The sequence below is a fragment of the Microbulbifer maximicatervae (SeqCode) genome, from assembly GCF_056232625.1.
Window position 1 is genome coordinate 2,654,838 of record NZ_CP174324.1, and the last position, 57,671, is coordinate 2,712,508.

Annotated in this window: 55 protein-coding genes and 1 tRNA gene (1 of these 56 only partly in view); 38 read left to right on the forward strand and 18 right to left on the reverse strand. The window is 45.5% G+C overall.

The features are described 5' to 3' along the window. From ccoO to ACJJI6_RS11590, 3 genes are all read right to left on the reverse strand, one after another. Positions 1-62, reverse strand: the 5' portion of a protein-coding gene (gene ccoO, locus ACJJI6_RS11580; RefSeq protein ID WP_413664701.1) for a cytochrome-c oxidase, cbb3-type subunit II. It extends 556 nt beyond the left edge of the window; the window shows 62 of its 618 coding nt (coding positions 1-62); it begins with the start codon at positions 60-62; the stop codon falls past the left edge of the window. Positions 63-73: 11 nt separating this feature from the next. Further along, positions 74-1,528, reverse strand: a complete 1,455-nt coding sequence (gene ccoN / locus ACJJI6_RS11585) for a cytochrome-c oxidase, cbb3-type subunit I (RefSeq protein WP_413664700.1) — start codon at positions 1,526-1,528, stop codon at positions 74-76. Positions 1,529-1,683: 155 nt separating this feature from the next. Beyond that, positions 1,684-2,904, reverse strand: coding sequence for an argininosuccinate synthase (locus ACJJI6_RS11590; protein ID WP_413664699.1), 1,221 nt, complete (start codon positions 2,902-2,904; stop codon positions 1,684-1,686). A gap of 319 nt (positions 2,905-3,223) precedes the next feature. Between ACJJI6_RS11590 and pyrC the strand changes: the two genes are divergently transcribed. The 3 genes from pyrC (at position 3,224) to ACJJI6_RS11605 (ending at position 5,422) form a co-directional block, all read left to right on the forward strand. Next, positions 3,224-4,255, forward strand: coding sequence for a dihydroorotase (pyrC, locus tag ACJJI6_RS11595; RefSeq protein WP_475710499.1), 1,032 nt, complete (start codon positions 3,224-3,226; stop codon positions 4,253-4,255). A gap of 130 nt (positions 4,256-4,385) precedes the next feature. Further along, on the forward strand, positions 4,386-5,057 hold the full coding sequence (gene rnt, locus ACJJI6_RS11600) for a ribonuclease T (protein WP_282931564.1): 672 nt from the start codon (positions 4,386-4,388) through the stop codon (positions 5,055-5,057). Between the two features lie 170 nt (positions 5,058-5,227). Next, positions 5,228-5,422, forward strand: coding sequence for a PFL_1563 family small protein (locus tag ACJJI6_RS11605; protein ID WP_413664697.1), 195 nt, complete (start codon positions 5,228-5,230; stop codon positions 5,420-5,422). 105 nt (positions 5,423-5,527) lie between these two features. Here the strand turns inward: ACJJI6_RS11605 and secF are convergent, their stop codons facing one another. The 4 genes from secF to queA all read right to left on the reverse strand — a co-directional run bounded on the left by secF (position 5,528) and on the right by queA (position 10,835). Then, entirely contained in the window at positions 5,528-6,529 is a 1,002-nt protein-coding gene (secF, locus tag ACJJI6_RS11610; protein ID WP_475710500.1) for a protein translocase subunit SecF, read from the reverse strand. Between the two features lie 11 nt (positions 6,530-6,540). Further along, positions 6,541-8,409: a protein translocase subunit SecD gene (gene secD, locus ACJJI6_RS11615; RefSeq protein WP_444906138.1), complete on the reverse strand. Its 1,869-nt coding sequence runs from the start codon at positions 8,407-8,409 to the stop codon at positions 6,541-6,543. Positions 8,410-8,628: 219 nt separating this feature from the next. Continuing rightward, a complete protein-coding gene (tgt, locus tag ACJJI6_RS11620; protein WP_475713451.1) occupies positions 8,629-9,747 on the reverse strand; it encodes a tRNA guanosine(34) transglycosylase Tgt in 1,119 nt (372 codons plus the stop codon). Positions 9,748-9,761: 14 nt separating this feature from the next. Further along, positions 9,762-10,835, reverse strand: coding sequence for a tRNA preQ1(34) S-adenosylmethionine ribosyltransferase-isomerase QueA (gene queA, locus ACJJI6_RS11625; RefSeq protein WP_475710502.1), 1,074 nt, complete (start codon positions 10,833-10,835; stop codon positions 9,762-9,764). Positions 10,836-11,013: 178 nt separating this feature from the next. Between queA and ACJJI6_RS11630 the strand changes: the two genes are divergently transcribed. The 7 genes from ACJJI6_RS11630 (at position 11,014) to ACJJI6_RS11660 (ending at position 18,177) form a co-directional block, all read left to right on the forward strand. Beyond that, positions 11,014-11,100 (forward strand) — tRNA-Leu (locus ACJJI6_RS11630). Positions 11,101-11,263: 163 nt separating this feature from the next. Further along, positions 11,264-12,502: a tyrosine-type recombinase/integrase gene (locus ACJJI6_RS11635; RefSeq protein ID WP_475710503.1), complete on the forward strand. Its 1,239-nt coding sequence runs from the start codon at positions 11,264-11,266 to the stop codon at positions 12,500-12,502. An 82-nt stretch (positions 12,503-12,584) separates the two neighbouring features. Further along, positions 12,585-13,799 carry a hypothetical protein gene (locus ACJJI6_RS11640; protein WP_475710505.1) on the forward strand — a complete coding sequence of 405 codons (1,215 nt, stop codon included), beginning with the start codon at positions 12,585-12,587 and terminating at the stop codon, positions 13,797-13,799. A gap of 152 nt (positions 13,800-13,951) precedes the next feature. Beyond that, a complete protein-coding gene (locus tag ACJJI6_RS11645; RefSeq protein ID WP_475710506.1) occupies positions 13,952-14,200 on the forward strand; it encodes a helix-turn-helix transcriptional regulator in 249 nt (82 codons plus the stop codon). Continuing rightward, positions 14,200-14,688, forward strand: coding sequence for a hypothetical protein (locus tag ACJJI6_RS11650; RefSeq protein ID WP_475710507.1), 489 nt, complete (start codon positions 14,200-14,202; stop codon positions 14,686-14,688). Before ACJJI6_RS11645 ends, ACJJI6_RS11650 begins: the two co-directional genes overlap by 1 nt. Further along, positions 14,678-15,118 carry a hypothetical protein gene (locus tag ACJJI6_RS11655; protein ID WP_475710508.1) on the forward strand — a complete coding sequence of 147 codons (441 nt, stop codon included), beginning with the start codon at positions 14,678-14,680 and terminating at the stop codon, positions 15,116-15,118. Before ACJJI6_RS11650 ends, ACJJI6_RS11655 begins: the two co-directional genes overlap by 11 nt. A gap of 230 nt (positions 15,119-15,348) precedes the next feature. Then, on the forward strand, positions 15,349-18,177 hold the full coding sequence (locus ACJJI6_RS11660) for a DUF927 domain-containing protein (RefSeq protein ID WP_475710510.1): 2,829 nt from the start codon (positions 15,349-15,351) through the stop codon (positions 18,175-18,177). A gap of 30 nt (positions 18,178-18,207) precedes the next feature. Here the strand turns inward: ACJJI6_RS11660 and ACJJI6_RS11665 are convergent, their stop codons facing one another. Further along, positions 18,208-18,588: a phage integrase N-terminal SAM-like domain-containing protein gene (locus ACJJI6_RS11665; RefSeq protein WP_475710512.1), complete on the reverse strand. Its 381-nt coding sequence runs from the start codon at positions 18,586-18,588 to the stop codon at positions 18,208-18,210. A gap of 324 nt (positions 18,589-18,912) precedes the next feature. Between ACJJI6_RS11665 and ACJJI6_RS11670 the strand changes: the two genes are divergently transcribed. The 12 genes from ACJJI6_RS11670 to ACJJI6_RS11720 all read left to right on the forward strand — a co-directional run bounded on the left by ACJJI6_RS11670 (position 18,913) and on the right by ACJJI6_RS11720 (position 28,555). Next, a complete protein-coding gene (locus tag ACJJI6_RS11670; protein ID WP_475710513.1) occupies positions 18,913-19,623 on the forward strand; it encodes a hypothetical protein in 711 nt (236 codons plus the stop codon). Positions 19,624-19,699: 76 nt separating this feature from the next. Further along, complete coding sequence (locus ACJJI6_RS22760; protein ID WP_507021911.1) at positions 19,700-20,053, forward strand: DUF6559 family protein; 354 nt, start codon at positions 19,700-19,702, stop codon at positions 20,051-20,053. A 94-nt stretch (positions 20,054-20,147) separates the two neighbouring features. Further along, a complete protein-coding gene (locus ACJJI6_RS11675) occupies positions 20,148-20,927 on the forward strand; it encodes a hypothetical protein (protein ID WP_475710515.1) in 780 nt (259 codons plus the stop codon). 99 nt (positions 20,928-21,026) lie between these two features. After that, on the forward strand, positions 21,027-21,716 hold the full coding sequence (locus tag ACJJI6_RS11680; protein WP_475710517.1) for a hypothetical protein: 690 nt from the start codon (positions 21,027-21,029) through the stop codon (positions 21,714-21,716). Positions 21,717-21,830: 114 nt separating this feature from the next. Beyond that, positions 21,831-23,321, forward strand: coding sequence for an LA2681 family HEPN domain-containing protein (locus ACJJI6_RS11685; protein ID WP_475710518.1), 1,491 nt, complete (start codon positions 21,831-21,833; stop codon positions 23,319-23,321). A gap of 123 nt (positions 23,322-23,444) precedes the next feature. Next, entirely contained in the window at positions 23,445-24,356 is a 912-nt protein-coding gene (locus ACJJI6_RS11690) for a restriction endonuclease (RefSeq protein ID WP_475710520.1), read from the forward strand. Between the two features lie 219 nt (positions 24,357-24,575). Beyond that, positions 24,576-24,779 (forward strand): hypothetical protein, encoded by a 204-nt coding sequence (locus ACJJI6_RS11695; protein WP_475710522.1) that lies wholly within the window; start codon positions 24,576-24,578, stop codon positions 24,777-24,779. Between the two features lie 100 nt (positions 24,780-24,879). Next, positions 24,880-26,055, forward strand: a complete 1,176-nt coding sequence (locus ACJJI6_RS11700) for a serine hydrolase domain-containing protein (protein ID WP_475710524.1) — start codon at positions 24,880-24,882, stop codon at positions 26,053-26,055. A gap of 28 nt (positions 26,056-26,083) precedes the next feature. Then, positions 26,084-26,497 (forward strand): GFA family protein, encoded by a 414-nt coding sequence (locus ACJJI6_RS11705; RefSeq protein ID WP_475710526.1) that lies wholly within the window; start codon positions 26,084-26,086, stop codon positions 26,495-26,497. Positions 26,498-27,428: 931 nt separating this feature from the next. Further along, positions 27,429-27,674 carry a helix-turn-helix domain-containing protein gene (locus tag ACJJI6_RS11710; protein WP_444891826.1) on the forward strand — a complete coding sequence of 82 codons (246 nt, stop codon included), beginning with the start codon at positions 27,429-27,431 and terminating at the stop codon, positions 27,672-27,674. Positions 27,675-27,836: 162 nt separating this feature from the next. Further along, positions 27,837-28,352 carry a hypothetical protein gene (locus tag ACJJI6_RS11715; RefSeq protein WP_475710527.1) on the forward strand — a complete coding sequence of 172 codons (516 nt, stop codon included), beginning with the start codon at positions 27,837-27,839 and terminating at the stop codon, positions 28,350-28,352. Then, positions 28,352-28,555: a hypothetical protein gene (locus ACJJI6_RS11720; protein WP_475710529.1), complete on the forward strand. Its 204-nt coding sequence runs from the start codon at positions 28,352-28,354 to the stop codon at positions 28,553-28,555. Before ACJJI6_RS11715 ends, ACJJI6_RS11720 begins: the two co-directional genes overlap by 1 nt. A 606-nt stretch (positions 28,556-29,161) precedes the next feature. Here ACJJI6_RS11720 and ACJJI6_RS11725 read toward each other — a convergent pair. After that, complete coding sequence (locus ACJJI6_RS11725) at positions 29,162-29,362, reverse strand: hypothetical protein (protein ID WP_371838595.1); 201 nt, start codon at positions 29,360-29,362, stop codon at positions 29,162-29,164. Positions 29,363-31,250: 1,888 nt separating this feature from the next. Here ACJJI6_RS11725 and ACJJI6_RS11730 point away from each other — a divergent pair. The 4 genes from ACJJI6_RS11730 (at position 31,251) to ACJJI6_RS11745 (ending at position 35,995) form a co-directional block, all read left to right on the forward strand. Further along, a complete protein-coding gene (locus tag ACJJI6_RS11730; RefSeq protein ID WP_475710531.1) occupies positions 31,251-32,036 on the forward strand; it encodes a hypothetical protein in 786 nt (261 codons plus the stop codon). A 1,187-nt stretch (positions 32,037-33,223) separates the two neighbouring features. After that, positions 33,224-34,684, forward strand: a complete 1,461-nt coding sequence (locus tag ACJJI6_RS11735; protein WP_475710533.1) for an anti-phage dCTP deaminase — start codon at positions 33,224-33,226, stop codon at positions 34,682-34,684. A 10-nt stretch (positions 34,685-34,694) separates the two neighbouring features. After that, positions 34,695-34,886 carry a hypothetical protein gene (locus ACJJI6_RS11740; protein WP_475710535.1) on the forward strand — a complete coding sequence of 64 codons (192 nt, stop codon included), beginning with the start codon at positions 34,695-34,697 and terminating at the stop codon, positions 34,884-34,886. A gap of 677 nt (positions 34,887-35,563) precedes the next feature. Next, on the forward strand, positions 35,564-35,995 hold the full coding sequence (locus tag ACJJI6_RS11745; protein WP_475710537.1) for a GFA family protein: 432 nt from the start codon (positions 35,564-35,566) through the stop codon (positions 35,993-35,995). 107 nt (positions 35,996-36,102) lie between these two features. Here ACJJI6_RS11745 and ACJJI6_RS11750 read toward each other — a convergent pair whose 3' ends face one another. After that, positions 36,103-37,032, reverse strand: a complete 930-nt coding sequence (locus ACJJI6_RS11750; RefSeq protein WP_475710538.1) for a hypothetical protein — start codon at positions 37,030-37,032, stop codon at positions 36,103-36,105. A gap of 711 nt (positions 37,033-37,743) precedes the next feature. On the opposite strand from ACJJI6_RS11750, the gene ACJJI6_RS11755 reads away from it, so the two are divergent. The 4 genes from ACJJI6_RS11755 to ACJJI6_RS11770 all read left to right on the forward strand — a co-directional run bounded on the left by ACJJI6_RS11755 (position 37,744) and on the right by ACJJI6_RS11770 (position 41,922). Next, a complete protein-coding gene (locus ACJJI6_RS11755; protein WP_475710539.1) occupies positions 37,744-38,010 on the forward strand; it encodes a hypothetical protein in 267 nt (88 codons plus the stop codon). Between the two features lie 537 nt (positions 38,011-38,547). Next, positions 38,548-40,005 (forward strand): amidohydrolase family protein, encoded by a 1,458-nt coding sequence (locus ACJJI6_RS11760; RefSeq protein WP_475710541.1) that lies wholly within the window; start codon positions 38,548-38,550, stop codon positions 40,003-40,005. Between the two features lie 151 nt (positions 40,006-40,156). Then, positions 40,157-41,188 carry a sensor histidine kinase gene (locus tag ACJJI6_RS11765; protein ID WP_475710543.1) on the forward strand — a complete coding sequence of 344 codons (1,032 nt, stop codon included), beginning with the start codon at positions 40,157-40,159 and terminating at the stop codon, positions 41,186-41,188. After that, positions 41,185-41,922, forward strand: a complete 738-nt coding sequence (locus ACJJI6_RS11770; RefSeq protein ID WP_475710544.1) for a LytR/AlgR family response regulator transcription factor — start codon at positions 41,185-41,187, stop codon at positions 41,920-41,922. Before ACJJI6_RS11765 ends, ACJJI6_RS11770 begins: the two co-directional genes overlap by 4 nt. A gap of 262 nt (positions 41,923-42,184) precedes the next feature. Here ACJJI6_RS11770 and ACJJI6_RS11775 read toward each other — a convergent pair whose 3' ends face one another. The 5 genes from ACJJI6_RS11775 to ACJJI6_RS11795 form a co-directional block, all read right to left on the reverse strand. Further along, complete coding sequence (locus ACJJI6_RS11775) at positions 42,185-42,862, reverse strand: DUF7822 domain-containing protein (RefSeq protein ID WP_475710546.1); 678 nt, start codon at positions 42,860-42,862, stop codon at positions 42,185-42,187. Between the two features lie 513 nt (positions 42,863-43,375). Next, entirely contained in the window at positions 43,376-43,624 is a 249-nt protein-coding gene (locus tag ACJJI6_RS11780; protein ID WP_444916310.1) for a hypothetical protein, read from the reverse strand. Positions 43,625-43,667: 43 nt separating this feature from the next. Further along, entirely contained in the window at positions 43,668-43,895 is a 228-nt protein-coding gene (locus tag ACJJI6_RS11785) for a hypothetical protein (RefSeq protein ID WP_413664682.1), read from the reverse strand. A gap of 432 nt (positions 43,896-44,327) precedes the next feature. Further along, a complete protein-coding gene (locus tag ACJJI6_RS11790; protein ID WP_475710547.1) occupies positions 44,328-44,825 on the reverse strand; it encodes an SMI1/KNR4 family protein in 498 nt (165 codons plus the stop codon). 184 nt (positions 44,826-45,009) lie between these two features. Then, positions 45,010-45,738 (reverse strand): helix-turn-helix transcriptional regulator, encoded by a 729-nt coding sequence (locus ACJJI6_RS11795; protein WP_475710548.1) that lies wholly within the window; start codon positions 45,736-45,738, stop codon positions 45,010-45,012. 170 nt (positions 45,739-45,908) lie between these two features. Here ACJJI6_RS11795 and ACJJI6_RS11800 point away from each other — a divergent pair, with 170 nt between their 5' ends. The 5 genes from ACJJI6_RS11800 to ACJJI6_RS11820 all read left to right on the forward strand — a co-directional run bounded on the left by ACJJI6_RS11800 (position 45,909) and on the right by ACJJI6_RS11820 (position 50,920). Further along, complete coding sequence (locus tag ACJJI6_RS11800) at positions 45,909-46,853, forward strand: alpha/beta fold hydrolase (protein WP_475710549.1); 945 nt, start codon at positions 45,909-45,911, stop codon at positions 46,851-46,853. 343 nt (positions 46,854-47,196) lie between these two features. Then, complete coding sequence (locus ACJJI6_RS11805; protein WP_444894959.1) at positions 47,197-47,670, forward strand: LabA-like NYN domain-containing protein; 474 nt, start codon at positions 47,197-47,199, stop codon at positions 47,668-47,670. Between the two features lie 90 nt (positions 47,671-47,760). Beyond that, positions 47,761-48,720, forward strand: a complete 960-nt coding sequence (locus ACJJI6_RS11810; protein WP_475710550.1) for a hypothetical protein — start codon at positions 47,761-47,763, stop codon at positions 48,718-48,720. Between the two features lie 251 nt (positions 48,721-48,971). After that, positions 48,972-49,349, forward strand: a complete 378-nt coding sequence (locus ACJJI6_RS11815) for a hypothetical protein (RefSeq protein WP_475710551.1) — start codon at positions 48,972-48,974, stop codon at positions 49,347-49,349. A gap of 554 nt (positions 49,350-49,903) precedes the next feature. Continuing rightward, the gene (locus tag ACJJI6_RS11820; protein WP_475710552.1) at positions 49,904-50,920 is read left to right on the forward strand and encodes a patatin-like phospholipase family protein; all 1,017 of its coding nucleotides are present in this window, start codon (positions 49,904-49,906) and stop codon (positions 50,918-50,920) included. Positions 50,921-50,976: 56 nt separating this feature from the next. Here the strand turns inward: ACJJI6_RS11820 and ACJJI6_RS11825 are convergent, their stop codons facing one another. Continuing rightward, positions 50,977-52,923, reverse strand: coding sequence for an aconitate hydratase (locus tag ACJJI6_RS11825; protein WP_475710554.1), 1,947 nt, complete (start codon positions 52,921-52,923; stop codon positions 50,977-50,979). 354 nt (positions 52,924-53,277) lie between these two features. Beyond that, positions 53,278-53,934, reverse strand: coding sequence for a class I SAM-dependent methyltransferase (locus ACJJI6_RS11830; protein WP_475708581.1), 657 nt, complete (start codon positions 53,932-53,934; stop codon positions 53,278-53,280). A 942-nt stretch (positions 53,935-54,876) separates the two neighbouring features. Here ACJJI6_RS11830 and ACJJI6_RS11835 point away from each other — a divergent pair. Continuing rightward, on the forward strand, positions 54,877-55,194 hold the full coding sequence (locus ACJJI6_RS11835) for a cupin domain-containing protein (RefSeq protein WP_413664667.1): 318 nt from the start codon (positions 54,877-54,879) through the stop codon (positions 55,192-55,194). Between the two features lie 192 nt (positions 55,195-55,386). On the opposite strand, the gene ACJJI6_RS11840 is transcribed toward ACJJI6_RS11835, so the two are convergent. Next, positions 55,387-55,935: a cysteine hydrolase family protein gene (locus ACJJI6_RS11840; protein WP_413664666.1), complete on the reverse strand. Its 549-nt coding sequence runs from the start codon at positions 55,933-55,935 to the stop codon at positions 55,387-55,389. A 114-nt stretch (positions 55,936-56,049) separates the two neighbouring features. Between ACJJI6_RS11840 and ACJJI6_RS11845 the strand changes: the two genes are divergently transcribed. Both ACJJI6_RS11845 and ACJJI6_RS11850 read left to right on the forward strand, forming a co-directional pair. Continuing rightward, positions 56,050-57,012 carry a GlxA family transcriptional regulator gene (locus tag ACJJI6_RS11845; protein ID WP_475710555.1) on the forward strand — a complete coding sequence of 321 codons (963 nt, stop codon included), beginning with the start codon at positions 56,050-56,052 and terminating at the stop codon, positions 57,010-57,012. A gap of 181 nt (positions 57,013-57,193) precedes the next feature. Beyond that, a complete protein-coding gene (locus ACJJI6_RS11850; protein WP_444916296.1) occupies positions 57,194-57,571 on the forward strand; it encodes a hypothetical protein in 378 nt (125 codons plus the stop codon). The last annotated feature ends 100 nt before the right edge of the window (positions 57,572-57,671 follow it).

The following is a 57,671-nucleotide window of genomic DNA, read 5'->3' on the forward strand; positions in this document are numbered from 1 at the left end:
GCGATAATGGTGAAAAAGATCATCCAGCCGATGTTTTTTTCTACGAGGTCATGATTCTTCACGATCTAAACTCCTATGCCGCAGGCACTGCTCGAACGGTGTTATCGGCTTCGGCATCGTTTACCTTCTCGGTAATCGTGCGGTAAACGTTGTAAGCCATCAGCAGCATACCCACCAGGAACATGGCGCCGCCCAACCAGCGAACTACATAGCCCGGATGGCTGGCTACAACACTCTCTACGAAGCTGTAAGTCAGGGTGCCGTCGGCGTTAAATGCACGCCACATCAAACCCTGGGTAATACCGTTAACCCACATAGCGGCGATATACAGAACAGTACCTACAGTGGCCAGCCAGAAGTGCGCGTTGATCAGCTTGGAGCTGTACATTTCGCGGCGTTTCCACAGAACCGGAACCAGGTGATACAGAGCACCGATAGAGATCATGGCAACCCAGCCCAAAGCGCCGGAGTGTACGTGTCCAACGGTCCAGTCAGTGTTGTGAGACAGAGCGTTTACAGTCTTGATGGACATCATCGGACCTTCGAAGGTAGACATACCGTAGAAGGACAGGGATACCACCAGGAAGCGCAGGGTCGGGTCGGTGCGCAGCTTATGCCATGCGCCGGACAGGGTCATGATGCCGTTGATCATACCGCCCCAGGAAGGTGCCAGCAGAATCAGGGACATAACCATCGCCAGGCTCTGAGCCCAGTCGGGCAGCGCTGAGTAGTGCAAGTGGTGACCACCAGCCCATACGTACAGGGAGATCAGTGCCCAGAAGTGAACGATAGACAGCTGGTAAGAATAAACCGGACGACCAGCTTGCTTAGGTACGAAGTAGTACATGATGCCGAGGAAGGCTGCAGTCAGGAAGAACCCTACTGCGTTGTGGCCATACCACCACTGGATCATTGCGTCCTTAGTGCCCGAATAGATAGAGTAGGACTTGAACGGGCCAACAGGAATCTCCAGGTTATTAACGATATGGAGAACAGCAATAGTTACGATGTAAGCACCGAAGAACCAGTTCGCCACGTAGATGTGAGAAGTCTTACGCTTCATGATGGTGCCGAAGAACACCAGCGCGTAAGCAACCCAAACCAGGGCAATCAGGATATCGATAGGCCACTCGAGCTCAGCGTATTCCTTGGTGGAAGTGAAGCCCATCGGCAGAGTAATTGCCGCGGCGACGATAACGGCCTGCCATCCCCAAAAGGTGAAGGGGATCAGCCAGCCACCCCAAAGGCGGACCTGACAGGTACGCTGTACCACATAGTAAGAAGTGGCAAAGAGAACACTACCACCAAAGGCGAAAATTACCGCATTGGTGTGCAGGGGCCTCAAGCGCCCGAAGTGCGAGAAGGGCTGCCAAAAGTCGTTGAGTTCAGGCCAGGCTAGCTGGGCTGCGATCAATACGCCCATGCCCATACCAAAAATGCCCCAGACCACGGACATGATGGTGAACTGGCGCACGATATTGTAGTCATAGTCCGGCACAGGGCCGGTCTTTGCCACCGTTGTCGTCATGTTTTTACTTCCGTTGCTTTTAAGATTCGGTTCCACTGTGCGGGACTGGCCCACCACAGAAGGTGTGTAACCACAATGTGTGAGGCACTGTGGTTACTATTGGCCGGATAAGGATTTAAGCGCATCCTTGCCCGGTGATTGCTGATCTAAATCAACTAAATCAATTTTCTTCCTTTACCTGCGGCAATGCGCAGACGCAGGGCGTTGAGCTTGATAAAGCCCTCCGCATCCTTCTGGTCGTATGCGCCAGCATCGTCTTCGAAGGTAGCGATACGCTCATCGAAGAGGCTGTCCGCAGAGCGACGGCCCACAGCACTCACGCTGCCTTTGTACAGTTTCAGGCGAACTTCGCCGTTAACCACATCCTGGGACTCATCGATCGCAGCCTGCAGCATGCTGCGCTCCGGAGACCACCAGTAACCGTTGTAAACCAGCTCGGCGTAGCGCGGCATCAGGGAATCCTTCATGTGCGCAACTTCGCGATCCAGGGTAATGGACTCAATGGCGCGGTGCGCCTTCATCAAAATGGTGCCGCCCGGTGTTTCGTAGCAGCCGCGGGACTTCATTCCCACGTAGCGGTTTTCCACGATATCCAGACGACCGATACCGTTGGCTCCGCCCAACTTATTCAGCTTCTCAAGCAAAGTAGCAGGGCTTAAGCGCTCACCGTCGATAGAAACGGGATCGCCCTTCTCAAAACCCAAAGTAATGTAGGTGGGTTCTTCCGGGGCCGCCTCGGGGCTCACACTCCAGCGCCACATATCCTCTTCGGCTTCCGCCCAGGGATCTTCGAGGTTGCCGCCCTCGTAAGAGATGTGCAGCAGGTTGGCATCCATCGAGTAAGGGGATTTCTTCTTGCTGGAAGAGAAGTCCACCGGAATATTGTGCTGCTCGCAGTACTGCATCAGCTTTTCGCGGGAGTTCAGGTCCCACTCGCGCCAGGGAGCGATTACCTGGATGCCCGGCTTCAGCGCGTAGGCGCCCAGTTCGAAGCGCACCTGGTCATTACCTTTACCGGTAGCACCGTGGGAAATGGCATCGGCGCCAGTCTCGTTGGCAATCTCAATCAGGCGCTTGGCGATCAGCGGGCGCGCAATAGAGGTACCCAGCAGGTACTCCCCTTCATAAATCGCATTGGCGCGGAACATCGGGAAAACGAAATCGCGCACATACTCTTCGCGCAGATCGTCGATATAAATCTCTTTAACCCCGAGGGCCTCGGCCTTGGCACGGGCCGGTTCCACCTCTTCACCCTGGCCGATATCAGCGGTGAAAGTCACCACTTCACAACCGTAAGTCTCCTGCAACCATCGCACGATTACTGACGTATCCAATCCACCGGAGTATGCCAGTACCACCTTTTCGATTTTGCTCATTGCTGTCCTCTGCTGCCGGAAATACGCCGCCGCGACAAAAACGCGGAGACGGGGAATGCCACTACGCGAAACTAGTGTCGGTCTGGGGGAGTTATTCTTGGAGATATGCCCAGGATCGGTAAATTGCGGGCACAACAATACCCACACTCTTTGTCGGGGCGCGATTGTAGCGCCTAAGCTCGCGATCGACTAGCGCCAAGGCGCGAGTAAGCACAATTGATTGATTTTTAACCTTTTCGTGCATCGCAATTTTGTACAGCTTCGGGTAGCATTCGCGCCGCACAACGACTCACTACGCTAAGAAGCTTTACGGAGTACCATGACGGAGCAAATTACCCTTCGCGCCCCCGACGACTGGCACATTCACCTGCGCGACGGCGCCGCTCTCGGGCGCACCGTGCCCGATGCCGCAAAACAATTCCGCCGCGTGATTGTAATGCCCAACCTGGTACCCCCTGTGACCGATGCCGAAAGTGCAGTGGCATATAAGGAACGTATTGACGCCAATATTCCCGCCGACACCCCTTTCGAACCCTTGATGGTGATCTACCTCACCGACAAGACCGACGCCGCCGTCATTCGCAAGGCCCACGAAGCCGGTGTTATCGCCGCCAAACTGTACCCAGCGGGCGCGACCACCAACTCCGATTCCGGCGTTACCGATATCGCCAATATCTACCCGGCCTTGGAAGAGATGCAGGCCTGCGGTATGAAGCTGCTGGTCCACGGTGAAGTGACCACCAGCGATATCGATATCTTCGACCGCGAGCAGGCTTTTATCGAGAAAACCCTGTCCCGCCTGGTAGATGATTTCCCCACGCTGAAAGTGGTGTTTGAACATATCACCACCGCTCAAGCAGTAGAGTTTGTACAGGGCGCCCGCGAAGGCGTTGCCGCAACCATCACCGCGCACCACTTGCTGTACAACCGCAACCATATGCTGGTTGGCGGTATCCAGCCGCATTTTTACTGCCTGCCAATCCTCAAGCGCGGCTACCATCAAAATGCACTGATCGAAGCGGCCACCAGCGGTAACCCGAAGTTTTTCCTCGGCACCGACTCAGCCCCCCACGCCCACCACAAAAAAGAACACTCCTGTGGTTGCGCCGGTTGCTATACCGCCTACTCCGCGATTGAGCTCTACGCCGAAGTATTCGAGCGCGCGGGCAAACTGGACAAGCTGGAAGGCTTTGCCAGTGAGTTCGGCCCCGACTTCTACGAGCTGCCGCGCAACGAGGGCACCATCACCCTGGTCAAGAGCCCCTGGACCCTGCCGGAAAAACTGGATATGGGTGGTGAAAATCTGATTCCCCTCGCAGCCGGTGAAACCTTAAACTGGCAACTTGCGTAATCGGCGAATGCCCTGATTACAGCGCCTGTGGGGAGAACACTCCCGGCAGGCGCCGCAATTCGAATACAATACCCTGCCCCACCAGCGCCAAATGCTGCTGGCCTGAAGACAAGATTTACAAGGAACCACCGTGACACCCGCCGAAGAACCCACAGGACCAAAAAGCTCTCTCGCCCAGCGATTCCGAGGCTTTCTGCCCGTGGTCATCGACCTTGAAACCGGCGGCTTTAACGCCCGCACCGATGCACTGCTGGAAATTTCTGCGGTTATCCTCGACATGGATGACTCCGGCAACCTCTTCCCGCTGGAGACCCACAGTTTCCACCTGGAGCCTTTTGAGGGCGCCAATGTTGAGCAATCCGCTCTCGACTTTATTGGCATCGACCTGGAATCCCCGGACCGCGACGCCTGGCCGGAAGAAATCGCCATCCCCGAGCTGTTCCGCAAGATTCGCAGCGCGGTGAAAAAGCACAGCTGCACCCGCGCCATCGTGGTTGCCCACAATGCCCACTTCGACCTGGGCTTCGTCAATGCAGCCGTCGAGCGCACCGGCATCAAGCGCAACCCATTCCACCCGTTCTCCTGCTTCGACACCGCTAGCCTCGCCGGCCTCGCCTACGGCCAGACCGTACTGGCCAAAGCTTGCCAGGTTGCTGGAATCGAGTTTGATAACAACTGCGCCCACTCCGCCGAGTACGACGCAGAAAAAACCGCAACCCTGTTTTGCGGCATCGTGAACAAGTGGAAAGAGATGGGCGGTTGGCCGCTGGAAACCGAAGAGACCACAGAAGAAGCCGAATAACGCACTATCTTCCGGGCTGCCTCAAAGCGGCCCGATTTATCCAAAAACGACAAAATTATTCGAAAGCTGTCGACAAAACACCCGCTATGTGCAGAGTCTGGCCACTTGGGTGATTTTTTGTGCAAGCCGTGCTAATATGGCCCGCTTACACATAAAAACCGGATAGCGCCGTGGCCAAGAAACCTTCCTCTTCCTCCAATCGCAAACAAGCCGCTCCCCTCGAGACCAGCGAAAGCATCGAGGAGCAGGTAAAGGCGTTCCTCGCCGGTGGCGGTGAGATCGAGCAGGTGCCCAAAGGGGTAAGCGGCCAGACCAATACTTCCGGCCCCAAGCACATCACCCTCGGCAAAAAGCCCAGAGCCTAACCTCCGCGCAATAAAAAACCCCGACGGCGCTCCGCTGACCAGCAGCAAAGCGCGGCCGGGGCCGCTCGAATATGGCCGCGTCAACGCAGCCACTTCTCATTCACATCAGGGCATTTCTTCCAGTTCCGCACCCTCTTTCACCGGCGGCATCAGATCTTCTTTGTTGATATTCAAAGCCATCAGCACGTTGGCAGCTACGTAAACAGAGGAGTAAGTACCCACAACCACACCCACGATCAAGGCCAGGGAGAAGTTGTGGATCAATTCGCCACCGAAGAACTGCAGCGCCCACAGCACCAGCAAGGTGGTGAAGGACGTCATAAAGGTACGACCCAGGGTCTGGCTGATAGAAATATTGATAATTTCCTCAGATTCAGCCTTTCGCACCTTGCGGAAGTTCTCACGGATACGGTCCGATACCACGATGGTATCGTTCAGGGAGTAACCGATCACCGCCAGTACTGCCGCCAGTACGGTTAAATCGAAGTCCAATCCCATCACCGCAAAGAAGCCCAGCACGATAATCACATCATGGCCCAGAGCCGCTACAGCGCCGAAAGAGAACTTGTACTGGAAGCGCAGGGCAACGTAGATCATCACCATGAACAGGGCCAGCATCATGCCCAGGCCGCCGTCGTCACGCAGCTCGGCACCTACCTGTGGACCCACCATCTCGACACGGCGCAGCTCAACATCACCCTCACTGCCCTCTCGCAGGAGAGCCACAACCTTGTCACCGATCGGTGTCGTTGTTTCCTGATCGGTAGCGCTGATCTGGATTTCTTCCTCGGTCACCTCAGGGGGCAACTTGATCAACAGGTCCTTCTCAGAACCAAAATTCACTACCGTGGCACCGTCGTAACCCGCTGCTTCCAGCTGATCGCGCACGTCGCTAATAAAAGGCGTTACCTCGTAGCCCACTTCAACCTGGGTACCACCGGTAAAGTCCAGGCCGAACTTCAGGCCGTTCATTGCCAGTGCGGCGATGGAGGAAAGTACCAGCACCACCGAGACAATCCCGGCGATCTTGCGCCAGCGCATAAAGTCGTAGACGCGCTTGCCCATGTACTCGGTAATTTTGCCGTTATCCACTTTGGTCTCACTCATGACTGACTCCCTTAAATCCAGAGCTTCTGCACACGGCGACCGCCGTAGAACAAGTTAACAATTGCTCGCGTACCCATGATGGCACTGAACATGGAGGTGAGAATACCGATAGACAGGGTTACCGCGAAGCCCTGTACCGGACCGGAACCAATGGCATACAGGATCACCGCCACAATCAGGGTGGTGATATTCGCATCCACAATGGTGCTGTAAGCATTGTCAAAACCGGCACTGATCGCTGTCTGGGGAGGCATCCCATTCCTGAGTTCCTCCCGTATTCGCGAGAAGATAAGCACGTTGGCATCCACCGCCATACCTACTGTCAATACGATACCGGCAATACCGGGCAGCGTGAGGGTTGCACCCAACAGCGACATAACCGCCACCAGCAGGATCATATTTACCGCCAGGGCCAGGTTTGCGGCCAAGCCAAATACGCGGTAGGAAATCAGCATACAGATAATCACAGCCAGCAGACCGATCTGTACGGACTGCACACCCACCTTGATGTTATCGGCACCCAGGGATGGGCCGATCACACGCTCTTCCACAAAGTACATGGGCGCAGCCAGGGCACCGGCACGCAGCAGCAGGGCCAATTCCTGGGCTTCAGCCGGGCTGTCCAGACCGGTGGTGCGGAACTGCTTGCCCAGGGCACTCTGTACCGTGGCCAGATTAATAATCTTCTTCTCTTCGGTGCGCTTCTGCACGGTAACTTCGTTACCGTTTTCGTCGATCTCGGTTACCGGCTCAAAGCGAGTCTCGATAAACAGGGTACCCATACGGCGACCGACATTCTTCCAGGTTGCGCGGTGCATCATCTCGCCGCCACGGGCGTCGAGGGTGATATTTACCTGCGGGAAACCGCTCTCGTCGTAACCGACGCGGGCATTGGTAACGCTGTCACCCTTGATAATGATCTGGCGCTCCAACCAGGCACCACCGTACATCTGCGCCTGGCGATCATCGCGGTACTCGAAGTATTCCTTGTTGGAAACCAGCTCATCCGGGCGAGCTTCCATACGGTATTCGAGGTTGGCAGTTTTACCGATAATACGCTTGGCCTCTGCGGTGTCCTGTACACCGGGCAGCTCCACAACGATACGGTTGCGGCCCTGGCGCTGTACGATCGGCTCGGCAACACCCAGCTCGTTCACCCGGTTGCGCAGGGTGGTGAGGTTCTGGGTTACTGCGTAATCTTCCAGCTGCTTGATTTCCTGATCGGTCAGGGTTGCGCGGATCTCCAGGTTTTCGCCGCTGCCGGACTCGCGCAGTTGAAGCTGCGGAAATTCCTTGCGCATAGTGGACATCGCCAAGCTGCGCAGCTCATCGTTGCGGAAGCGGGCAATAATCTCGCGATCATCCACCAGCTCCACATTGCGGTAACGGGCCTTGGCTTCGCGCAGTTTGCTTTTCACTTCCTGCTCGTAGCTTTCCATGTTGTTCTTGACGATGGTGTTGGTGTCGACTTCCATCAGGAAGTGCACACCACCCGCCAGGTCCAGACCGAGCTTCATCGGGCTAGCGCCGATATCTTTCATCCACTGGGGCGTAGTGGAAGCCAGGTTCAGGGCGACAACATAGTTGGTGGTACCAAGCGCTTTTTGAATCGCCTCTTTAGCCGGCAACTGCTCCTCCATGGAGTTCAAGCGGATCAGTACTGACTTGTCCCCAACTTCGCCGCCGAAGTGAGCAATACCCGCTTCATCCAGGGCTTTTTGTGCATTCGCAAGGACATCGGGGCCGATGGTGAGTGCACTGGATTGCCCGGAAATCTGCACGGCAGGGTCCGGCTTATAGAGATTGGGCGCGGCGTACATCAGGCCAAAGGCCACAACCGCGAGAATCAGAAAGTACTTCCAGATCGGGTAGCGATTCATGCTGTTCTCATTGTTCTAGTGTGACCCCGAGGGCCGGTAAATCTTGGCAATCTGCCTAAGCAATTTGCCTGGATATGCGGGCAGTATACGCAGAATGCAAGGTACACCGCCCCCAATAAAAGTGGGGGCTGATTATACGGGGATCGTGGGAACGGACAAATTACAGGGGTGCCGCAATGAGACGGGCAGCACCCCAGGCAGGGTAAAAGCGACGCCTGATCAGGCCTCCAGCGCTGGAACCTCGCGGCCCAGACCACGGTAGAACTCGGCGACATAAGCCTCCAACTCATTGGCGGCAATGGCATCGCGCAGCTTTTGCATCAGGCGCTGGTAGTGGCGCAAATTGTGAATCGTATTCAGCTGCGCACCGAGAATTTCACCGCAGCGATCCAAGTGATGCAGGTAAGCGCGGGAGAAATTCTCACAGGTGTAGCAATCGCACTCTTCCTCCAAGGGACCCGTATCGTGACGGTGCCTGGCGTTGCGGATTTTCACCACGCCCTCGAAGGTAAACAGGTGGCCGTTGCGCGCATTGCGAGTGGGCATGACGCAGTCGAACATATCCACACCGCGGCGCACCGCCTCGACAATATCCTCCGGCTTGCCCACGCCCATCAGGTAGCGCGGCTTATCTTCCGGCATCTTGTGAGCCAGGTGATCCAAGACCTTGATCATCTCATCTTTAGGCTCACCCACAGACAGGCCACCAATGGCATAGCCATCGAAACCAATCTCGGTCAGGCCGCGCAGGGACACATCGCGCAACTCCGGGTACATACCGCCCTGCACAATACCGAACAGCGCCGACGGGCTATCGCCGTGAGCCTTCTTGGAGCGCTCCGCCCAACGCAGGGACAACTCCATAGATTTGCGCGCTTCGTCAGTGGTGGCCGGATAAGGGGTGCACTCATCGAAGATCATGACGATATCGGAACCCAGGTCCCGCTGAACCCGCATGGACTCTTCCGGGTCCAGGAATACCGGGCTGCCATCGATAGGCGAACGGAAAGAAACCCCCTCTTCCGTAATCTTGCGCAGCTCACCCAGGCTAAACACCTGGAAACCGCCGGAATCGGTGAGAATCGGGCCGGACCATTGAGTAAAGTCGTGCAGATCGCCGTGGGCTTTAACCACTTCGGTACCCGGGCGCAGCATCAGGTGGAAGGTGTTGCCCAGAATAATCTGTGCACCGATCCCTTCGATATCCCTCGGCAACATGCCTTTCACGGTGCCGTAAGTGCCCACTGGCATAAACGCCGGGGTTTCCACCACACCGCGAGGGAAACGCAAGCGGCCGCGACGGGCCTTGCCATCAGTGTTATCCACTTCAAACTGCATAAAACATTCGCGGCTCACTGGGTATCTCCTTTCGCTGGTGCTACTTCTTCTTTTTTGGCATTGGGATCGCGGGTAATAAACATGGCATCGCCGTAACTAAAGAAGCGATAGCGCTCTTCAACTGCGGCCTTATAAGCGGCCATCGTGTGCTGGTACCCCGCGAAGGCACTCACCAGCATCAATAAGGTGGATTCCGGCAGATGGAAGTTGGTGATCAACTTATCCACAACCTGAAATTCATAACCGGGATAAATAAAGATATCTGTCTCCCCCACCGTGGCCTGTAACTGGCCACTGCGCGCCGCACTTTCCAGCGCACGCACGCTGGTGGTACCCACGGCAATCACGCTGCCATTGCGAGCGCGGCAAGCAGTTACCGCATCCACCACTTCCTGGGAGACATCCAGCACTTCGCTGTGCATCTGGTGCTCATAAATATTGTCCACGCGCACCGGCTGGAAAGTACCGGCGCCCACATGCAGGGTAACGAAGACAACCTCGACACCTTTATCCCGCAATGCACCGATCATCTCATCATCAAAGTGCAGCCCCGCCGTCGGCGCCGCCACAGCACCAGCGTTGCGGCCGTATACGGTTTGGTAGCGCTCGCGATCGCTGGCATCGTCTTCACGATCAATATAAGGAGGCAGCGGCATATGGCCGAGGCGGTCCAGAATCGCCAGCACACCTTCTTCTTTAGGGAAGGACAATTCAAATAGCGCATCCTTGCGGCCGGTCACCTCTATACGGGTACCGTCTTCAAGGACGATGGTGGAACCGGGCTTTGGCGACTTACTGGAGCGCACATGGGCCCAGATATCCGTCTCGTTGAGCACCCGCTCCACCAGGATTTCCAACTTACCGCCGGTCTCCTTCTGCGCGAACAAACGCGCCGGGATCACCCGGGTATCGTTAAAGACTATCAGGTCACCAGCTTGGACCTGATCGAGAATATCTGGGAACTGCCGATGTGCAATGGCCCCGCTGGGCCCATCCAGACACAAAAGACGGCTGCCACGGCGCTCCTCGGTGGGCGCGCGGGCGATCAGCTCATCGGGCAGATGAAAGTCAAAGTCCTGACGCTGCATGGAATCCTGGAAATCTAGAAACTATGGAGAGGTCGCGAAGGTTATAGGAAATTTTAGGAGCTGTTAACTGGGACGACAGAAAATGCGCTAAGTTATTGAAATCACTGGTTGACCCAAGCGAAAGCATTGCTATAATCACGCCCTCTTCGCACCGACCCCAAGGTCGAGCAGCGAAAGTGCCAGAGTGGTGAAATTGGTAGACACAGGGGATTCAAAATCCCCCGCCCTTAAAAGCGTGCCGGTTCGAGTCCGGCCTCTGGTACCAAATCAAGATCCGAAGAAGTTCGGAATCGTTCAGAAAGCCCCGTAAATCGGGGCTTTTTGCTATCTGGAATGTACAAAGCCCTCCGCTCTCGTTCATTGTCATCCGGTGCTATCTGGTGCTACATTTGGTGCTACCTAGTTCAATTTAGAAACTGGTAGCACCAATGGCCCTTACAGATACCCAAATCAAACAGGCCAAACCAAGCGACAAGGATCAGTGGCTTACAGATGGGCAGGGATTACGCCTGCTAATCAAACCCACCGGCTCCAAGTATTGGCGGCTTAAGTACAGGTTCCAAGGACGGCAGAAAACGCTAGCCTTGGGAGTTTACCCTTCTGTTAGTCTCAAACAGGCACGAAATAAAGTAATTGAAGCAAAGCAATTACTAGAGAACGGCCAAGACCCTTCAGTACAAAGAAAAATTGAAAAACATCAGCTTCGAGAAAACATAGACCGCAGCTTTGCTACTGTGGCTGAAGACTGGTGGAAACATCAGAAAGGAACCTGGACTGAAAATCACGCCCAGCGTGTATGGTCTAGGTTACGCGATAACGCCTTCCCCCGAATTGGGCAAAAACCTATTGCCGATATTCATCCCCAAGATGTAATTGCCATTGTTCGCGATGTTGAAGATCGGGATGCAATGGATGTTGCTCAGCGGGTTCTACAAGATATTCGCCGGGTTTGTCGTTATGCAGTGCAAATGGGCAAACTCACTCACAACCCCGCCAGTGAATTAACTGGCATTCTACGCGGCCGTAAAAGTAGTCACAGGGCCTCCCTTCCCCGCGAAGAATTACCCAGTTTCTTAAAAGAACTGGACTTTTATCAGGAACGTGGACGGGTATTAACCAAGCTTGCTATCCAGTTACTAATCCTCTCCTTTGTTCGGCCTGGCGAATTACGCTGCGCGCGCTGGGAGGAATTCGACTTCGAGTCTGCCCTATGGCGCATTCCCGGCGAGCGTATGAAGATGGGAACGGATCATATAGTACCGCTATCTACCCAAGCCTGTGCTGTCTTGGAGGAATTAAAGCCCATCAGTGGCCAATATCCTCTGCTTTTCCCCTCTGAGCGCGAAAGAGCCCGGCCCATGTCCGATAACACTATGCGTAAGGCAATTTTTAAAATGGGCTGGGATGGCTCCCAAGAGGGAAAAAGTAAAGCAAATCCCCATGGTTTCCGCGCTACAGCTTCCTCAATTCTGAATGAGACCGGCTTTAATCCTGACGCCATTGAAAGGCAGCTTTCCCACATGGAGAGGAATGGGGTACGGGCTGCATATACCCACCATGCTCGTTATATGGATGAGCGAAAAGAGATGATGCAGTGGTGGGCAAATTACCTAGATGAGATGCGGGGAAGTGGAAAAGTAGTTCCGATATTTGCACAGAAAAGTTAGAACTTTCCTTCGAAGGCTGAATATTAGGTTGAGGCAATTTTTAACGTAGCTCGCTCATTGTGGGTTCAGTAGGGATACAGTTATGGATGATTCACTACGAATTATTGAGACCGATAAGCTTGTAATGAGTATTGATGCAGCCCTGAAGCGGTTTGAAGGAAATACTCGGGCACCGGAAGAAAACTTGAAAGATTTCCTTGCCCAGCTTAGGAGTCAGATTTTCTCCTCTCTTCAAAGTGAGGGCTTAATTGCCAATGAGGAGAATTTAAGCAATTTAGCCTCAAATTCTTTTTTCGAGCTTGTTAATCAAGTCAAAAAGGATAATGCAGCGAACGAAATAGACTCGCCTCTTCGGGTGCTACATATACTTGCTACAGGGGCGTGTTTTGAAGCGGCGTTTGAGAATCGTGACTACGAGGAAGCGATACTCTATGCAATGGAACTCGGGGCTAGCCTTACTCATAGGGCTCCTACTTACTCAAATCCAAAGTTAGGGCGGACTGATTTTGATCCTTTGACCGACCCATGGCCCAGACTAGAGGATATGTCTCCATCCTCAAAAGCAGGCCGGCTTGCCTCAATAATCCAACAAGGAAGAAAAACTTGGGGTCAGGCGGATAGCATCGAAGAATGGAAAAAAGCGCAGGCTCGTCAATTAAAACATTGTAGAGACGCTGTATTTCAACAGGCAGAACGCCTTGGAAATGAGTGGAAACCCGCTGCTTTTGCTACTGACGAAAGTCCTATGAATCTCTTGGAGAGCCAAATAGACCCGAAGTTTGTCTTACCTTTTGCTCGAAAGATTTGCCGGCCTTTCCCAATGCTGGATAAGCGGGTTACAGATGCTGAGATATATTCCCTCTATGCGATCATATGGGCACATAAGGGCCTTGATTTGCTTAATGCTCTTGAAAGTGAGGCTCAGCCAATAATGCGAGAAGACAGGAAATGGATAGACCATTGTTTAGCCGAGGCTGAAGGTTTTATTCGCCAAGCCGTAGAATTTCATGGTGAGCATAAAGCCGGACAGGTACTCAGCAATGATCAGCGGAGCCGAAGAGAAAAGCGCGATCGATGGACATTAAGTATTCGAGAGTGGCTATTTGATATTCGTGCAAAGCTTAATCATAGCTATGGAAGTGCGAGTAAACTTGCATATAAATACCTTCAAGAGGCTAAAGAGAGACGAACATCGGCTGATGGCTCTCTGTGGAAGGATGATGATGCCGCTAAGAAGTTTCTAGAGCAGGAAATCGGGAAAATCCGAAACAACAAGGAACCGTACTGCGATTGGTAATGCTTTCTAATTTATCTTTCTACCGGTAAAAAGATTCTTTGAACCGGTAGAAAGAGTCTTTAACCGGTAAGCGGATATCCTAGCCTTCCTTTCATTGATTCAATCTCCTCACCGCCACAGACGTTCACTGTGGTTTGTTAAGGAGACCGAAAATGACCCTCTCAAATACTCATCCCCAAGTGCCGGATGTTTTACCTAGCCCGCCGAGCGACCCTATTTTGCGCCTACCAGAGGTAGAGCGTCAGACTGGGCTCAAGAAGACTTATATCTATGCCCTGGTAAAAAAGGGCGAGTTCCCCACCCCTATCAAACTTGGTGAGCGCGCTAGTGGTTGGCTCTCTTCTGAGGTCTGCCAATGGGTGCAAGATCGAGTTGCTATTTCTCGTGCGGGAGGCAAGTAATGACTCTTCGTGCCTTCTCTCCCTACACACACCAGCAAGTAGCTGAATTTGCTCGAAGCTATCGGAAAACAGAAAGCGCTGAGTTTGAGCAAAAAATACTTCGTTCGAATTCAAACCTAAGCCCTGAAGATCGGAAACTCTTCCTCAGCTCAATCATGGAGACATTTGATATGGGCTGTCCTACCCCTGGTTATGAGTTGCTTTTGTTTCTATGGCCAACCGGTGAGGCAGCGTTTCTAGCGGTAGGTTCTGACTCATTTAACCCTATTGTTAATCAGCAACATGGCCGTGCTCATTGGTATCTCTCCTCCCCAAATACAACAGTACTAGGCCTTCCAGACACAGAAGTAGTGAACCTTTACCGCCTTAGAGCGGGTCTCTCTCTGGGAGGTTGGTTAGTTTGGGATGGTATCCAACTCGAATACCACCCATCAGAGGAAGCTGATGCCCTAGAGCTTCGCAATGGAGGGCTTAAAAATGTCAGCTAATATACGTGCCCTCGCCATGCCATATTGCCTAGATTTACAGCCATGTGGTCGCTATGCATTACTGAATCGCAAATATAAGCCAGTTGGTTTTAGCAGCAGATCATTTGTCTACTATGAAGAGCACCCTGTACTTTTCAATGTCAGAATTACACCCAAAAGAGCCGCAGCAATCTCCTTGAGAGGAGATCCTGATCCGAGGCGAATTATTCTTTATAACGATGGTTGTATCCCTACCGCTAACTCGGAAGCATGGCTTTTCTATCAGGCTAAATTAGCGATTTTGGCGCGATTACATCATTACAGCGATGATGAATATCACGAACAGGACAAAGCAAAACGTATCCGTTTGGCCAACTTACGTGATGCAAAACGGTTTACGGAACCTAAGGGCTTAGCGGTTTCCCTGCCGCCAAATTTATCACCACGGTAAATAAGACTATTGCCTCTATTCGGGGCGATCTTACCCCCTCTTAAATAAAGGTGTTACAGGTGTGCAGGTGTTACAGCATGGCTGAAAGCCCCGTATTTACTGGCTTTCCGCTGTCACACCTTTCTGTTACCCCAAAAGTGTTACAGCAAAAAGGTGTAACAGGGATAAGGCCCGCAGTTTTGTTGGAAGCCTTATGGGGCGGGGGTTAAAGCTAAATATAAGGAAAGCTAATGGCACGCTTTGATATTAAACGAGTGGCAGACCTAGCCCTTGATCGGGCTGATGAAGTATTGGCGCACTGGGCTCCAGATGGCTCATATCAGGGAGCTGAATATATTGCTCTTAACCCAACTCGATCTGATAGCAGCAAAGGGTCCTTCTCTGTAAATCGCAATACCGGTGCATGGGCGGATTTTGCAGCGGATGAAAAAGGTGGGGACCTCGTATCGCTGGTTGCCTATCTTGAGGGGGTAAACAATGGAGAGGCAGCGCAAAGGCTTGCTGCGTTTCTGGGGCTCTCTGAAGGGGAGTCTATACCGCCTAGCTCAACCTATAAGACGAAACCCAAAAAGCCAGCCGGTAACTCCTGGGAAGCCGTATTGCCGGTACCTTTAGAAGCAGAGCAATCTTGCCCAACAACCCATCCCCATAACGGTAAACCCTCTAAAGTTTGGGAGTACCGTGGGCAGTGCGGCTCATTGTTAATGAAGGTGATGCGTTTTGACATTCAGAAAGGCGATGCAAGATCAAAAGACTATCGCCCCTTAACCTATTGCCGGGATTCGAAGGGTCGCAATTCTTGGAGATGGAAGCAACCGGTAAAAAAGCGGCCACTCTATAAGTTGGATCTATTGGCAAAGCGCTCTAAAGCTCCGGTATTGCTAACCGAGGGTGAAAAGGCTGCGGATGCAGCTGCTAGCCTGCTGCCGGGTTATGTTTCTATGACCTGGCCCGGTGGTAGTAAAGCGCTGGGCAAAGCAGATTTTAAGCCTCTACATGGAAGGGAAGTACTTCTCTGGCCCGACAATGATGCAGCAGGTAAAGAATGTATGCTTAAGCTGGCTGCGATGCTACACACGATGGAGTGTAAGATTTCTATGGTGTGTTTAGAGTCCTTAGGACCTAAGTGGCCAGCTAAAGGCGATGCGGCTGATGCGGAAGCTGCCGGTATTTCAAGAGAGCAGCTTGCAGCTTTGATTACAGAGGGAAAGTTTTTAACGCCCTATCAGCCTGTGGCAACGGAACATCAAGCCCAAAATAAGGGCGGAAGTAATAAAGGGGCCGAGTCTGGGCAATTTGTAGTAAATGATCGTGGGGTTTTCTTCCCGATTCAGGGGGCTGATGATGAGCCTTCACTAATGAGAATCTGTGATCGCCTGGATGTGCTTGCTTTAACTCGTGACCCACAAGGAAGAAACTGGGGTACGTTGGTTCGCTTCCTTGACCCTGATGGCATTGTTAAAGAGTGGAATATACCCAGTGAGTACCTAGCGACTGAGGGCGGTGCAGAAGTACTCAAGCAGCTGTACAGCATGGGCCTTCGCGCTGAGGCGGGGCAGCAACCAAGACGCAGAATCGTTCAGTACTTACAAACAGCAAAAAGCCCCAATCGCTATGTCTTGGTGAATAAACTTGGCTGGCATGGCAATGCCTACTTACTGCCGAATGAAACCCTGGGGACTCCTGTAGAACCTCTGTATTTTTACTCCACCAGTCCGGATCTCAACAAGATAAAGTTTAGTGGTGAGCTTCAGCAATGGCGTGAGCATGTAGCGAGCTATTGTAAGAACAATACCCGGCTTTTATTTGCGGTTTCAGCAGCGTTTGCAGGGCCTCTACTAAATCTCATAGGCATGGAAACGACCGGCTTTCATTTCTTTGGTGATAGTTCCCAAGGAAAAACGACATTACTTAAAGTGGCTGCTTCTGTTTATGGCGGGCCTGATTTTGTTCGTACCTGGCGAAGTACTGATAACGCGTTAGAAAGTATTGCTGCCTCCCACTCAGACGGCCTTTTAATTCTCGATGAGATCAGCCAATGCGATCCCCGCATTGTGGGGGATATTGCCTATATGCTGGGGAATGGCACTGGTAAAGCAAGGGCTAATGATCGCGGAGGCGTACGCGGGAATACGTTTGAATGGAGGCTTGTCTTCCTCTCTACAGGGGAGCGCACGCTTGATCAACAAATGGCTGAAGTGGGTAAGAAAGCCAAAGCCGGGCAAGAAGTGCGATTACTGGCTATTCCCTCAGATACAGGGAGTGGTGCCGGTATCTTTGATGAATTGCATGGGTTTGCCGGGGGTGCTACGTTATCCCGCTATATGGTTGAGAAAGCATCCTTATTCCATGGAGTGGCCCTTTATACGTTTATCAGAGAGCTTTGCGCTAGCAACTTGGAAAAGCTGGCAAGCCAGATTCGCCGGGAGCTGGTGAACTTTGCCGCAGAGCTGTCTGATGATGTGAGTGGCCAGGTACGTAGGGCAGCAGAGAAGTTTGCTCTCGTTGGTTTTGCCGGAGAGCTGGCGTCCACTGCGGGAATTACAGATTGGCCAAGAGGCATGGCGATGGAAGCGGCCAAATCCTGTTTTAGCGCTTGGGTATCAGCCCGTGGCGGTGTTGGAAACCTGGAGGACCGGCAGACCCTGGCAGCGCTGAGGCTATTCTTTGATCTCTACGGAGAGTCCCACTTTACCCGCTGGGATCGAGAAGACTTCACAGCCGATGATCACACTGTTCGCACCCTGAAGCGCTGCGGCTACCGGAAAACGCTACAAGACAGTAATGCCCTTGAGGGACAGGCTTGCTCTGAGACTGTTTACTACGTTTACCCAGCCACTTTCAAAGCAGAGGTTTGCAAGGGGCTCAGTGACCGAAAGGCAAAGCAACTACTGGCCGCCTGTGGCGCTTTGGAGCGTGATGCAAATGGGAAATACTCAATACCAACGCGTTTGCCGAACAGTGGGCGTAACCCTGAGCGAGTGCTAATCATTCGACCTCACTTGATACCTGTTGAAGAAGATGGAGAAAGTGGTCTGCTCAAGCAGAGAGCTGCGTAGCCCATGCCGTTTGAAGGCAGTAGGCACCTTTCAACTTTGTGATGATGGCTCTAATCTCTTCCCGACTGTAAACAATTGGAAGGCGACGATATTGTTTTGCAGGCGTAAAGCCAGCGTTGGAAGTATCAACCCCAAAAACCGTTTATAAGGATACACCAGCGCATTTAGCCCGATCCGCTGGGTGTTAACTGAACAATGCCGATTTACCGACAGGTGGTTTAGGAACGCCTCGACCTCGGCAATACCGATTTCCCGAGGGTGTCGTAGTTTATGAAAGTGAATAAAGCGTTTTATCCAGTGAACGTAAGTCTGTTCAGTCCGATAGGCTAGACCTGCCTCACGAATATGAAGTCGAACGCTGGGGATGAATTTGGTTGAATGCCTGGGAAGCCTGTGACGAATATCATCCATGATAGTACCCTCACAACTGTATATAAACACAGTTATGGGTGCAATAATCACAGGTGTCAAGCCCCGAATTATAGAGCCATGGCTGACATCCGCAGAAAGGTTCCCCCTAACTTATTGATTTAATTGCGGGTAAAATGTGTTCAAGAGCAGGAGGTGTTACCAGGCGACTTGAGCCGATGGCTTACTATCTCTGGTTATTATTTGATCCTAAATTTATAACCTACTGTAAATAAAGGCTTTTTTACATAGCTTGAAGGGTCTACTTCAGAAATAGTGGCCAAATCGATAGTGAGCCACTGGCTCTTTATAAACTGTTAGCACTCTATGAAATTTAAACTTCTTGCAGGAAAACGAGCTTTAGGTAGTGCCTATTCTAAAGACTACACAGAATGGGCTGAATCTTTGCTGTATGAAGGTATTGAATCTGAAAATGTGGCTATTCTGGCTAGCATGGGGTACGAACGCGACCCTGACTCGGAAGAAATAGAAAGATACTTCTTAAAATCGCTAAAGGATCTTGGTTTAACCCTGCCCAATGAGAAAGAAGGGCTAAAAATATATGCGAAGGCTCTTTGTGAGCAAATTATATCTGGAGATTTAGAGCCAGAAAAAGGCACAAGAATTTTGGAGTCCTTCTATTCTAAATCTGACTACGAAGCGATCTATAGCATCTGGGATGTGCTAAGCGAAGATCTTTGGATGGTAAACAACCGCGACGGCTGTATTTTTAACACAGGGCTATCCGCTGAAAACAAAAACAAATACATAAAAGGAGTAGCAGTTCAGTTTATAGAGTTACTTGAAGAAAAGCTACCTGATCGTTTCTTTTATCTATGCGCATGCCCAGAGTGTGGGTACATCGGTGAAAGCGCACTTGAGGTTATTGATAAGTCATGGATGCCAGATAAGCTTTATAGGTTCATCTATAAACGGGCTCAAACGCAAAGAGCGATATGTGCCAATTGTAAAAGACCATTTCCAAATAACATGAGGGACTATGAAGGCCGCAAACAGTACCTCAGTAAAAAGTGCTAACAAGGTGCTGCTGTCGGACAAATTTTCCGCTGCGCTTCAAATTTGCTGCAGAGCGCAGCGTTAAAGGTACTCAATAGTGTGGCTCTTAAAATTTACAAGTAAGCGCAAGGCCATACAGATCTTCAAAAGGGATTTGAGGCGTAAATTGTCAGATGATTGGGGTAACAAGAGGAAGTATTTGGCCTCTGAGGTAACTAATAGTGTTCAAAGCCACTACCCCAAATTATCTAAGTATGAAATGTACGCAATATACATGTGGTCAGAGAAAAAGCAGTTTGATAAATATTGTACAGAATCTAACATAAGCCTTACCTCAATCGAGGCTAGGAAAGAAATTGGATCTGTTGTGATCTCCATGAGTAATAGCGATTCTTCCGGATTAGAATTAGATTCTAGCAACGACTTTTCTGGCTCAGGAGGTTTGGATTGAACCCATCTTTAACAAGCAAAGGCACCCGACATCAAAACCGTCGCTTCGCTATGGTTTTGATGCAGGTGCTTTAAGCGTTAAATTAATACGTAGCATGGATCATTTAAAAGAGTACAACGGAAACAAAGTTCAAGGCGATCAGAATTTATACGGCCAGAAAATCAAAGATGGCACAGAGATTCGTGTTAAAACTATTGCTGAATTCGAAGGTTTTAAATGTCAACTTTGGGCTCCTGAATTCCATAGCCTGCTAATTGATTCTGCCATTAGAGACGCCAAAGAAGCTGAGATTCTTCGTAAAAATCTGGTATATACCCATAATTCTATGAATAGGCAAAAAGAACTTAGTGATGTACCAGGAAATATCGAGAATTCGTTTAGAGTAATGCAGCTCGCAATATCAACGACTGCATCTTGCATTGGTGCCGTAGAGTCTTGGGCAAACAAGATCATCCAAGCCGAGGTTAATGAGCAGATCGAATATCAAAGATTAGATGGAGAGAAAGTAAACTGGGGTGCAAATAGAATTGAAAAGTCTGCTACTTTGGGAGAAAAAGTGTTCAATGTAATCCCTTCTATCTTAGGCGGTAAAATTATCAAGCCTCATGTGACCACACGAAAGAGGTTTGTAGATCTTATCGAAGACAGAAACGCTGTAATGCATATGAAGGAAGCACCTAAAGTTAAAGGTAAGAAAGTTAGAAGAATGGATCTTTCTCTAAAACTAATTCGTCGTAACGCATTGCTTGTTCCTAAGAACACAATTTCTATGTTCAAAATGGTATTTGAGCAAGCGAATCAACCATTTCCATCGTGGCTGATCGGTAATGTCGGTGTGTTGGAGGCGGCTGAGAATGAAGTCAAAAAAATTTAACAATGCCAGGCAAGGCGACCGCTTTTCCGTTGCGGCTTCGCCTTCACTGCAAAAACGTCGCTTGCTGGCGGCGTTAGGCACCCTAGAGAGCGCATTTATATGAATATAGATCAGGAATCCATATTATATTTGATTGCGGCATTTATATTGGGGGTATTAATAAAATCCTTCTTTCCAGGCTACATTAAGAAGAAAGGTGAAAATTTAGCAACAAAAGAAGATATTGAGCACATCACTGAAAAGATTGAATCTGTTCGGTCAGGCATTGAAATCAATACAGATGCGCACAAAGAATATGTTGGTGACAGGAAAAAATCATTAATTAATTTCTATGATGAGATTTCAACTTTTCATTACGAGTTAATGGCTGTAAATTTCGGTGATTTCCCATCCGACTCTGGAAAATCGCTTTTTGAGTATCAGCAAAGATTTTATAAGGCTACGGCGGAGATACTAAAGAAGTACCAACGTTTGGTTATTTATCTTCCGCAGGACTCGAATTTACTTTCTATTGCAAATTCCATAACCGAAAATGTAATTGAATCTAGGAAGGTTCTTAAATCCAATTTTGGCTCGATAAAACGGACCCTGATCTATGAGCACGAAGCATATATGAATATCGTAGAGAGTGATAAAACCGAATATGAAGCAGCGGCTGTTGAATCGGATAAAGCCAACAGTGCCTACTGGGGGAAAATGAGTCCTTTAGCAGACTCATTCAGGGGAATGTATCAAGCCTATTTAACAGAGTTAAACGTGTATTTAATGGAGTCGGAGAGAAATGCCTAACAAGGCAATCAACTTCGCTCCAGCCCTACGGGCTTCCGCCGGACAGCCAAAGCTACGCTTTGCCTGCCGGTTATTGCGGCGTTATGGGGCAACGGATATTAGAGATACTCCTGTATGGATGAGAGAATACAAAGGCTAGCTGAGCGAATTGATTGTGCTAGTGATGCATTTGATGATCTGGCATTAAACAATTGTATAAATGAGTGCGAAGAACTGTCCGAGGCTGATGGGTATAGAGGCCAGAGAGCTTTAATGTTCTTTTATATGGCAAATTGCTTTAGTGCCCTGGCAGCCAGAAAGATGCGCACAAGTGGATATAGGTGGAGCTGGGATCAGAAGGAAAAAATTGAAGAAATCCTATACTTAAGAAAGGCAGTAATATCAGAAGATTTTCAAAATCTAGACCCACTATTTCAATGTAAGGTGTATACAAACCTAGGAAATTGTTTGAATAAGTTCGGTAGATTTATAGCTGCAGCTGATTCATGGAGGGCTGCGCTAGAAGTTGATTCAAGATTTGCGATGGCGTTAGGAAACCGTGGTGTCGGTTTGATTGAGTATGCCAGAACATTATACGATGATGGGCACATCGGAGTTATGTTTGCACACGCTAAAGCCGATCTATATAAGGCGGTATCGAAAGGTGTGTTGTGGGACAGTGGAGAGCATCCAGAAGCACTTAGGCAGTTCCAAAAATACTATGATTATGCAGATCAAGCACTGATTGATGCAGAGTATGATTGGGATTTCGATCTCAATCAATGGCCCTTGGGCGATAGCGAAGAAGAGACTAATTACCGTGAATGGTGCTTAAGAAATAGGCTGTTCCTTTCTCCTATTAACGACGTTTGCACTCTGTCTGCAGCAGCGCATGATGTACTTCATCTACCAAGCCATTGCTATAAGGTCGATGAGGGGCCGCGATTTCCAAAATACTTCAATGTCCTCAAACAAGAGTATGTCACTGCAAGATATCTACTTTTTGATTCCGAGTCCTCCCTCGATGAGCATTATTCTGATAGAAACGTACTTTTGCTTAGCGGCTACGATGGTGCGTATTTTGGATATCGTAACGAGCAAGCCAAAACGGCGTATCGTTTGGCATATTCAATATTCGATAAAATAGCCATATTTATAAACGACTATTTTAATATTGGGTTGAAGCCTCGTTCTGTTACGTTTAGGAAAATTTGGGGGTCAAAAGAAAAAGGTGGTGAGTTCAAACTTCGTGAGTGCTTTCATAATCTAGAAAACTGGCCGCTGCGGGGATTGTACTTTTTATCAAAAGATCTCTTCGATGATGAATTTAGTGATGTATCACTACCTGACTCGCAAGAGCTAGATAAATTAAGAAACTTGTGTGAGCACAGATTTGTTAGTATCCAAGAGTATGATGCACTAGAGCCAAACACAGAAAACCACGAATACATCACAATAGATGATCTAAGGCTTAAGACTACTAGAATTCTCTCCATTGCAAGAGAAGCTTTGGTTTACCTTTCATTGGCTATGCATATAGAAGAGTTTGAACGTGAAAAACAGAGAAATGGCATAACTATGCCGATATACTCTCATCCTATAGACCGTTCATTTTCAGATCTTTAACATTGGTTCTACAAATGCCCCATAACAAGTTGATGCTGTTCGTTCCGGCAACTGCGTTGCCTCCACCGGACCTCCGCTTCGCTGCGGCCGCAGATCAAGGCGCTACATTTCTAAGGGAGTAAGATGATAGATTTTACAGAAATTGATTCAGATGGAGAGAATTGGGAGCTTTTCGCAAGAGACTTTTTAGAAGAATTAGGGTTTTATGTCGAGTCGCAGCCCGATAGAGGTGCAGATGGAGGAAAAGACCTGCTTGTGACAGAGCACTTACAAGGCCATTTAAACAAGTATAAATTCAGATGGATGGTTAGCTGTAAGCACTACGCGAAAAGTAATAAATCGGTTTCTGAGAAAGATGAAATTAATATACAGGAGCGGTTAGATTCCTTCAGGGCAGATGGCTTCATAGGGTTCTATTCCACGCTGCCAAGCTCCGGTTTAAACACCAGATTGAATCAATTGAGAGAAAATAAGAAAATCAAAGATTTTCGATTTTTTGATGGGAAATTGATTGAGAATCACTTGGTGAGAATTGGCTACTCAAGAATTTTACTTAGATTTTTCCCTAATAGTTACAAAACTATAAAACCCAAACATCTAGTTTTTAATGAATATATTCCTGTAACTTGCGATTGTTGCGGTAAAGATTTAATTGAAAATCACCATGAAGAAACATACAAGGGCGTAGTTTGCCAGGCAGAAATGTTCCCAGATGAAGGGGCAAAAGAAATCATAGATGTGTATTTTGCCTGCAAGGGTGAGTGTGATAGAGCGCTTAGAGATAAATATTGGAGAAATCACCAAGCTGTAACATCATGGCAAGACATAACAGACATATCCATTCCCTTGTATTACCTAAAATGGATTATGGGAACTCTGAACGAGATCAATTCAGATAACGTCGTTTATTCAGAGAAAGCATTTGAAAAAACGAAAGAAATCATTTTGGCATTATCTCAAATAGTCATGCGAGAAATGACAGAGAAAGAACGAGACCGGATTAGCGATCTAGCAATGATCCCAGAATGGGCATAAATGTTTCAAGCGCATGTTGTTCGCCCCTCCGGGGCTGGGACCTCCGTTCCGCTGCGCTTCACTGCGGCCCCAAATGCGTGCGTTAAACGAAAAGAACACTGAAATGGATACGACTTACTTGTAGGTAAAAGCAATCAGGTTAAGGATAACCCAGATATTGTTGGTAGCATTGAGTTTTCATGGTATCCCGTGATTGCATCGCTTCAAAAGAAGTATGAAATGCCAATGCTCACCCAGCTCTGTGATCGATTTAGTAATTACACCTTCGACGAAGGTCAGCTTAATCAGGCTAAAGTCCAACTGTTTGAAATCATGGTATCCAGGGATCTGACTGAGAAGGAGTCAGAGTTAATATATAAACTTGTCGCGGCTACTTGCTATGCCCTAGACCAGGGAATGTCACTCTATGGTGTGTCTGATTAGCCCGTCGTTTAACAAGGCCAGCCAGAGGGACCAAAAAACCGCCGCTTCGCTCTGGTTTTTCGGCCCCTGCTGGCGGCGTTATGTGATTTGAGAGAACGCAATGAAAGCCTTATCATTTTTAATAGTCCCTTTGGTGCTTTCTTCAATTAATAGCCTTGCTTCGGAAGCAAACCCAATTACGCAGATCGACAAACTTTTAAAAAGGCATGTGGACGAAATAAGAAAATCCGAAAATCTGGTCGGTCTTGGTGCGGTAGTCATTCAGGACAGCAAGATCATTGGACTTTCGGTTAGCGGCGAGCGTAAAAAAGGCGATGGTGTTCTCGTCTCACAGCAGGACCTATGGCATATTGGTTCCATTACTAAATCTTTTACGGCTACGATGATTGCTCGCCTGATTGAAAAAGGTGATTTGAAGTGGAATACATCTATCAAAGATGTTTTTCCTGACGAAAAGGACATCCATACAGAATGGAATGATGTGACTCTAGGCAACCTGCTTGCACATACATCGGGAGCAACACCCAATTTCTCGCTTTTGGTTAGCTTAAAAAATCCAAACGCTGGTAGTGAAAGAACGGCTGCAAGAGAATCAGCAGTGCGATATATACTCTCTCAGCGGCCTGAAGTAACGCCAGGTGGCACCTTTGTATATTCAAATGTCGGATATACGATTGCAGGTGTAATAGCTGAAAAAAAGGCAGGAGTTTCATGGGAAAATTTAATTAGAAAAGAAGTTTTTTCACCTCTAGGGATTGAGAGTGGCGGCTTTGGTGCCCCTAAAGACATAGAGGGGAAATTGAGTCAGCCATGGGGGCATAAAAAATTATTTGGTTTTACTAAGAGTGGAAAAGATGATAATACGCCAATAATTGGACCTGCTGGTACAATACATTTATCGCTTAATGATTTGGCGTTGTATGCTGATGAACATCTTCAAGGCATACAAGGGCGTAGTTCATTCCTCAAAAGAGAATCGTTTCAGCGTCTACATCATCCAAACTTTAATAGCTATGCTTATGGCTGGGTAATTGGTCCACCGGAAGAGTTAGGTGTTGGTAATGTTCATTGGCACAACGGCTCAAATACTATGTGGTATGCATTGCTTGTAATTTTACCAGATATCAATGCCGCGATAGCCATAACTTCTAATGACGGAAACTTTAAAGTTTCCGAGTATTCTGCTTGGGAAATAGTCAAACGTTTAGCAAAACCGTTAGAGATTACACATAAAGAATCTATGAGCTTGGACGCTATAAAGAGCACCGGTTATTGAGGCTTTATGTGAGCACAAGGAAAGAGCTATGGGCGTAAATCTGAAAGAGATTGATGGAGTAAAAATTCAGCCAAAACACTTAGCCTCATGTCACTGCGGCTTAGTAAAAATTGAACTGGATTTACCTGATGGTCTTATTTATCTTCGGCGTTGTGATTGCTCTTTGTGCCGCAGGAGATGTGCAATCGCCGCATCAGTATCGCTAGATGGCATTAATGTCTTAGAAGGGCAGGAACATTTAAAGCTCTATCAATTCAATACTAATACTAATACAGCGAAACACTATTTCTGCGGTAATTGCGGTATTTACACACATCACCAAAGACGCTCTAATCCTACTCAATACGGTTTCAATGTTGCGTGCCTGGAGGGTGTAAATCCTCTCAAAATCGGTGGTGTCCCAACATACGATGGGGTAAACCATCCGGCGGACCGAGGGTAACTCACATAACAATCAGCGGCAGAGTGATAGCCAACGCTGGGCGTTAAGTTTACATAAATACTATGGATTTAAGCTGGAACCCATTTCCTGAGTATCGAAACTTCTCTTTTAATGCGATCCATGACGACTCGGAGGGTTTTCGAATACTTTTAGAGGCTAACTGTGGCAGGTTCTCTAATAAGCAAGCATTACGTATAGAGTTTCCGCTGGCTGGCCCGATGTACTACCACAGGACAGATGAAAGCTTTTTATTATCGCCTGAAAGTACGATAGGCAATCCAAACACTACATTTCAGCGAACAAGAGCATCAGATTTAATTGAGCGATTTCACATGTTTAGCTGCAATATTTATCGAGAAGATTCTATTATTCATTATTGTATTTATACTGAGAATGAGTGTATTGAGGTTCTATCAGTAGTTGAACCCATCTGTGAACATTTGTGACACCAGAAAACATAACAGCTAGGCGATGTCTACTGGTGATTCAATTTGGATGATCGGCTTATTCGCTTGTTTCCTATTGTTTCCCCCCGTAAGCCGTCATGTTTACATCTCCTACTTAGCGTTGAATTAGGGTGATTCATCCTCCTGTAGAGCACGTTTAAGTGGAAAGAGTAGCCCTGGGAGAGTGGCCTTTTCCTCATCAGTAATAGCTTTAAGGGCTGCTTCCCGAGGCCCGGATTGGGACCACTCCATGATTAACTCACGTGCAAGACATAGTGCCTCCAACTTTTCCAATTGTGATAGAAAAACTTGCGTGGGCACTGTTGAGTAATTCGCTAAAAGACTTCCCATAACTCCCCCTGAACTCACCAAAAGTAATAATTTTTGTTAACTTTCTAATAGTATTTGTTGTTTTTATTGTAATGTCAACAAAATTTGTTAACTTGATAACTTTTATTGTTACTATCTTGGAACTATGAGACAGAGTGAATAAACAAGTGATTACGGGAATACAGGTACGGATGGCTAGAAGTGGCCTGAAATGGAGCGCCCAAGATCTGGCAGAAAAAAGTGGAGTGGGCCTTTCGACAGTTAACAAGATAGATCGAGAGGATGGAATCCCTTCTGTGCGTATTCAGAATCTTGTAGCTATTGAGCAGGCTCTACTTGCTACTGGCCGTGTTCGCTTTGAAGGGGAAACTGGTGTGTTTGTTCAGCCTTTTGAAGGCTGACAGTTATTGGGAGTAATAGTACTTTACCTGGCAATACGGGCTTGCCGAATACATGAAATCACAAGATGATTCACTTCCCAGTGTAAAGGCCCACTGAGTCGTACGGCAAGCTTGTGGTATGGTGGAAAAAGGATTAACAGCTTCAAGGAGTGAGGTAACACAATGTCACTACCCTCAAGGATCGAGGCAGAGCAGCGCTATGAAAAGCTACGCGCACTCGCTTTGGAAGTTTCACAGAATTCACTAACAGGTAATTTGAAACTAACCCAGATTACCTCTCAAGCCCTAGAGGCCACCCAAAACTGGGAATCCTCAAGGCTTCGACAGTACAACTGGGACTGGCCGCAAAACTACAGCTACTACAAGAAAAGCTACCCCAAGCGTTTTGAAATCGCCGTATGGGAGAACAACATACTTACGGCTATCTCTTTAGGCCGTCCTACCTATCATGCTACAGGTATGCGCTTGGATGTAGTGGAAGCCATGCCGCGTGACCTGGGTGAACGCTCCAATGTATTCGATACCATTATCCTAGCGTATGAAATCTATGCGCGGATGATCAATGCCAATCATATTAGGATTATGAATCCGGTTAATGAAACGGTGAAAGCCTTCTATGAGAGATACGGATATCAGTACATTGCCAAGGGCGACTACCTGACAAGAGATATATTGTGATGACTGATAAAGACAAAGTGAAACGCCTGGCTGAGGCCAGACAAAAGAAAGGCTGGACGCAAACCGAGATCGAAGAATTTGCCAAGCGCCGCAGCCGTGAACTAAAGAAAATTTCCGAGGATATTGAGGAGCCTGATCACCTCGCCTCTGGAACCCAAAAATCTATCGAAGAGATATGCAAGGATGACGACAAAGACGAATAAGCCACAGTCCAATACGGAAAAGCAGTTCGCACCGCAAAAGGGGGAAGTGTCACCGGAAGATGCCCGTACTAAGGCCACTATCTATGCAGCTCAGATTAAGGCTCAGATGAAAAGTAAGGGGGCAAAATTGAAATGAATGAGAAGAGTTGTGCTTGTCGGGTGTGGTGAATGTAATGAGTAGCCCGATTATCCACAAGGAATAGTTATTAGGCATGCTACGTGGAGTACCAATAATATTCGGCTTTATTATGCCAAATCAAAGCCCCTAGATACTCAGCTCTATGGAAGAGTTACAGCTATTTTTCGATAAGCTGGAAGAGTACAAATGCTAAGGAGCACCGTAAAGACTTGAAAGCTTCTAAAAGGGGTAGTCAAGATAATAGAGGGAGTAAGGGGAAATAATTTAGACTTGGATTGCCACTTATTTAGATCGGAGCAGCATCCAAATAATTTATCTATAATATTTCAAACTTGACCTGACAGAACATCTTCTGAAAAGCCAGTAACTGTTAGATCAAGTCTAAACCACTACAACTTACCAATATTTAGAGTATTGGGATTTCTGTGGGATATGAAGATTTTTCTGGAGGTTTTAACCCCCTCGCTCTATTTCGGCATACAGAGGGCTATATATGCGTGGTCCGGTCTCATTTTAATGGGATAGCGTGCCACTACCTGGCGCTTCCATTCGGAAGCCGCTGCTTCACAAGCTTCTTTACTGTTAAATTCAGCCATTGCCACACTTGCTCCACTCTCGCCGCTTACTGGTTTTAATGCCAGGGTTAGTATTAATACAAACTGTTCCATGTTTCTCTCCTTTTGATACGCGCCCATCAGATATTGAGGCTTTCCCTGTTCCGATACACAAACTAACCATTGGATGTAGATGGTTAGTGGTAAGGCTTTAGACCGACTTGAACCACGATTGTACTGCTAAGTGCCTAGCAATCAATTGGGCTAGTTAGTCAGACCTATGTGGGAATTGATCTTTTCAGCAATTCACTCAATCTCAATTGGACCTATCGTCTTGGATGTGAGGTTTGGCCTGTTACACCCGTCATTTGTAACAGATTAGGGGTAACAAAAAGGTGTGACAGCGGAAAGCCAATAACCATGCGGCTTACAGCGATTCTGTAACACCTGTACACCTGTAACACCTTTATTTGAGAGGGATAGAAGTTAACCCTCCCCTCCCCCCCCTTTGGCTGGGCTGAGACTGCGGACGAGTGGGTATCATCAACATGTGCGTTGTAGAGGAGATATACCTCAGCAGAATATTGAGAGGGCATTACTCAATTGCTTCAGAGTCTCTATTCGTGACGACGTGGGCAATCTATTCGACTGTGATTGCTTCTCGTGCAGAGTACGCAGATTGTGCGTACCGTGGACGGTAAAGATGTGAGTTTAATTCACTTCCTTGCATGGTAGCTCAGGCAGTGAATATCTACCGGGCGTAACGGCGTAGCTCCCGTCTATGGCTGAGTCTTTGGCGGGCCAGGGCATCCGATATCTCTACTTCTGGAACAGCGTGTAGATTAACCGCCCACTAGTTGGCTTGATGGCTATGGCTGAACTCTAAGCCAAGCTTAGGGTTCAACGGGTCCTCCTGAGTGTCCAACACACGGGTAATTCGGACCCCGCTTATTTAACAGATATCTGATTTTTCCTAGGGGGGTTATACCCTCCTTAGAGCCTGTTAGGGGCAAACCCCTAATTCGGGGTCTGGTGTTCTGACCAGCTGAACCCACGGGGGGTAGGTTGGATATCTGGCAGCCTTGTATCCGGTACTGCCGTCCTAGCTTAGATTTCACAATGGCTTAATTCAGGTAGGGGGGAGTAATAATTAGGTAGTTGTTCTGGGCGTTTCAAACCGACAAAGTGTCGGTTTTGGTCTGGCAGTGAAAACCGGTGATTTGCCGGTTTTGGTTTACCTCTAAAAACCGCCAATCCTGCGGTTTTGGAGGAGGTGAAGCATAGGCCACCTGGGTATTGAGGTGATGTCGCGCTTCGATACTCCATCTCAAGTGCTCTACCAGCCGCTCATGCTCAAGCCAGTCCCCTGTCGATAGCAGGCCAAACCGCCAGATTCGCGGTTTGAGGTATATGGATACTGGCCAAGACTAAGGTCAAATCAGATGAAATGGCAGGGTGTGTATAGAGGCTCTTTTTAGTGGTATGCCCTATTGTTGAGTGCCTTTAATTGAGGAGCAGGAATTCAAAGTGGTGCTACATTTGGTGCTACTTTTTTCAGGATTGTATCCAGAGGCCCTGGAATCACTAGCTTTCCATCCGTTTTTCGAGTCCGGCCTCTGTACCATATCTCAAACCCGCGATAGCGTAGGCTTTCGCGGGTTTTTTATTATCTTCCTGAAAACCAAAACAACGCTTTAAAGGCCGAAAGGTCAACCACGTATCGATACAGTATGCTGTTAAGTCTTTGAGCCTAGGTTTTTTAACAGTATTACTAAGCGACACCAGAAAAGTCTACTTCAACCATACTCCTAAAAATAAGTAAGACTCATAAGGATCTACCAACGAAAATTTAATTTAAAATCAAACTATTAATTAGACTCAACAAGCAAGGTGTGCTCGAGAAGCAACATAAATAGTACCTAGAGCTAAACTTTCATTTTCAACTTTTCAACTTTTCAAAAACAAACACTTAGAGAGTTCTTACGCCTATTAAATACCGGCAATGAAGAAATTCCAATCTTTAAAGCTTCCAAAAATACACTTCAAACAACCTGAAATAGTTAAGCCACTAAAAAGGAGAAATAAGATCAACGTTAAACGCCTACCTCTATGGATTACGCTTACTTCACTCTTTCTTTCAGTTCCAATTCTTGCTTATATCATAGCTGTAATAGTTGGCGGATACTCTTTTACAACATCCCCAAAAGCATGGGAAAGTTTTGCAGTTTACTTCAACAATATCCTAGGCCCATTCCTCGCAATACTCGCTGCAATTGCAGCGTACTTATCCTTACAAATTCAACTGACAGAGGCCAGAAAAGCACAGAGCATTAATCAACAAGCAGAAAATTACCTGAGATATATCTCCCTACTAAGAGAAATGATTGATAAGCGTTGGGAAGTAATTTACACATATAGCGAGACTAAATATGAAAAAATCGGTGATAATGCAATAAATACAGATCAAATCAATAAGCTAACAAACAGAGGGCAAATGGTTTCTGATGTAATAAAGCTTATGGGGCTCTTTCAAGATCTAGGCAATGCAGTACAGTGGTATACATCCATACACAAAAGGCAAATAAACCTGAATAAAAATGAGTTTCCTTCAAATGAATGGAGCCACTTCTCGAACGCTCTTATAAGTGAACGCAGTAAACAAATGAAGTTTTGCTATCATTTTGGCAAAGCAATGAAGGACAACTTCATTAAAGACCCTAAAAAACTTAGGGAAATTATAATTTATGAAAATTTCTATGAATCTCTAGAAAAACAAGGATTAGTTTGAATTAATCACTAACCTTATTTACGCTACCTAATTACACACCAACAAAGTATCGATGTAAGGTCACTAACGCAATGTCATAAGTTTATCTAACCCCTTGATTCATAAGAATACTTTTAGGGGGCCTCCCCCTAAAAGCGCATCGCTTCTAGCTATACCACCGATATAAAACCTAAATTCCAGATAGCTCGAAATTAAATCAAAATTCTGCAAACGCAACTTTCCGCTACCTTGGAGAACTGAGCCGTTCACGTAGCTTACCGTTATCCAGCGCCACTTACCTCAATTCAAATTTTAGTAGTACCACTCATTCAAAAATTAATAGGGCCAACCAATCTAAAAGTGTCAGTAACTTTTAGATAAGTAAAGACTACTTCAATTTACATACCTCCAACTACTGTTGGCAGTTTGACTTTGTGGTTCGAATAATAAATTGGTCATACTAGCTACTGATACACAAAAAGTTATTTAAGCTGCTGGTAGCGCGAAGCACGGCCATACCATCGCACTCTGTAAGTTTAAAATACACACTCAACTCCCCCTCTTGAGCCCCCTACAAAGAACTTTCCTGCCTTAAAGCACTTCCCACCCTGAAGGAACTACGCGTAATTACCGATAAAAGGCGTGGTAGCAAAGCTGTTTGTATCAAACATTCTGGCTTCTTGTTTGCACAGCTAGCATCTTTAGCTTTGGCTAATCTCAATTAAGATGTGCAGGTTCCAACAAGACTAAAGTACCAGTTTAGAGGGGGGGAGGGACATTTTCGAATACAATCAAAATAGGACACACTTTCATCTACTAAGTAATACTTTCGCCAACTCGCTAATCATATAGTTTTTCCAACTTTTTATGAAAGAACTGGTACTTTCGTTTTTGAATTTATTGATTTCCTATTCAAATTATTTACCTTTCATTAGTGATTAATGAAATTAAGGCGTGAAACAACTCTAGATTTAGCGTGAGATTTACTTATGGAATCGGCTGTCAGGTAGAAAACAGTGAAACTAAGAAGGATTTACGAAGAATAACTGTGGGACTTGCTTCAGAGAGACTCTAGGCGCTGAAGCCGATCAAAAAACAATCGGTGACAGGTAAAGGCTTAATAAAACTATACCTCCAATGGAGTTTTTGATAGATTCACAAATTACCAATAACTATGTAAAAAGTATCTCATTTGTGCTTCAAATTTTATGGCAACTGAAACTTATTCAAAGGACTGTGAACTTATTCTTGGGCTTGTAAGCCCAGTTGGAGTGGATCTTGACGCAGTTACAGCCGCTATTACAAACTTTCTGAACCAATATGAATACAAAACAAACTTAATCCATTTAAGCCAGCTATTTCAAAATGAAGAAAGCGCAAATTCTGGTCATATAAAGGAAAGCACTCGCCTAAAGGAAGGAATGACCAAAGGTAATCAAGCGCGAAAGCTATCTGGCAGGGCTGATTTTTTTTCGCTGTTAGCCATTGAGAGAATCAATTTGGATAGAAAGTTTGAGGGGGGCTTTCAAGACCCTTTGGGGCGAGTTGTACATGTTATTCGTTCACTCAAGCATCCTGATGAAGTAGAGACTCTAAGACAGGTTTATGGGCCAGGATTTTTTTTACTTGGTATTTCATCGAGTATCGAAAGTAGGAAGCACTACTTAAAAGACTCTAAGGGTGTTCCTGAGGCTGAGCTTGATGAACTTATCCAGCGCGATGATAAAGAAGGGCTACCATTTGGGCAGCGCACCAGAGACGTGTTTCAAACTGCTGATGCGTTTGTGGCATCTGACGGAGATTTAAGTCAGCAGATTGGTAGAGTTTTCGATTTGCTATTTTCTAAACCAGTGATCTCCCCTACGTCTGATGAGTATGCAATGTTTATGGCCTACGCTGCATCACTCAGGTCTGCGGATTTGTCTAGACAGGTTGGAGCAGTAATTGTTAATGAAGAAGATGATATATTATCTACTGGGGCAAACGATGTACCTAAGTTTGGTGGAGGGCTATACTGGCCCGGGGAAACGGATGAAAGGGATCATGTCAAGGGTTGTGATTATAACGAGAAAAAAAAGAATGAAATAATTTTAAGCATTATGAAGAAGCTTAAAGGAGAGGGAGATAAAACTGACATTGACCTTTTGGCTGAAGGTAGAACTTTACTAAAAGACACAGGCTTATTGGATATAACAGAATATGGCCGCGCCGTTCACGCGGAAATGGAAGCTTTGATCTCTGCCGCAAGAAACGGGATATCTACCAGAAAAGCGACTCTCTTTACGACAACATACCCTTGCCACAACTGTGCTAAACATATTGTTGCGGCGGGAGTAAAGAAAGTAAAATTTATTGAACCCTACCCTAAGAGCTATGCTACAGAACTCCATGGTGATTCTATAGAGGCTGATGGCGAAGGAGAGAATTCGAAGGTAAAATTCGAACCCTTTGTTGGGATCGGTCCAAGAAAATTTGTTGATCTATTCTCCATGTCTTTAGGAAATGGTAGGAAGATTACTAGAAAAAAAGGTGGTAATTTGAAAGAGTGGTCACGAAGTGTAAATGAGCAATTTAGGGTGCCAATGCTGCCTTTTTCCTATATCCAAGCTGAAGCTAGACTAGTCTTAGAGCTTAAAGAAAATAGTTTTTATCAAGACGGGGAAAAGTGAGGATCTTTATATGAAGAAAGTGAATCATACAGGCGAAAGTAAAGTGGAGGAGGTTATTGAATCCTGGCCAAAGTGGATGCGTGAATACCAAATAACAAAATATAGTCACTCCAAAGGAAATAACCCTGAAAGTGACCTAAAAGAAAAAGGTGAGTATTCCGATCAAAGCCTTAGACACCAGCACAAATTGCTTTGTAGTTAAAATTTCGAAGTAAGGATTCGCGCCATATGGCGTTCAGCTTTCTATTAGTTTATTAATTTTTCGTTATTCCTATTTAAACATCCTCCTTTTATCTTCCCCCCCCACAGGGGGGAGGACCTGAAAATAGCTTATCAGGAGTTGTCTACAAAAAACTCCTAGTCACCCAAAACAACAATTTAACGACCATTCTGGATAACCACAAAATAGTAGCCTCAAGCGCCACCAATATTGACGCCGTATAAAATATCGGATCGAATACTATACAAATAAAGGATAAGTAGGGCATCTTCAATGCCTGCACTCAAATTTCATTAGAGGCCACCCCCTCTTACTACTGCGCCTCTCCCTATGCACGAAGGAAATTTCTGTGCAACAAAGATATAAAGTATGGTAAAAATTACTAGTATCGCCACTAGCAGACTGAATCTAGATTGTATAATCTTTCTTCAATTTAGCTGTTAATTTCTTTACATATGTGTCTTAAGGAACCAAGATCATCTCGTAATTTATATCGACTTAGAAGAGATGAAAAGCTAACCAGGCTATCAATAGTTATGCTTATATCAATTTATCAGACCTGAATTTTAAGCTTAAATGGATAATTTATAAATGAGAGAAAGGCATACTAAACTTAAATTATATATTTATGTAAATTCTTGTATCTACAGACTCACGATATGAATAGAGAAAATAAAATTACTTCCGGTGGTTGCTTGTGTGGAGCTGTCCGATATGAGGTTAAAGGGCCACTACGCAACGTAGTTAACTGTCATTGTAGTATGTGTCAAAAACTACATGGAAGTTTCGGCCCCCACACAAAAGCTCGCAAGGTCAATATTAAGATAACAAGAGATGATGGGCTGGCGTGGTATAAAACATCAGAAGTAGCCCGCAGAGGCTTCTGCCAGCAATGTGGCTCAAGCCTATTCTGGGAACCATTTAATCTCGATGCAACTGGAATTATTGCTGGATCACTCGATGGCCCAACCGGATTGAAAACTATAGGGCATATTTTCACCGGTGAAAAATCTGATTTTTACGAAATCGATGATGAACATCCTCAATTCAAGGAGTCATCAAATGGGCAGCTAGTCAATGACTACAAATAGATAGTTACCAGAGAGATAGGGGGCTAGTGCTCAAATCACACTAAAGCTCCCTATCAAATCTACGGACACCCAACTTTTCAGGCCCATGTGTTATTTAATTCGTATACCTAGTGGGCACTTAAGGATCTAATTAAGATAAACCCATCTCGGCTAATATCTTTCAAATTAGAACCTCCACCAAATACAACCAGCAGAATTCCGGCCCCAAGTATTGGCAAATGCCCTATCAACTCATGAATACCAAGAATCGATGCAGTTAATAGAAAGAAACTTAATACCGTAAGAGTTGCTAACCGCGTTGACCAGCCCAACAAGATAACCAACCCAAAGCAGAACTCAGCCATTCCCGCAGAAAAAACGAAGGTCAAATCGGAGAAAGAATGCCACCCCAGATTAGACATGAAGTTCCAATGATAGTGCTGTAGAAACTCAAGGCCCAGATGAGGGTTGAGCCACTTATTGTGAACTGCCAGAGTCATTAGCTGAAGGCCTAGCCCGCAGCGTAAAGCAAGCAGTCCAAGATCTGGCTTTTGGTACAATATAAATGCTAGTGAAAGCCCTAAAAATTCAAAGCCGTAATCAATCCAGATTGAGAATGGGTAAGTAGCCATTATTGAGAGCAAAAGCGCGAAGATTAGATACCCGGAGCTTCTTAGGCTGACATCTAAAATTAACACAATACCAATTACCAGCTGAAACTCATTAACAAGACTTTGCGTGGCAGAGAATTCCAGGTTAGGGGCCAGTAATACACCCGAAAAATAATTAAAAACAAAGGTTAACCCAATCAATGCAGACGTGATATGCCAAATTTTGTGACGACCAATGTCGGACCAGAGGTAGGGAAATTTATTAGATGCTCTGTGAACAGCTACTGTTTCAAGCGACTGTAAGGATCTGTTCACCATACAGTATAGAAAGCCCCCCAAAAGAACTAACGCATATATCCAATTCCACTCGAACTCAACTGCATTACCATCGTTTTGTACAAACCAGCGTACATGAGACCACGCAGGAGGAGAAACAAAGTAGCTCATAAAAGCTATAACCAGTAGAAAGCTGTAAGACTTCCTCCGTTTAAACATAATTATTACCTCAATGAATACTGCTTTTAGCCTACAAAAACCTATGCAGGCAGATCTTGCACCTGATCATATATAGTTCACGTATTTAGAGTAAATAAGGTAGCGTTCACATTGCTAGGTACTTAACAAATGTGAAAAAAATAGCATTCTGAGGGGATTCTTTGTCAACCAAAAAATTTCTTGAAGCAAGTTCACAAAGTGTGAAATCATTGCTCATTGGTAATGATCACCAATAGATCTTAGCTATCTTGCGCGCGTCTAGAATGAGGATATTATCCGTCAGACAAATGGGTGAGCAACCACATAAGTCTATCTTTTATTAATAGTTTTACTAAAACCAAAAAGTGCTGGTTATTTATGATTGAATTTAAAAGATATGCTCACATTGAAGACTTAAGGAGCCTCTGAATAACTCCGTAATGCCTCTGCGAGTCTTGAAGGCTGCAGATGTTAGGCGCAGCTCGCCGCGAATGGCCGTAGCCCTTTGCAAGAGCTGCAACGCAGCAGGTGCGGCCTTCAAGGCCCGCCCTTCGGGGCTTGCAGAGCGATTCACACTCCGCGTTGCGACTTCTTGAAAGGTCTAGACATTCCTGCGAAGCCGCGCCTTGATTGTGAACCGCTCTGAAAGCCAGAGGTATCACGGAGTTATTCAGAGGCTCCTTAATGCTTTACTATGCAAAATCACACAAATATGACTCAATACTTAAAATACTAAAGGAAGGGGTAAATAACGCTAGTGAAGCAGAAAAGTTTTCTCTCTTTATTTGGCGGGTTGTTGATTCTATTCATGATGACCAGGAAAACGAAATAGAGATAATGAGCAGCGCAGGCAATCTTGAAATGTTACCTGATCTCGAATATGAAATATCAGGTTATATGCAATCAGTAGGCTTCTACGATATATGGTGTAAAGTGAGTAAACAGGCTTAATAGTACCAATACTCATTATTCAAGAATTGAAAATGGAAGCTCTACAAACCAGTTTAGCGTTGAGCTGACTAGTACTACTACCATCTCAAACCTTCATCCCAACAATTCTGGGCACCCTCAAAAGTAGTAGCTTAAAATACAATCCATATTGATACCGCGTAAAACGCTGAATCAAACTCTGCATAAATGGCCAGCCAAATAGGGGGTAACCAAGCCTATTCCACGCAGCGCGAAAATTCTCATGAGCGGCCACTGCACTTGCTTGTGTACATAAAGATGGTAAAGATATGGGGCCGGGCAAAAGATATGGACATCGTCTCAATTGGGACGGCAAAAGCCAGCTGGCAGATTTCCCAAGATGCGGCAACTTATACCACAACAAGCAATTACAAGCCTGCCGTCCTTTATATCAATAAAAAGACCGCTTTGAACTGTCCTCCATAGTCAAGGCTAGCCTTGACAAGCCAGGAGCAGACACCACAACTCACTTCAATGCCACACCACTCACAGGCTTAAACTGTTCGTTCGTCTACGAATATGTCGATTCGTCACTTTTTTAAACACCGAGATTACTGTCGCTATAAGCTAGGTCAAAACTCAATAGGAAAAGAAACTCTTATGAAAGTTACAGCCATTGCCTCCTGTTTACTATTAGCCTCAAGTAATAGCTTCGCCCTCGAAACCAAAAAGAATGACTACGATTTGAGAATCGACAATGTACAAATATTAACCAGCGATGCGGAAGGCTTTAGCGAGAAAAGCCGTATTTACATTCAAGATGACCGCATAGCCAGAATCACTCCAATGACCAGGACAGCCCTACCTGCCGAGAATACCCACGACGCACAGGGCAAATATGCGATACCGGGCCTAATCGATTTACATGTGCACTTGAGTGCATCAGGGTCAACTTATAAGAATTATCAGCATCTGCCGCTAGAAACCAACTTAAACAATCAACTCTATTATGGCGTTACCGCTGTCACAGACCTTCTGATGTCGAGCGAGATGATGCAATCTATATCCCAGTTGAACGATTCGGCTCCACTAGTATTTGCCTCTGGACCCGCCTTCACCAACCCTAGAGGTCACGGTACCCAATTCGGAGTGAAAGTTCATGAGATTGACAGTATCGAGCAAATCAGTGCGAGCTGGGATACACATTTAAGTTACCAGCCAAAGTTGACCAAAGCCATCATAGAAACTTTTGATGGTACTGTCGTCCCGCTCTCAGGTGATGTACTCAAAGAGATTGGAAAACGCTCCCAAAGCGCCGACTTACCGTTTTTTGTTCATGTCTCCACCCTGGAAGATGGGAAACGAGCAATCAAGGCCGGGGCTACTGCTTTAGCCCACGGTATCAATTTTGAACCAGTGGACAATGAATTTATAAAGCTCATGCTACAAAACGAGGTTACCTATATACCCACTCTATCAGTGCTTCATAATCAGGCTGATGAACATGAAAATCAATCTATCACTCAATTAGACTTGGCACCAATACACCCAAAAATGAAGGACTGCCTGTTTAATGAAGTCCAGGCACCAACGGCCAGTAGAAAACTAGCCTGGGAGAAAAAATCTATCGCATATAATAACGTGATCAAGCTAGCTAAAGCCGGAATAAAAATTGGCGCTGGCTCTGACTCCGGCAACCCCTACTCGCCACACGGACTGGGCTTAATAAGCGAGATATTAGCCTTGCACAAGGCGGGTCTATCTAATCAGCAAATTTTACTCGCCACAACACAGATTGCAGCAAAAACTTTGAATGCAAGTGAGAATATAGGGTCAATATCCCAGGGAAAACGTGCTGACTTTATTCTGCTAAATAAAAATCCTATTGAGAACATACAAGCAATTACAAACCCAGAAAAAATCTATCTTGCAGGTGTGCCGGTAGAGAGAAAACAGCTCATCGAGCAGAGTTACGCCACTCCCCCTATCGGTTCCAGTTGTGAATCTTCTTCGGAGAAGAAAGACCATAGAATATAAAAAGACCTCACAGTGTCAGCACTCATTTAAATTGTAATTTATGGGTGCTGATACTCACCTTTAGATAATAAGAAAACACATCAAGCTGGGTTGAATTAAAACTATCTTATCTTATTTAATCCCAATATAATTGGCCAATACAGAATAAGCTATGATAGCTATTGCTCATCAATATTTTATGTCAATACTAAAAGATCTTAAGCATCCTTTCTTTGCGAAATCATTTGTCGTCGTTCTATTACTAGATATAGCTTGCGTATTTGTTTTTTTTGAATCAGGAGATATAAGCTCGTTCAGCAATGCTCTCACTGGTGCTCCGATATGGTTTGTTTTCTTTTATTGGCTACCCACCTGGTCCACAGCTCTCATTGTATTGCGCCTTAGACGCAGAGGGTATCATTCATTGTTAATCGAGTGGATGATCCTGGTAGTCCATATGACTATCGGCAATCAGTGCGTTAGCTGGTTTATAGAGAACGCCTTTAATGTCGAAGGCGGCTTGAATATGGGACTGGGCATTATCTTTAATGGGCTAATGTGGGCTACCTGTTTATACTGTTCTTACGCCATGCTGGAATACCGCCATAAAGTCTCTGAGCAAAAGCTCGCCATGCAGAAAGCAAAATTACAAACATTACGTTATCAGCTAAATCCACACTTTATGTTTAACAGTCTTAATACTATCTCCTCCTATATTCATAGCGATCCAAACCTTGCTGATGAAGTTTTACATAAACTAGCAGATATTTTGAGACATTCTCTCGACACTGGCGAGCTAGAAGAAACTACAATCAAAGAAGAAATTGAACTGATTAATAAGTATTTAGAGATAGAAAAAGTACGTTTTGGTGATAATTTGAAAGTAGAGATTACGGTAGACCCAAGAGCCAGTGATATCTCTATCCCTCCCCTATTATTACAGCCAATTTTTGAGAATTGCTTCAAACATTGTCGCACAATAGAAAACTTACATATTCAATGTCGTATCTACTTAAAGAATGACAAGGTAATTATTGAGGTCGCAGATAACGGATATGGATTTCAGGAAAGCGTTCTTAGTTTTATCCACTCACAGGGAACGGGAATTCATAATTTGCGCCAGCGCATTGAGCTACGACCAAATGGAAAACTTACTCTAAGCAATAAAAGCGGTGCCCACGTTAAAGTTGAGATGTCTGTATGAATTTAAGGGTCATTATTGCCGAAGATGAAGCACCGGCAAGGAATAAATTAAAAGCTCAGCTGGCAACTATTAACTCTATTGAATTGGTTGCAGAAGCAAAATCTGGACTGGAAGCATTAACATTGATTGAGGAGCATCAACCACAACTACTACTGATGGACATTGAAATGCCTCATCTTAGTGGATTGGATGTACTAGATGCCCTAACTTACCAACCCTATATTATTTTCACAACAGCGTATTCTAAGTTTGCTATTGATGCTTTTAACCACGATACAATCGATTACTTGCTTAAACCCTTCCCATTGCAACGCTTAAAAGCTGCCATCGAAAAAGCGGAGAAGCGAATCAAACTTATTCATAACAGTACTCGGGTAGGGAGTGATTCGATAGCACTAAAGCGCCTCGTAAGTAAGTGCGATGATCGCATGACCTTTATTGATCTGAACGATATTTCTTATATTAAGTCTGAACATGGTTCAATTATTGCTCATACAGTGAAAGGCATCAAACCCTTACAAATGGGCTTAGATCAACTGGAGCAAAAGCTTAATCCAGATCAATTTCTACGCCTACATCGTAGCTATCTGATTAATCTGGACAAAGTCTCGGAAATTCAGCGTTATTTAAACGGAAAATTGGCGGTAATTATTGATGATGAACAGAAAACCACTTTAATATCTAGCCGGTCCGGAGCCGATAGATTGAAAATGATATTCGAGCAGGGAAGCTAGAAATCGCTATTTGTTTCTTTATTCTTACATGATTAGACCGTGCTTACACCATAAATGGAAATCGGGCTGAGTTTAATCTAGAATACTGGCAAGTACGTTCTTGACACCACCTCATAAGCACTATCAAGCAATCATCCCAACATCATAACTCATATCGACAAAGATCAAGTGCTGAACCAATTCAATACATTGGTAAAGAAACAGAAACCTTTAAAACCGGCTCAGCATTTCTTTAAGTAAAAACAAGAGTTTCGATATTCAATTATTCAAGAGACTCTTCAAATTCCTTTTTGCTCTCTAAATCGTAATAAAGGATATCACTCCAATACAAACCCACTGGAGGCTCACTCTCAACGTTGTCAAATTTATCATTGAGCTGGAGCCCATAAAATGGACTTAAAGCAGATTCTGAATTGTTTTCTGCCGCACTCTTTACAATATCAGCCGACACCTCTGGGTCTTCAGGAAGAGCATCAATAGCTGCTCCAGCTTCACGGCAAGCGATAATTTCGGATTCAACGTAGCCACGCAGAACTGACTCTTCAGAGTCATCCATACAGTCCAGCTCGATAGTCTCAAGCAGTAGATGCCTATCCTTATGCTCTTGAAGGAATTCTAACGTTTCATTTAGCATTGAATCCGGCAGATCCGTAATGTCTTTGCTAATAACTCGCAGAACTTCAACAAATTTCTTTAACCGCTCAAATCCTGCCTCAAAGTCACTACTAATAGCATAAAGTTGAGTTTTATCATCAGGTGAATCGTCCTCAAAGCCATCCGAGACCAATGACGCGCACAGATTGGGATTCCCGGACATTAGTACACGGTAGGTGAAGGGAATACTATATGGCCATTCAGATAAGCCTGAGATAGTCTCGGGGCGGTCTGAATAGGATTTAGGTTGATTACTAAGGCTATAAAGATAAGAACGATTTGCCATTTTGAGGCTCCCTATAAATACTGCCAACGGCACAACTTTATCGCTGTCATGCCTTTTCTGCTTAAGAAAACTATTGGATTAAAACTTCCTGGCTAAGAAAGTCGAGAGTGAAGTTAACTATGTGTGCTTACCATCCAGTTAGTTGCTAATAACCATCGGTTCATTCGTAAATTGAGTAGATGGATAAGTTAGGTACTGACCGCCAGCGTTCTATTTCTGTTAGAACTAGACTCTACCACTACTGAGCCTGATTATGTACAAAGGGGCTTTATTTTAATGATATTTTTCAGAAATTGATTTTAATCAATTTCAGATTGGAGTTTTTCTAACTGTGCCGTAGCCAGAGCCATTCAACTTTACCCCTGTAAATAGCTCTGGTCACTCGGTAGATTATCAAACCACAACCTGCCTTAACCTGAACTTTAAATTACTCACGCTATACATGTAACTATTACTTACTTTTTCTACCCTCTGTCTTCGTTCATTAAGTCTACCTTAGTTACCAGGCTCCTATTATTCGGGGCACTCCCTTTCTTCCAATACCCCACCCTTCTTGATTGAGTATTCTGTATAACTTCCGGTCATTATATCGAGAATTTGTAACCAGGAATAAAACAGCGCTTTTTCAGATTTAGCAATTTCTTCTGCCAGTTCCTTTGCGGATTCCTCTGTGGGTGCAGAATCCCTAAAGCTTTTTGCACCACCATTCATTAAATGAACCCGCTCTGCAAAAATTGCGAACCGATTGATTTTTCTTCCCATAATTTGCTCCTTATCCATAAAAACAGCTTAAGTCCTTACATTCCTAAGCTGATACTTCCATCCAATTTATACTTCGCTCAACTCCTCGCATTTGCGCCAGGGTCAGCTCTAACTCCTCGCGTAGATTCATCTCTACTGATACCGAAAAGCTGCGTACGTATTTTGTATAGTTAAGGATACAGATAGCGTACATTGGCCGGTTGTTATAACCCGATCGGTAACGGCAGATCCGGATCGGCTCCCCGTCAATAGTGATACTTCTGGCTCCCATTGCTACCTCCACCCAAGATACTGTACATGCATACAGTATACGGTAAGAGGTTCAGGAACTGTCAAGTCACTATTGCCGCCAGTCCAGAGCCCACTCCGCCCATATCGCCCTTCTGCACGCGAAATTACCAGTGTTATCAAGGAGTTTGGTACGAGGGTAATCACCGTTTACGCCATAGCCGCAGATATACACTTCCTGTGTATTGGCAACCCAGTCGTATAAGTGCTGGGACAAGCCATAGACTGTATAAGAAACGATCAGCGATCTATTTTTTGATTAAAAAATGATTAACAAGGCTTAAGGTGAGGGAACACCGGTGAGTAGTACATAGGCAACACCGCTCAACTCAATGCAAGGGAGAAGCAGAGGGGTTGTCGTAGAACAATGTGTATCCTGCTAGCTACCAGGAGTATTTGGGGAATGCTTGGGTAGTCAGCCTTTAGGAGGGTTTTGCGGTACCTCGAAGCTCTCTAGGCTTTTAGCCAGCCAGTCTTCATACCAGTTAAGATAGCTACTAGACCAAGGCTGTGGCTCACGGTAACTCTGAGTAACCCATACCTCTCCCCTATGAGCACCGTTAATAACTAACATAAATTCAATACCACAGCCTATTTCTGCAATATCAATGGTGCCTGCTGACATCGGATATTCATCTTCGTCATCCTGGTAGTAGTACAGAAGACCCTCTACGTTAGCACCATAAGAATGCCCAGCCCCAAAACCAATCTCAAGAAGAAAGGCCCGAAACTCCTGCGGTAAAGAAATGTTGTATTTCTTCTCGACACCGTTAACTTCTTCCTCCGAAAACCGACGGAAGTTATAGTTCCAGCGCTCTGCACCAAAGAGAGAACAATCCTTATCCAAACCACTCAGCCGCTTAAGTTGTTGTTTGATGCCCAGAAGTCGGCTTTCTATATCTTGCGTACTCATACCGTCTATATTTTAAATATTTATAAGTTTCTGCATTGTCTAGATTACAACTTTTAACGCAACGACTAAACTGCCTCCTCCACATCCTGCCTCACCGAAACCTAACGAAGAGTGAGATGACTTCAATTTATGCCATTTCGTAAATCTCAATTCGCGACCATAATTACTGCGACACGAAGCCCAATCATTTTGAAACTTTGGGATTATCACGAATTGGAGATACGCCATCTTCGAAGACTATATGTCGTCTTCGAAACTTATTGTCCTGAAGGTATTCAGGTTGGCTAATCCGATCCATTCGAAAATGACGAAAGTCATTGCGAGCAGGGTCCCAAGCTACCAGATACCATAAGGGTGGTAAGATCAACATAGCTTGCGGTTCAACAACCCGGCTAGTTACTGCCCCTTTCGCATCACGATATTGGAAGCTCAGGTATAGTCGCTGAAGAAAAGCCGTTTCAAAGGTAGGCAGTAGTAAGGGCGACATCTCTCCGACATTAGATATGTCTACCTCCGGTGAAAGCTTACCGATGTACAGGCAATCCATAAACCTGCGTAAATCACGCACCTTATCAACGGGTAAAGCCTTCTCTATTTTTGCCAGCCCGGCATCCGCAAGATCTGAAAAGGGCAAACTCCCTGCTGCACGCACGGATGCAACGCTAATAAGCAACGCAAAAATCTCAGCGACCGAGAGCCGAGCTGTAGTTTGAACCGATTGCGGATCAAGTTGCAGGCCGCCCCCAGGGCCAGGTTCAGAACGGATAACAAAACCCTCATCCCGCAACGAGCTGATATCACGCAGCACGGTGCGCCTGGATGCGCCAACTTCAGCGGCTAAATCGGCAATCGTCAAAGTGCCCTTTCGCCGAAGGCTTCGCACTATGGCGTCTTGTCGGAGACGTACATTCATTTTACACAGATATTAATAAATGGTGACAGTTTTTGGCACCATTAGATTCTAGCCTATGCACTCACGATCCAGCAAAGGGATGTTGAAGTTAGAACAACCCTTAAGGATAGAAAGCGGAGCCTGCTGGTAAACAGCAACTCTCAAGGCCTCCCCAAAGAAGAGGAAGTAAATTGTCTAGAATACCCGATTTCCCCACACCTACTCTTATCTCAGTGAATGGCATAGAGCTGGAGGTCTTTGAAGCGGGCCAGCAGAACACAGGAAACCCCGTTGTGCTTTGTCACGGATGGCCGGAACATGCCTTTTCCTGGCGCCACCAAATACCCGCTCTCGCCGCAGCGGGCTACCACGTTATCGTTCCCAATCAGCGAGGCTATGGCAACTCATCCTGCCCAACGGAAGTAACCAGCTATGACATCGAACAATTAACCGGCGATCTAGCTGCACTTCTGGATCACTTCGGATATCAAGATGCCACTTTTATCGGTCATGATTGGGGTGCAATGGTCGTTTGGGGAATAGCGCTATTACACCCAAACCGTGTTAATAAAATTATAAACCTCGCACTTCCCTATCAAGTCCGAACAGAAAAACCTTGGATCGAATTTATGGAGGAATTCCTTGGGAGCGATTATTATTTTGTGCACTTCAATAGGCAGCCAGGTATTGCGGACGCAGTGTTAGACAAGAACGCTTCCCAGTTCCTTCGCAATTTGCTCCGCAAAGACGTACCTCCTACACCGCCGGAGCCTGGTATGGTAATGATCAATCTCGCGAGAGCAGCATCACCGCTTGGTGCCCCCTTGCTGAATGATAGTGAACTGGCTGTATTCGTTTCCGCATTTGAAAAAACGGGTTTTACAAGTAGCATAAACTGGTATAGAAACCTGGATCGCAATTGGCATATCTTGGCAGATGTAGACCCAGTTATCCAAAAGCAGTCCCTTATGATTTACGGCGACCATGATTTGATACCTAGGTCTCCAGCTATCAAAGATTTCGTTCCCAATGTAGATGAGGTGAACCTTAATTGCGGCCACTGGATTCAACAGGAAAGACCGGAAGAAACCACTCAAGTGATTTTAAACTGGCTGGAACAACAATCCGCTACTTAGTATCCATTTCTCTAGGAAATTCCCTTTCAATTTACCCACACAGAACCCCGCAAAAAGGGCGTTCACGGTAGGATACCCACTGTAAAGTGGCCATCTGGGGATAGCATGTGCATATAAGCGAGACATGCTACTTCATAAGGCCACTGCTCAACACTATATATCTCGATACAACTCATCAACTACTGATAAATTGGCTTTGCTGCCGAGATGTTCCTCACCTCTAAATCTGGCTGACAATCATCGCTTAAGTATGTAAAACTAGTGGCTTAATGCATCCACCCTGGTGCATGCAGATCATAACTTCACTGTCAATTTCAGAATTTTATAATAACTGGATTCCCAAATGGAAAAGGTTGCCATATTTGTTGATGTGCAAAATGTTTATTACACATGTCGACAAATCTATAAACGAAACTTTGATTACAACAAGTTTTGGCGGGAGGTGACAGGGGGTAAAAAAGTTGTTAAGGCCATAGCTTACGCCATCGACCGTGGTGATAGAAAACAGTATGAATTTCAAAACATCTTAAGGTCGATTGGCTTCGAAGTGAAGTTAAAGCCCTTCACCCAAAGATCCGACGGCTCAGCCAAGGGCGACTGGGATGTGGGCATAACTATTGATGCTATGGAATATTCAAGCTCGGTAGATACAGTGATTTTAGTGTCAGGAGATGGCGACTTTGACATTCTTGCCCATAAGCTCAGGTTAGATAGAGGCAAGAAAGTTGAAGTATATGGTGTTCCGGAATTAACGGCTGGAGCATTAATTAATGCGGCGAGCAAATTCACTCCAATTGAAGATAGGTTATTGCTGTAATAACCATGCACAAAAGAACCCCATATATCCACCAATCAGGTGGTATAAGGCATTCAAACTAACACACTATCAATGCAGTAAGGAAATATAGTGCGTATTATTGTTTTATTTTTTGTTTTTATTATTAGCTCTTGCGCAATTGGTCCCAAGTTCACACCAGCTCCTCCACCCCCTGAAGGTAAAGGCTTGCTTTATTTAATGCGTGGTGATGTTTATCACGGCGGCGGTTTTCCTACCAAATTCATTATTAACGATAGAATTGTGGCAAAATTGTATGATCAAGGATACACGTGGATTCACTTGCCCCCAGGAACATACAAAGTTAGGGCTGGAGGTATTGAAAAAAAAATCAAGATTACTATTTCAGGTGGAGAGACACATTATTTCCGGTATCATCAAGTAAGTAAAAGCACTTATAGCTATTTTAACATTTTCGAAAAAACAAATTATAACGACATCAAGAGTGATCTAACTTCGGCACGATACAAAAAATCAAATGACTATGAAAGTGCTGAATATACCATCTTAAGAGAGCTTGAAAACAATCAAACAGAAAACTCAGCTGAACTATCTATAAATCTATCAGAAAATTTCAACGGTGGCAGGGCTGATCTGGATGTTTACTATATGGATGATCCAGAATACTGCTACTATCAAAGACAAAAAATCACTCACGAAGACTTTAAAGGTGAAGTGATTAACTTGCCTACTAAGGCGCCTGTAACACTTCTACTTACAGCAATGCCAAAATCCTACCTCCCTTTTGAGACCTATACTAAGTCATACTATTGCTCCACTTTTATTACGTTTAACCCTGAAGAGAATCAAAGTATAGAAATGGATTTCTCCATACAAAAAGTGGCAGATAAGAATTGGGTTTGCAACATATCTATGAAAGATAAACTCAATGGAAGCTCGTATGATTTTCTACCAAGAAGCATGCCAGAAAAATTCTCCAGAGCCTCACCTCGCTGTACACCAGAGGACTTTAAAGCACCCGAATACATCTCCAATTATGAGTTCAGGTTTAATGCTAACCCTCCCATTTAGATATTAGAAGAACAATAACAAAGGCGCCATAGAATTCACTTGGCGCCTATTATGCCTTAAAACGATACAACTTGCTCAAATTCGACATTTTATATTAATATTTTCAGCAATATTATATAAGCAGCATCAGTCAACGCGGAAAGCCTACCAAATAGCTATCCAAGCCACTCCTAAAATGTCATCTTGTTAAAATTTGTACATTAGCTTTAAAGGCCTACTATTACCTTGATTAATATGAGAGCTTATACGAAATGAAGAGTCTAATTATTCCAACTCTAACGGTGCTCTTTATGGCCGCGCAGGCGAGCGAAAGCACTGATAACTGCCCTCAATTAGACCTTGATATACCAGAATCTAAAGCCAAACCAGTAATAAAGACCGCACCTATGCGCCCGCTAGGCATCAGCAAGCACCCACCAGTGTGCATAATAGTTTCATTTGAGTTAGTGGAGAAACCGGGATCTGAAGGAGGAGGACTTGTTCCAGGAGATATAAAGATTGAAGGCTCCTCAGATAAAGCGTGGAATATACCTGTTAAAGTGGCTGTATCAAGGTGGCTTTACCTTTCAAAAGGCATCGACTATCGTGGGCGCCAGTATGTGATCTATAAGATTCCTTCACGATCTTAATAATCAAACACTAGAAAAGACAATACGTGTTACATTGAAATTTTATACACATATCGGTATTGTTTGCCTCACGTAAAAACATGACTTCAGTAGAACAACAACTTTGATTCTAAATATATTTAAATCTGAAAATAAAGGACTACGTTGTTTTATAGATTTAAGCTGGGCATTACAGTTTGTATTGCAAGCATCACTTATAAAAATAGCGTAAGAGTCGCCCAATATACCATAGAGACTTCAAACGGCTGCACCGGTGCACAGTAATCGGCGTTGCGCAAGAATCTACTTTTGTGTTCCGACTAACTCCACGACACTCTAGCCCTTGAACTTTAGGTTTCAGCTCAGAGGCCTACTAATCCCCATATCTATCAATCCTTATATTAGCTTCTTTACCTTAACCATATTAATAAACTCAGCATGGTGATAGATGCGCCTAACTTATTGATATTATGAACTTTTTTGATGGTATCCAGGGTATATGAAGTATTACCCCTGTTACCAAATGCTATGTTTCTAGGGTCGCGTACAATCTACGGAGCCAGAGGGCATCGGCAATGGCTATCAGAATCCTTTCTATCGATGGTGGAGGAATCCGGGGAATCTTGCCTGGCCAGATACTGGTGTCCCTTGAGCACAAGCTAAAGGTGAAATCAGGCAATCCTGACGCCAGGATAGGCGAGTACTTCGACCTGGTGGCCGGAACAAGTACCGGTGCAATATTAGGTGCCGCCTACATCTACCCTAACAAGCAAGGAAAACCAAAATTTTCTGCCCAGGATGCTGTCAGCCTCTACCTTAAGGAAGGCGAGAAGGTATTTGGCTCAGGCTCATGGCCTTTTCTAGAAAAGTTAAAGTTATTGAAGGAGGAAAAGTACTGTTCCATGGAGTTGGACAGGGTTTTATCGCAATTCTTTGGGAAAATGAAACTTAGTAATCTATTAAAGCCCTGCTGCTTTGTTTCCTATGATATCAAAAAGCGGGAACAAGTCATTTTTAGGCAACATTGTGCCATAGTAAAGAATGAAGACTTTCTGGTTAAAGACCTTCTACTGGGAAGCACCGCGGTACCAACCTATTTTGAGCCAGCACGCATCTTTTCACTACCTCCATCCAACAATAAATATGTCTTAATTGATGGCGGCATGGTAGCCAGTGATCCTGCTTTATGCGCCTACTCCGAAGCCATCAAATTCAGCGGGGTCTCTGGGATGAAGGATATGGTTATTGTATCTCTGGGTACTGGCAGGCAACTTTCAGGATACAAATACAAGGAGGTTAAAGATTGGGGGATACTCAATTGGGCAAGGCCCGCCATTGATATCGCCGTAAATGGAAGCGCGCAAATGGTTCATTACTATATGAAGCAAATTTCTTCTACCGTAGAGAATTCAAATTACTACCGGATACAACCAAAGCTTTACGCTGCTGACTCAGCCATGGACAATGCGACACCAGAAAACCTGAAGAAGTTAAAAAAAGCGGGAGAAAGGAATGCAGAGTATTTTGATAAAGAGCTGGAAGAAATAGCTACTATATTAGTCAACAACCAAGGGAGCCATAGGTATCAGTAATGCTACCGATCGGGACCAGCGCTGACTTTATCAAATTACAGCTATAGAAAGTCATACTACTTATTAGAGCTTAGGTATTTTTCTCTTACCTGATTAATCATACCTCCTGCTTCCAACACTTCAATTTCGTCCTTAGCCAAATCACTCCGCAAGTTAATACATTCTCCTGATGATTTAATTATTAATTTAATTGAACTGCTTGACTTTATCTGTGCAATTGGATTGTCAATTTCAAGAGCTATCCCCTGTTGAAGAAGATTGTAATCATCAAAATTCTCAAATAGCAATGGCAGCACACCGAAGTTAATAAGATTACGCCGGTGTATACGGGCCATACTTTTTGCAATTATGCACCTTACCCCAAGAAAGCGTGAAGATACTGCCGCATGCTCACGGCTAGAGCCTTGTCCATAATTCTCACCACCGACAACAAAACAGTCTCCATTGAGCTTCACTGCCCGATCATAAAACGATTCATCGATTCGTGAGAATGTATAACGGCTGATGGCAGGGATATTTGAGCGCAGCGGTAAGATTTCTGCTCCAGCAGGTAATATTTCATCAGTGGAAACATTATCCCCTGCTTTCAGCAATAATGGGCCAGTTAAAACTTCCGGTAGCTTTTCGAAATCAGGAAGGGGCTTGATATTTGGCCCTTTGATCAACTCAACTGCTACTGGGATTTCTTGAGGCGGCTGCAGTAACGGACGTATATCAGGTAGATATTCCGGCTCATGGAAGCTGGGGTAGTCCATATCCAGATCACGAGGGTCAGTGATCACCCCTCTTAACGCACTGGCAGTAGCCACTTCGGGGCTGCATAAATAGACTTGGTCGTCTGCGGTGCCTGAGCGACCACGAAAGTTACGTGGGACCGTGCGCAAGCTGATACCGCCACTGGCGGGGGCCTGCCCCATGCCGATACAGCCACCGCACCCGGTTTGATGCAAGCGAGCTCCCGCTTGTAGCAATTTAGTCAGATCTCCACTGCGACTGAGCTCTTCGAGTAACTGACGTGAGGTTGGGTTGATGTCAAAGGAAACGTCATCGGCTATTCGGCGACCTGAAACCATGCGTGCGGGTATCGCAAAGTCTCTCAACCCTGGGTTGGCAGAAGAGCCAATATAGCTCTGATAGATAGGACGGCCTTCCACTTCACGGACCGTCACAACTTTGTCTGGGCTTGATGGGCAAGCAATTAGCGGCTCGAGATTTGATAAATCAATAGTATCTTCTTCGTCATAACCAGCGCCTTCATCGGCCTTCATTTCGACAAAGTCGTTTTCACGATGCTGCTGCTTTAGGAAAGCCCTTACTGCTTCATCGGCAGGAAAGACGCTGGTGGTAGCGCCCATTTCCTGCCCCATATTGGCGATCACATGGCGATCCATCGCTGTCAATTTAGCCAGGCCGGGACCGTAATACTCAACAATCTTGTTAACACAGCCCTTAACAGACTGCCGACGCAACATTTCCAGAATGATGTTCTTAGCGCTAATCCATGGCGGCAGCTCACCTTCGAGCTTCACACCGAGTATTTTGGGCATTTTCAGTGCAAAGGGGACGCCTGCGATGGCCATTGCTACCTGTAGGCCACCGGCACCAATCGCCAGCATCCCCATAGAACCCGCTGCACAAGTATGGCTATCGGCGCCAAGTAATGTCTTACCAGGCACATCGAAACAAGCCATCTGTACTGGATGGCTGACACCATTACCGGGCCGCGAAAACCAAATTCCAAATTTACGACAGGCACTTTGCAGGAATATATGATCGTCGGCGTTTTTAAAATCCGTCTGTAACAGGTTATGGTCTACATATTGTGCTGAAAGCTCAGTCTTGATTTGAGACAAACCAAGTGCCTCAAGCTCCAACATAATAAGTGTTCCCGTCCCATCCTGAGCTAGCGTCTGATCGATCTTTATCTCTATTGGGCTGCCAGGCTCCATTGATCCACTCACGAGGTGGCTTTGGATAAGTTTCTGTGCAAGATTCATAGGCATAAGGGGATACCCGGTGAGTGAGCTGGAGCTTTCTAGTATTGATGTAACTAGATCTTGATCATTGTAGCTCTAGCTTCCTCGGCTGAAGCACCGTTGTAGTTGCAGGACTACGTAAGCGCCAAGGCTATACCCCCGGACTCTTAGTAGCTCTAACATACGCTAGAGCTACCTGAACCGTTTACTTCCGCAGTTTTGTAATCTCTGACAAATGACTGAGTATATGCAGCTACATACGATCGATAGGGGAGTAATCACTAGAAGATAGGGAGTTAATTCAATCCAGAACTTCTATTTAATCAGTCAAAATAAAAAGTGTTCTTCGGAAAGACACAATTTTCAAAGATTGGCAATTGCTTATGGATTCAGCTCACACACAATTATATTAATTTTCTTCTCCACAAGCTGCCCTGTATTACTTTCTCCATACTCACTATGCTTCCCGCGGGATACAACTTTAAATCCAGCGTCAGATAATTGGGCACAAATATCACTTTCATCAAACAGCCTGAATCCATATTGAGTGAACGGTAGATTTTGCATAAAAGATTTATCGCCAAAAGCCAGGCATAACTTTCCTTTAGTCGCTAGTACTCTGGAGATCTCTGCTAGATGAGTTTTGAGGGTGTCCCAAAAGTATATTGTGTGTACGGCTAGAACCTTATCGAACTGTTTATCGGCAAACGGCAGACTTTCTGAGCTACCAACTAAAAAATCCATTTGCCCCGACTCTATATATTCAAAATTTAGACCCTTTGCGGTTGCAACCATATCGCTCGACCAATCAATGCCGGTATAGCGGACACAAGATCCCTTACGAATTACGTCGACTGCAAATTTGCCATTGCCCGGACCAATTTCTAGAACAGAATCACCATCTACCACATTGAGGGCTGTTAAAGCGGTAAGATTCGTTGCTTCATTCGCTTTGTTCATTTGCTGCGCGGTTTCTGAAGCCAATGTACCAGATGGTTTTCTAAGCTGCTCAGCAATGAGCTTTGGATCTTTTGACATTACTATTCCTTCAGCGTCAAAAATAAAGTACTAACCAGATAATTTATTCTTTAAATTAACCAATCACTTCCTAGTTAACCGTTTTGTTTTCAATATAGATGTAAAATACAACTTATTCTACCTACTATATTGCCCAATATCTATATCGATTATGTTAGGCAAAAAATAGGTGCAGGCAGAATAACTATTAAGATATTCTGCCTGCGTATCTCAGTATTTCCTGCAATACAAATTACTTCAATATGAAAATTTTTTAAGCACCACTCTCCAAAATAGATTGCAAATTAAGCAAACTAGAAGTTTTCATCTTTAATTTGGTTAGATTGTACTTATAACGAGATTTAAACATCCGCAGTATTTGCCATGAGCTTGCAAGCAATTATCATAAAGCATATGCTCTGCATGATGCTGAGCATGGTAGCTATACTACCGCCGGGACTAGGAAGGCTTGTCTACGGTTTATTCCTATTTCCCTTCAATGCTCCTATTAGGTATTTTTACGAACCTATGATGCTAACCACCATAGGAATACTAATATACTTAGGAATTCGTGAGCAATGGAGATTTGGTCAAATAAAAGTGGCTCTTGGGGTAACGACATGCTCATTTATTACTTCCTATTGGGTAGTCAATGTGGGATTTTTTGAGAGTAGGGTAAGATGGATTTTGAGCACTTAATGTTGACTCCATTTTGTTCCACTAAAAATTTATCTCATTAAATATTGGGTTATTAATGGCGGCATGCTACTTCTTAATTAGACGAATAATTAGCACGCTATTTCCAAAACTCCATCCTTTCGCATAGCAATAGAAAAGAACAAACCAAAAGAGCAATTACAAAGTTAGTAAAAATAGTCTTGGAACTATTAGGATGGTGATTTACTCTACCTACAGGACCTTTGGCCCAAAACTATTTTATACGCACTCAACAAGGAAGCAGAGATGCCAGGCAGTTATCCAAGTAAAATTAAGGAATTACCTCTCTACGATGGTCGCTTTGATGCTTACAAGCTTAAGGCAGAAAACAGTGATGTTCTTTTCGCATCATATCCAGCTGGAACGTTCATTCCACCCCACACTCATGACACAGATAATCATGGCGTTATCACAAAGGGGGAACTAATACTCACCATGAATGGTGCCACCCAACGGATTGGCATTGGACAGTGGTACCACGTACCGGCAAATGTAGAGCACTCCGCGACTTTTGAAGTCGAAACAGATGAAATTGAATTTTGGTTTAAAGATAAAACAAGCTAAATCTCTACATGCACATAAACTAAGAGCTTTAAAAGCCTAGTCGGCAACCTGTAGATGCAGTGTAATTTATCATGAAATAGAACTGAACATGCAGCTTGAAGAAGGACTTTAGGCTTATAAAGCCTAAAGTCCTTATCGATAAAGGTATAGCAATATCGTGTGTGGCTTAACGCTAAAGTGCAGGCGAGTTAATTACTGCGTTAAGTATTCGTCAGCACTGATAACCTCTGCATAAGCAAATTGTAGTGCTGCCATATAAGCTGCATGTATATGTGCAGCGGGAACATCGACACCATTGAAGTACATGTCCCGACTAGCGCAGGCATCATGAATAACGGTATTTTCATATCCAAAGTCACTTGCCGCTCGGGTGATGGCATCGATGCACATATGGCTCATCGCACCGACAATGACCAATTTATTAACACCTAGCTCATCCAAGTGCTTTTTAAGATCCGTACCTTTAAAGCTGTTAACTTCATTCTTGAGTACTACCGGCTCACCTTCAACAGGCAGAAGGCTTTTGTGAATTTTCGCACCCTCACTACCGGCAATAAAGAATGGAGCATCCTCACTGAGAAATTCATGGCGAACATGAATAACTGGCCACTGCTTTTTGCGAAACTCAGCCAGCACTTTTGCGGCCTGGTCTGATGCTTGTCCAATGCCTTCAAGAGTCCACTTTCCGCCTTCAAAGTAGTCGTTTTGCATATCGACGACGATTAGCGCTGTCTTGCTCATAAGATTGTCCTTTGGTTGTGTCTTTGAAATGTACAAGCGCATGTTAGGGCGATGGGCTAGGATACAGGCGTGGCAAGACCGACATAAAACGGGCAAGAACTGACAGGAGGGCTAGTGACCCAAACAATCCACATTGCAATACTGATGATCCCCGGAGCGGCTCAGTCGGCTACTTATGGCCTAATCGACCTGTTCCAAACCGCAAACCACATCTGTCAGGAGTCAATCCCAGAACCCAAGGCGCTATTTGAGGTATCACGCTGGCTAATTAATGACGGAAAAGTCATACCCGAGAAAAAAGGGGCTGCTAAAGAACCAAATATTGTTATTGTACCGCCGGCACTGGAAGGTCAGGAGTACATGGAGCCACCGAAAGATGTCAGTACGTGGTTGTTAAAGCGGCACAAAGAGGGGACCGTAACCTGCTCCGCTTGTGCTGGGGCTTTTATGTTGGCCGACGCAGGACTATTAGATGGACGCCAGGCGACCACTCACTGGCGACTGGCCGATGCCTTTAAGCAGAAGTTCCCGGATATAGAGCTGAATATCGATTCCATCCTGATTGCAGACCCGGATGTTGTTACCGCAGGAGGTGTAATGTCTTGGATTGACCTTGGGTTACATCTGGTCGGACGATACATGCCTCCCCATATAGTTATGGAGTTGGGACGTTTCCTGTTGGTGGATACGGGTACCCGTTACCAAAGTTATTACCGCAGTTTTCTACCTCCTCTAGATCATGGCGATAAAGCAATTTTAAAAGTACAACAGCAAATTCACCGGGATTATCAACAACCAATCTCTGTTGCAGAGATGGCTCAACTCGCCAATCTGGGCGAACGCACCTTTCTACGAAGATTTCAAAAGGTTACCGGCTATAGACCCGCCGAATATATTCAACAGCAACGTCTGCAAAAGGCTCGCGAAATATTGGAAACGGGCACATTGCAAGTCGAACAGATCGCTTGGCAAGTGGGGTATGAGGACGTCAGCGCATTCCGGAAAATGTTTCACAAACAGACCGGACTCTCACCTAGGGAGTATCGACAGAGATTTTCAGGTGGCTCTAAAATGTAATTCTCCGGAAAGGTTGATCAGTCGTGCTAATTGAGAAAGTAATCAAAGCCGGTACAGACATTGATTGAAGAATTGACGATGATTCACTATTCACAAGAATCCTCAGCTATCCGAGACAAATAAGGCCTATCTAAAGTAAAATTAATGCACAATCAGATCACACTATATAACCTTGAGAGATATGTGGAAATTCATACTTAATTATATAAATGGTGCTCTTGGTATAAGTTCCATTGAAAGCGGCGAAAGAATATCCCCAGAGGAAGAACGCTTTCCAACAGACGGAATTGTACGCGCCCCCTCTTTTGATTCAATTCCACACAAACAGGAACCTTTGACGGGCTCAGTCCGCCCAAAAGAACTTGGTGAGGTAGTAGAAGTCATGGTTGGTGTTGATTATCCAATTTACGGTGGACAAACGATACTCGTTGCTGATTTTGGAACTTACACAATTGAGCTGCCCAGCCCTTGCAGCGGAATAATCGAAGAGACTCTTATTAAGCCCGGCAGCTTGATAGGTAGCGAAACGCCTCTATTTAGAATACGTAGACCAATATAAAAGTTAACCAGATATAACAATAAGATTAAAATCTTCCTAAAACCTAAAGGTCCTACCTAAAAAATTAACCACATTCAGATAGTTATGGAGCCATTTATCG

Coding starts and splice junctions, on each gene's coding strand:
- ccoN (WP_413664700.1), bottom strand. CDS start 1,528: ATGACGACAACGGTGGCAAAGACCGGCCCTGTGCCGGACTATGACTAC.
- ACJJI6_RS11590 (WP_413664699.1), bottom strand. CDS start 2,904: ATGAGCAAAATCGAAAAGGTGGTACTGGCATACTCCGGTGGATTGGAT.
- pyrC (WP_475710499.1), top strand. CDS start 3,224: ATGACGGAGCAAATTACCCTTCGCGCCCCCGACGACTGGCACATTCAC.
- secF (WP_475710500.1), bottom strand. CDS start 6,529: ATGAGTGAGACCAAAGTGGATAACGGCAAAATTACCGAGTACATGGGC.
- secD (WP_444906138.1), bottom strand. CDS start 8,409: ATGAATCGCTACCCGATCTGGAAGTACTTTCTGATTCTCGCGGTTGTG.
- tgt (WP_475713451.1), bottom strand. CDS start 9,747: ATGCAGTTTGAAGTGGATAACACTGATGGCAAGGCCCGTCGCGGCCGC.
- queA (WP_475710502.1), bottom strand. CDS start 10,835: ATGCAGCGTCAGGACTTTGACTTTCATCTGCCCGATGAGCTGATCGCC.
- ACJJI6_RS11635 (WP_475710503.1), top strand. CDS start 11,264: ATGGCCCTTACAGATACCCAAATCAAACAGGCCAAACCAAGCGACAAG.
- ACJJI6_RS11640 (WP_475710505.1), top strand. CDS start 12,585: ATGGATGATTCACTACGAATTATTGAGACCGATAAGCTTGTAATGAGT.
- ACJJI6_RS11645 (WP_475710506.1), top strand. CDS start 13,952: ATGACCCTCTCAAATACTCATCCCCAAGTGCCGGATGTTTTACCTAGC.
- ACJJI6_RS11650 (WP_475710507.1), top strand. CDS start 14,200: ATGACTCTTCGTGCCTTCTCTCCCTACACACACCAGCAAGTAGCTGAA.
- ACJJI6_RS11655 (WP_475710508.1), top strand. CDS start 14,678: ATGTCAGCTAATATACGTGCCCTCGCCATGCCATATTGCCTAGATTTA.
- ACJJI6_RS11660 (WP_475710510.1), top strand. CDS start 15,349: ATGGCACGCTTTGATATTAAACGAGTGGCAGACCTAGCCCTTGATCGG.
- ACJJI6_RS11665 (WP_475710512.1), bottom strand. CDS start 18,588: ATGGATGATATTCGTCACAGGCTTCCCAGGCATTCAACCAAATTCATC.
- ACJJI6_RS11670 (WP_475710513.1), top strand. CDS start 18,913: ATGAAATTTAAACTTCTTGCAGGAAAACGAGCTTTAGGTAGTGCCTAT.
- ACJJI6_RS11675 (WP_475710515.1), top strand. CDS start 20,148: ATGGATCATTTAAAAGAGTACAACGGAAACAAAGTTCAAGGCGATCAG.
- ACJJI6_RS11680 (WP_475710517.1), top strand. CDS start 21,027: ATGAATATAGATCAGGAATCCATATTATATTTGATTGCGGCATTTATA.
- ACJJI6_RS11685 (WP_475710518.1), top strand. CDS start 21,831: ATGGATGAGAGAATACAAAGGCTAGCTGAGCGAATTGATTGTGCTAGT.
- ACJJI6_RS11690 (WP_475710520.1), top strand. CDS start 23,445: ATGATAGATTTTACAGAAATTGATTCAGATGGAGAGAATTGGGAGCTT.
- ACJJI6_RS11695 (WP_475710522.1), top strand. CDS start 24,576: ATGCCAATGCTCACCCAGCTCTGTGATCGATTTAGTAATTACACCTTC.
- ACJJI6_RS11700 (WP_475710524.1), top strand. CDS start 24,880: ATGAAAGCCTTATCATTTTTAATAGTCCCTTTGGTGCTTTCTTCAATT.
- ACJJI6_RS11705 (WP_475710526.1), top strand. CDS start 26,084: ATGGGCGTAAATCTGAAAGAGATTGATGGAGTAAAAATTCAGCCAAAA.
- ACJJI6_RS11715 (WP_475710527.1), top strand. CDS start 27,837: ATGTCACTACCCTCAAGGATCGAGGCAGAGCAGCGCTATGAAAAGCTA.
- ACJJI6_RS11720 (WP_475710529.1), top strand. CDS start 28,352: ATGACTGATAAAGACAAAGTGAAACGCCTGGCTGAGGCCAGACAAAAG.
- ACJJI6_RS11725 (WP_371838595.1), bottom strand. CDS start 29,362: ATGGAACAGTTTGTATTAATACTAACCCTGGCATTAAAACCAGTAAGC.
- ACJJI6_RS11730 (WP_475710531.1), top strand. CDS start 31,251: ATGAAGAAATTCCAATCTTTAAAGCTTCCAAAAATACACTTCAAACAA.
- ACJJI6_RS11735 (WP_475710533.1), top strand. CDS start 33,224: ATGGCAACTGAAACTTATTCAAAGGACTGTGAACTTATTCTTGGGCTT.
- ACJJI6_RS11740 (WP_475710535.1), top strand. CDS start 34,695: ATGAAGAAAGTGAATCATACAGGCGAAAGTAAAGTGGAGGAGGTTATT.
- ACJJI6_RS11745 (WP_475710537.1), top strand. CDS start 35,564: ATGAATAGAGAAAATAAAATTACTTCCGGTGGTTGCTTGTGTGGAGCT.
- ACJJI6_RS11750 (WP_475710538.1), bottom strand. CDS start 37,032: ATGAGCTACTTTGTTTCTCCTCCTGCGTGGTCTCATGTACGCTGGTTT.
- ACJJI6_RS11755 (WP_475710539.1), top strand. CDS start 37,744: ATGCTTTACTATGCAAAATCACACAAATATGACTCAATACTTAAAATA.
- ACJJI6_RS11760 (WP_475710541.1), top strand. CDS start 38,548: ATGTCGATTCGTCACTTTTTTAAACACCGAGATTACTGTCGCTATAAG.
- ACJJI6_RS11765 (WP_475710543.1), top strand. CDS start 40,157: ATGATAGCTATTGCTCATCAATATTTTATGTCAATACTAAAAGATCTT.
- ACJJI6_RS11770 (WP_475710544.1), top strand. CDS start 41,185: ATGAATTTAAGGGTCATTATTGCCGAAGATGAAGCACCGGCAAGGAAT.
- ACJJI6_RS11775 (WP_475710546.1), bottom strand. CDS start 42,862: ATGGCAAATCGTTCTTATCTTTATAGCCTTAGTAATCAACCTAAATCC.
- ACJJI6_RS11780 (WP_444916310.1), bottom strand. CDS start 43,624: ATGGGAAGAAAAATCAATCGGTTCGCAATTTTTGCAGAGCGGGTTCAT.
- ACJJI6_RS11785 (WP_413664682.1), bottom strand. CDS start 43,895: ATGGGAGCCAGAAGTATCACTATTGACGGGGAGCCGATCCGGATCTGC.
- ACJJI6_RS11790 (WP_475710547.1), bottom strand. CDS start 44,825: ATGAGTACGCAAGATATAGAAAGCCGACTTCTGGGCATCAAACAACAA.
- ACJJI6_RS11795 (WP_475710548.1), bottom strand. CDS start 45,738: ATGAATGTACGTCTCCGACAAGACGCCATAGTGCGAAGCCTTCGGCGA.
- ACJJI6_RS11805 (WP_444894959.1), top strand. CDS start 47,197: ATGGAAAAGGTTGCCATATTTGTTGATGTGCAAAATGTTTATTACACA.
- ACJJI6_RS11815 (WP_475710551.1), top strand. CDS start 48,972: ATGAAGAGTCTAATTATTCCAACTCTAACGGTGCTCTTTATGGCCGCG.
- ACJJI6_RS11820 (WP_475710552.1), top strand. CDS start 49,904: ATGGCTATCAGAATCCTTTCTATCGATGGTGGAGGAATCCGGGGAATC.
- ACJJI6_RS11825 (WP_475710554.1), bottom strand. CDS start 52,923: ATGCCTATGAATCTTGCACAGAAACTTATCCAAAGCCACCTCGTGAGT.
- ACJJI6_RS11830 (WP_475708581.1), bottom strand. CDS start 53,934: ATGTCAAAAGATCCAAAGCTCATTGCTGAGCAGCTTAGAAAACCATCT.
- ACJJI6_RS11835 (WP_413664667.1), top strand. CDS start 54,877: ATGCCAGGCAGTTATCCAAGTAAAATTAAGGAATTACCTCTCTACGAT.
- ACJJI6_RS11840 (WP_413664666.1), bottom strand. CDS start 55,935: ATGAGCAAGACAGCGCTAATCGTCGTCGATATGCAAAACGACTACTTT.
- ACJJI6_RS11850 (WP_444916296.1), top strand. CDS start 57,194: ATGTGGAAATTCATACTTAATTATATAAATGGTGCTCTTGGTATAAGT.